Annotated in this window: 31 protein-coding genes and 1 pseudogene; 14 read left to right on the top strand and 18 right to left on the bottom strand. The window is 74.5% G+C overall.

Annotation, left to right across the window (positions count from 1 at the left end):
• Window positions 1-87: 87 nt before the first annotated feature.
• From AB0D44_RS27890 to AB0D44_RS27865, 6 genes are all read right to left on the bottom strand, one after another.
• Window positions 88-540 (bottom strand): SRPBCC family protein, encoded by a 453-nt coding sequence (locus AB0D44_RS27890; RefSeq protein ID WP_362595871.1) that lies wholly within the window; start codon window positions 538-540, stop codon window positions 88-90.
• 35 nt (window positions 541-575) lie between these two features.
• Window positions 576-1,841: an MFS transporter gene (locus AB0D44_RS27885; protein ID WP_362595875.1), complete on the bottom strand. Its 1,266-nt coding sequence runs from the start codon at window positions 1,839-1,841 to the stop codon at window positions 576-578.
• 212 nt (window positions 1,842-2,053) lie between these two features.
• Window positions 2,054-2,995: an NAD-dependent epimerase/dehydratase family protein gene (locus AB0D44_RS27880; protein ID WP_362595869.1), complete on the bottom strand. Its 942-nt coding sequence runs from the start codon at window positions 2,993-2,995 to the stop codon at window positions 2,054-2,056.
• Window positions 2,996-3,325: 330 nt separating this feature from the next.
• Window positions 3,326-3,757, bottom strand: coding sequence for a PPOX class F420-dependent oxidoreductase (locus AB0D44_RS27875; RefSeq protein ID WP_362595867.1), 432 nt, complete (start codon window positions 3,755-3,757; stop codon window positions 3,326-3,328).
• Between the two features lie 142 nt (window positions 3,758-3,899).
• The gene (locus tag AB0D44_RS27870) at window positions 3,900-4,286 is read right to left on the bottom strand and encodes a DoxX family protein (protein ID WP_362595865.1); all 387 of its coding nucleotides are present in this window, start codon (window positions 4,284-4,286) and stop codon (window positions 3,900-3,902) included.
• Window positions 4,287-4,347: 61 nt separating this feature from the next.
• A complete protein-coding gene (locus tag AB0D44_RS27865; RefSeq protein WP_362595863.1) occupies window positions 4,348-4,818 on the bottom strand; it encodes a carboxymuconolactone decarboxylase family protein in 471 nt (156 codons plus the stop codon).
• A 220-nt stretch (window positions 4,819-5,038) separates the two neighbouring features.
• Between AB0D44_RS27865 and sigJ the strand changes: the two genes are divergently transcribed.
• Together sigJ and AB0D44_RS27855 are read left to right on the top strand one after the other, a co-directional pair.
• Window positions 5,039-5,974 carry an RNA polymerase sigma factor SigJ gene (gene sigJ / locus AB0D44_RS27860; protein WP_362595861.1) on the top strand — a complete coding sequence of 312 codons (936 nt, stop codon included), beginning with the start codon at window positions 5,039-5,041 and terminating at the stop codon, window positions 5,972-5,974.
• Window positions 5,975-6,146: 172 nt separating this feature from the next.
• A complete protein-coding gene (locus AB0D44_RS27855; RefSeq protein ID WP_362595859.1) occupies window positions 6,147-6,473 on the top strand; it encodes a GYD domain-containing protein in 327 nt (108 codons plus the stop codon).
• 99 nt (window positions 6,474-6,572) lie between these two features.
• Here the strand turns inward: AB0D44_RS27855 and AB0D44_RS27850 are convergent, their stop codons facing one another.
• The 9 genes from AB0D44_RS27850 to AB0D44_RS27810 all read right to left on the bottom strand — a co-directional run bounded on the left by AB0D44_RS27850 (window position 6,573) and on the right by AB0D44_RS27810 (window position 18,073).
• Window positions 6,573-6,986: a PaaI family thioesterase gene (locus AB0D44_RS27850; RefSeq protein WP_362595857.1), complete on the bottom strand. Its 414-nt coding sequence runs from the start codon at window positions 6,984-6,986 to the stop codon at window positions 6,573-6,575.
• A 62-nt stretch (window positions 6,987-7,048) separates the two neighbouring features.
• Entirely contained in the window at window positions 7,049-9,070 is a 2,022-nt protein-coding gene (locus AB0D44_RS27845) for an NADPH-dependent 2,4-dienoyl-CoA reductase (protein ID WP_362595855.1), read from the bottom strand.
• A 283-nt stretch (window positions 9,071-9,353) separates the two neighbouring features.
• Entirely contained in the window at window positions 9,354-12,377 is a 3,024-nt protein-coding gene (locus AB0D44_RS27840; RefSeq protein WP_362595853.1) for a glycoside hydrolase family 38 C-terminal domain-containing protein, read from the bottom strand.
• 66 nt (window positions 12,378-12,443) lie between these two features.
• Complete coding sequence (locus AB0D44_RS27835) at window positions 12,444-13,265, bottom strand: carbohydrate ABC transporter permease (protein ID WP_362595851.1); 822 nt, start codon at window positions 13,263-13,265, stop codon at window positions 12,444-12,446.
• Window positions 13,262-14,137 (bottom strand): sugar ABC transporter permease, encoded by an 876-nt coding sequence (locus AB0D44_RS27830; protein WP_362595873.1) that lies wholly within the window; start codon window positions 14,135-14,137, stop codon window positions 13,262-13,264. Before AB0D44_RS27830 ends, AB0D44_RS27835 begins: the two co-directional genes overlap by 4 nt.
• A 185-nt stretch (window positions 14,138-14,322) precedes the next feature.
• Complete coding sequence (locus tag AB0D44_RS27825; RefSeq protein WP_362595849.1) at window positions 14,323-15,654, bottom strand: sugar ABC transporter substrate-binding protein; 1,332 nt, start codon at window positions 15,652-15,654, stop codon at window positions 14,323-14,325.
• 308 nt (window positions 15,655-15,962) lie between these two features.
• Window positions 15,963-16,328, bottom strand: coding sequence for a hypothetical protein (locus tag AB0D44_RS27820; RefSeq protein WP_362595847.1), 366 nt, complete (start codon window positions 16,326-16,328; stop codon window positions 15,963-15,965).
• 162 nt (window positions 16,329-16,490) lie between these two features.
• Window positions 16,491-17,417, bottom strand: coding sequence for a serine/threonine dehydratase (locus AB0D44_RS27815; protein WP_362595845.1), 927 nt, complete (start codon window positions 17,415-17,417; stop codon window positions 16,491-16,493).
• Between the two features lie 14 nt (window positions 17,418-17,431).
• Window positions 17,432-18,073, bottom strand: coding sequence for a TetR family transcriptional regulator (locus tag AB0D44_RS27810; protein WP_362595843.1), 642 nt, complete (start codon window positions 18,071-18,073; stop codon window positions 17,432-17,434).
• Between the two features lie 170 nt (window positions 18,074-18,243).
• On the opposite strand from AB0D44_RS27810, the gene AB0D44_RS27805 reads away from it, so the two are divergent.
• From AB0D44_RS27805 to AB0D44_RS27780, 6 genes are all read left to right on the top strand, one after another.
• The gene (locus AB0D44_RS27805) at window positions 18,244-19,932 is read left to right on the top strand and encodes a ricin-type beta-trefoil lectin domain protein (protein ID WP_362595842.1); all 1,689 of its coding nucleotides are present in this window, start codon (window positions 18,244-18,246) and stop codon (window positions 19,930-19,932) included.
• A gap of 10 nt (window positions 19,933-19,942) precedes the next feature.
• Window positions 19,943-22,402: an alpha-N-acetylglucosaminidase gene (locus AB0D44_RS27800; RefSeq protein WP_362595840.1), complete on the top strand. Its 2,460-nt coding sequence runs from the start codon at window positions 19,943-19,945 to the stop codon at window positions 22,400-22,402.
• 221 nt (window positions 22,403-22,623) lie between these two features.
• On the top strand, window positions 22,624-22,992 hold the full coding sequence (locus AB0D44_RS27795; protein ID WP_362595838.1) for a hypothetical protein: 369 nt from the start codon (window positions 22,624-22,626) through the stop codon (window positions 22,990-22,992).
• On the top strand, window positions 22,985-24,019 hold the full coding sequence (locus AB0D44_RS27790; RefSeq protein WP_362595836.1) for a polyprenyl synthetase family protein: 1,035 nt from the start codon (window positions 22,985-22,987) through the stop codon (window positions 24,017-24,019). The genes AB0D44_RS27795 and AB0D44_RS27790 overlap by 8 nt, the downstream gene beginning before the upstream one ends.
• Window positions 24,020-24,081: 62 nt before the next feature.
• Entirely contained in the window at window positions 24,082-25,263 is a 1,182-nt protein-coding gene (locus AB0D44_RS27785; RefSeq protein WP_362595834.1) for an oxygenase MpaB family protein, read from the top strand.
• A gap of 189 nt (window positions 25,264-25,452) precedes the next feature.
• Window positions 25,453-27,033: a molybdopterin-dependent oxidoreductase gene (locus AB0D44_RS27780; RefSeq protein ID WP_362595832.1), complete on the top strand. Its 1,581-nt coding sequence runs from the start codon at window positions 25,453-25,455 to the stop codon at window positions 27,031-27,033.
• 85 nt (window positions 27,034-27,118) lie between these two features.
• On the opposite strand, the gene AB0D44_RS27775 is transcribed toward AB0D44_RS27780, so the two are convergent.
• The 3 genes from AB0D44_RS27775 to AB0D44_RS27765 all read right to left on the bottom strand — a co-directional run bounded on the left by AB0D44_RS27775 (window position 27,119) and on the right by AB0D44_RS27765 (window position 30,827).
• Window positions 27,119-28,411 carry a cytochrome P450 gene (locus AB0D44_RS27775; RefSeq protein ID WP_362595830.1) on the bottom strand — a complete coding sequence of 431 codons (1,293 nt, stop codon included), beginning with the start codon at window positions 28,409-28,411 and terminating at the stop codon, window positions 27,119-27,121.
• An 82-nt stretch (window positions 28,412-28,493) separates the two neighbouring features.
• The gene (locus tag AB0D44_RS27770) at window positions 28,494-29,843 is read right to left on the bottom strand and encodes an Ig domain-containing protein (RefSeq protein ID WP_362595828.1); all 1,350 of its coding nucleotides are present in this window, start codon (window positions 29,841-29,843) and stop codon (window positions 28,494-28,496) included.
• A gap of 90 nt (window positions 29,844-29,933) precedes the next feature.
• Window positions 29,934-30,827, bottom strand: a complete 894-nt coding sequence (locus AB0D44_RS27765; protein WP_362595826.1) for a LysR family transcriptional regulator — start codon at window positions 30,825-30,827, stop codon at window positions 29,934-29,936.
• Between the two features lie 468 nt (window positions 30,828-31,295).
• On the opposite strand from AB0D44_RS27765, the gene AB0D44_RS27760 reads away from it, so the two are divergent.
• The 6 genes and pseudogenes from AB0D44_RS27760 to AB0D44_RS27735 all read left to right on the top strand — a co-directional run.
• On the top strand, window positions 31,296-38,381 hold the full coding sequence (locus tag AB0D44_RS27760) for an SDR family NAD(P)-dependent oxidoreductase (protein ID WP_362595824.1): 7,086 nt from the start codon (window positions 31,296-31,298) through the stop codon (window positions 38,379-38,381).
• Window positions 38,374-43,080, top strand: coding sequence for a beta-ketoacyl synthase N-terminal-like domain-containing protein (locus AB0D44_RS27755; protein WP_362595822.1), 4,707 nt, complete (start codon window positions 38,374-38,376; stop codon window positions 43,078-43,080). The genes AB0D44_RS27760 and AB0D44_RS27755 overlap by 8 nt, the downstream gene beginning before the upstream one ends.
• Window positions 43,070-43,387: an acyl carrier protein gene (locus tag AB0D44_RS27750; protein WP_362595820.1), complete on the top strand. Its 318-nt coding sequence runs from the start codon at window positions 43,070-43,072 to the stop codon at window positions 43,385-43,387. Before AB0D44_RS27755 ends, AB0D44_RS27750 begins: the two co-directional genes overlap by 11 nt.
• A gap of 7 nt (window positions 43,388-43,394) precedes the next feature.
• A complete protein-coding gene (locus AB0D44_RS27745) occupies window positions 43,395-44,264 on the top strand; it encodes an alpha/beta fold hydrolase (RefSeq protein WP_362595818.1) in 870 nt (289 codons plus the stop codon).
• On the top strand, window positions 44,261-45,424 hold the full coding sequence (locus AB0D44_RS27740) for a nucleotide disphospho-sugar-binding domain-containing protein (protein ID WP_362595816.1): 1,164 nt from the start codon (window positions 44,261-44,263) through the stop codon (window positions 45,422-45,424). Before AB0D44_RS27745 ends, AB0D44_RS27740 begins: the two co-directional genes overlap by 4 nt.
• Window positions 45,421-45,959 (top strand): annotated as a pseudogene (locus AB0D44_RS27735) (class I SAM-dependent methyltransferase); the annotation flags it as partial. The gene AB0D44_RS27740 and the pseudogene AB0D44_RS27735, both read left to right, overlap by 4 nt.

The raw sequence follows: 45,959 nt of genomic DNA, 5'->3' as shown, positions 1-45,959 counted from the left end.
CCGTACTGGACGTACTTGGGCTTTCGGCCGGTGCGGCGAGAGTGCGTGCCGGGCACCGCGACGCCGCGGACCTCCGTCAGACACCCCCTAGCGCTTGAGGGACGCCTCCGCGGCCGCCTTGATGCGGCGGCCGAAAGCGGGGGCGTCCTTGCGCGCGGCGCTCACGGCGAAGCCCACGAGCAGCTTGCCCAGGCCGTGGCCCTCGAGGGCGTTGAAGATCCGGACCCGGGTGCGCCCGCCGGGGAGGGCCACGAAGTCGTAGCCGCCCTCCGCGGTGACCAGGTTGCGGCTCTCCTCCGTCCAGCGGATCAGGTGCGGCGGGTCGAAGCCGACGATGCGGAACTGGCGGCCGGTCTTCATCCCGGCGTCCTTGACCGTGCTGCGGAAGACCGTGCCGAGCGCGGTGGGGCCCTGGGGTTCCTTGGTGATCTCCTGGACGCGCGGGCTGAAGTCGGGGTCGTTGCGGCCGTCGGCAAGGTAGGCGAAGACCTCCTCGACCGGCCGGTCGATCTCGACGCTCACCTCGAACTGTCCGGACATGTCGGCTCCTCGCTCCGGGTCCCGGGTCTGCGGCTTCATGCTCCCAGACCCCCTTCCCGGCCGCACTGCACGCCCTGCTCCGGCTCGGCCGGCCGGGCACGCAGCGGCGAGAGCAGTCCGGCGCCGAGCACCAGCAGGCAGAAGGCGCCGGCGGCCAGGCTGACCGCCGGAACCCCGTGGCGGGCGGCCAGCACCGTGAGCACGGCCGCACCCACCGGGCCCGAGGCGTTGTGCACGGTCCAGAAGGCGGACGTGACACGGCCGAGCAGGTGGTCGGGGGTCACCTCCTGGCGCAGGGTCATGCTGCACACCCCGGCCAGGGTCACCCCGAACATGAACACCGCCGCCAGCGCGGCGATGACCGGCACGCTGCGGCTGGCTCCGGTCACCGCCACCGCGATCCCGATCATGGCGACCGAGGCCAGCCAGCAGGGGCCGAAGCCGAAGGTCCGGCGCAGCCGCCCGGCGGTGAGGGCCGCGGCGACGACGCCGGTCCCGCTCACGGCGATCACGTAGCCGACGGTGGTGGGGGTCCGGCCCAGATCCTCCTGGACGCGGTAGATCATCAGGTCGGTGGCGCCCATGGTGACGAAGGTCAGCAGGGTGAGCAGCACCGTCAGGGGGCGCAGGAGCGGATGCGTCCACAGGAAGCGGAAGCCCACGACGAACACCTCGCGCAGCACCCCCGCCGCAGGCTCGGCGCGCTCGCCGCCCCCGGCCCCGCCGCCCTCGGCCGGCTTGCCGAACCTCACCCACGCCAGGCTGGCGGCGGAGACGAGGAAGGTGGCACCGTCCACGGCCAGCGCCCGCTCCGCACCCACCGTGGCCGCGAGGGAACCGGCCGCCACGGGCCCCAGGAGGGTACCGACGGCGAAGGTGCCCATCAGCCGCCCGTTGGCGGCGGTGAGGTCCTCGGCCCGCACCAGCTGCGGCACGGCCGTCACGTAGGCCACGTCGAACAGGGTCGTCAGTACCGTGGCCAGCGCCGTCAGGGCGTACAGCAGCCAGATCCTCGGTCCGCAGGCCCACCACACGACCGGCACGGCGCAGAACAGCGCGGCGCGCAGCAGATCGCAGACGATCATCAGCCGCCGGCGGTCCACGCGGTCCACGACGTATCCCGCGAAGATCCCCGTGCCGATACCGGTGGCCCCGGAGATGACGGTGATCAGGCCCATCTGCACGAGGGACCCGGTGGCGCCGAGCACGAGCAGCGGCAGCGCGAGCAGCGAAATGGACCCGCCGAGGACGGACAGGGCCTGGCCGAGCCAGAAGACGGTGAAGTCCTTGTTGCGCCCCAGCGGGCGCCGCTCGACGGGGGGTGCGGAGGTCGGGGGGATGGTCCGTCTCTCTCTGGCGGGGGCGGGGCGCGTACGGCGGTGATGCCCGCCGACACCGGGACGGTAGTGGCAGCCGCCGGCCTGTCATGCGCTTTTCCTCGGGTGCGCCACGGCCCCCCGGCCGGCCTCAGCGGCCACCCGGCGTCAGAGGGGTGTCAAGGCCGGCCCGTGCGTCATCCGGCGGTCGCCACCCGCTCGCGCCACCAGGCCACGGTCGCCTCGACCTGCGCGTCGAGCGGGGTGGCCCGCACCTCGAAGGCCGCCTCGTAGGCGCTGCTGTCGACCACGAACGGACGGTCGAACTGGTAGCGGATCTCCTTCAGTTCGCGGAGCAGTGGGGAGAAGAGCGAGGCCACGCCGAGCACGGCCGGCGGCAGCCTGCGCACCGCGACCGGCCCCGTCCCCGCCTCGACCGCCAGGCGGCCGACCATCTCGCGGACGGACAGCGCGGGCTCCGTCGGCACGTGCCAGGGCCGTCCCCAGGCCCGCTCCTCGCCCGCGACCTCGGCCAACACCCGGGCCACGTCGGGGAGGTAGGTCCAGCTGTGCGGGGCGTCCGGATCGCCGAGCACGGAGACCGGCTTGCCGCGCAGCAGCGGCGGCACGACCCGCGCGGCCAGGTGGCCGCCCTCGGTGACGCCGGGCCCGAAGAAGTCGGAGGCCCGCACCTCGACCGCCCTGATGCGGCCCTGTTCGTGCAGGGCCCGGGCCTGTTCCCAGGCCGCCGCACGCACCCGCCCCTTGGGACCGGTCGCCGCGAGCGGCAGGCCCTCGGTCAGGGGGCCGTCCACCGGTCCGTACCCGTAGAGGTTCCCCAGCATGACCAGGACCGCCCCGGTGGCCTCGGCCGCAGCGCAGAGCGACGAGGCCAGCGCCGGCCATTGGCCCGCCCAGCGGTGGTAGGGCGGCGCGGCGCAGCCGTAGAGCGCGGCCGCGCCCTTCGTGGCCTCGATCAGCCGCTCGGGGTCCGCCGCGTCGCACGCGACGTGTTCGATCCCGGGTTCCGGGCTCCGGCCCGAAGTGGTGACGACCCTTACCTCGTGGCCCTGTTCGGCCAGCAGCCGAGCGGTGGCCGCACCGGCGGGCCCAAAACCTACGACGACATGAAAGCTCACGTACGCACACTAGCGCGAGGGCGCGGGAGCGGGGCGGCCGGTCCTCCGCCCCGCCCGCGGGCCCATGCACCCACGGCCCCAACGGCCGTGACACCCCGGGCCGTTCGGCCGGGCGGCCTCGGCCCCGTCCGCGACAGGGCCGGTGCTGTGCCGGTGCCGGTGCCGGACGGACCCCGGGCCAACTGCCGGAAGCCGTCGACGGTGACCGCGCCCGGGGAACCTGCCAACTCCGGCAGCGGGCCCGCCTGCCAGAGCCGCCGGGGGCTGTCGGTCAGGACGGGAAGGAGCCGCCGGGTGTGCGCGCCCAAGAGCTGCTCTCTCGGGGCGCGCTCAGCGGATCCTTTCGCCGTAGACGTGATCGACCGTCATCATCATCAGGACGCGCCGATCGGCCACCATGGCCGCCCGGTACTCGTCCCAGTCCGGGTGCTCTCCGGCGGCAGCGCGGTAGTACCGCACCAGCGCCTCGACCTCGGGGCCGTGGGGGTCGCTTCCCGGCCCGGTCAGTGTCACCGTGCCTTCGGCGGTGGCCCAGGCCCAGCCGTCGGGGCTGGTGACCTCCAGTGCGGCGCGGGGATCCCGCCGCAGGTTCGCGGTCTTGGCGCGTCCCTCGGTCATCGATACGTAGAGGACGTCGGCCTGCGGATCGTAGAAGGGCATGACGGGCGAGAGCTGCGGGCGGCCGTCCGATTTGATCGTCGCGAGAATACCCAGGCGGCTTTCCCCGAGCAGCGTGCGCGGGTCGTACGGGGTGGCGTTCATGTACGGCCCAAGTCGCCACCGGGCGCCGGGTATTCCCGGTGTCACCCGGACGGACGCAGCCCCTGCCGCTCATGCCCGTCAACGTCACCCCGGAGCCCCCCTTGCCGTCCCCCTTCCCGGGTGATCATCACCGCCGCCGCGATCAGCCGATGAAGGACTCGGGGCCGAAGCGGCCCCACGCTACGAAACCAGCCAGGACCATGTAGACGATGTCCACGACCACGTAAGCGGTCTCGTGACGCCGGGTGCGCAGGACGGCCGCGCCGAGCATGAGCAGCACCAGACCCAGGGCGGCCAGCGGCACCAGCACCGGCGCGGTGTCGAGCATGGCGGGCAGGACCAGGCCGACCGCGGCCAGGACCTCAAGGGCCCCGATCGCCTTGACGCCGCTGCCGCTGAAGTCTTCGACCCACCTCGCGCTCGGCCCGCTGGAGGCGATCTTCTCTTTCGGTGTGACCAGCTTGAACGCACCGCCCACCAGGTAGGCAACGGCGAGCAGTCCGGTGACGATCCACAGCGCGAGGTTCATGGGGTTCTCCTTGCAGAAGGGTAGGCAGCTGCGGCAGCCGCAGTGGTTGTCCGGGTGGCTGTCAGTGCCGGCCGGGCTGGTAGTGGCCGGCGGGCTGCTGGACCGTGACGTTCAGGCGGTTGAAGGCGTTGATGACGGCTATCTGGGTCACCAGGGCGGCGAGCTGCTCCTCGTCGTAGTGCTTCGCGGCGTTCGCCCAGACCTCGTCGGGGACTCCACCGGCGGCGTCTGCGATACGGGTGGCTTCTTCGGCCAGTTCCAGGGCGGCGCGTTCGGCATCGGTGAAGACGGTGGCCTCCCGCCAGGCCGCGACAAGGTGGAGGCGTACCGCGGTCTCACCGGCGGCTGCGGCGTCCTTGGTGTGCATGTCGATGCATCCGGCGCAGCCATTGATCTGGCTGGCGCGGAGCATCACCAGTTCGCGCGTCGCGGCCGGCAGGGTCGAGTCCCCGAGCGCATTGCCCGCCGCGATGATGTGCTTCCAGGCCTTGGCGGCGACCGGGCTGGTGAAGACGTTCAGACGGGCATTCATCGTGGACTCCTTTGTCGTCGTGCGCTGTTGCCCCTCTGAGACAGGGCACTGCGGCCAGCTGTGACGGCAGCGAATGTGACGTGCGTCTCCTCCGCCGGATGCCGCTGGGCGGGCCGCGGACCTCGGATAACCTGCACGCGGCCGTGTGGATCTTGGAATGGGCGGGCGGAGGCAGCCGGCTCGGCCGAGTACCGCAGCATGAGAGTCGGGGGAGGGTTCTGTGCCGGGATCAACGGGTGCGCTGGACGAGGCCGGCTACCGGCCCTTGATGTTCTCCATCGCCTACGGGATGACCGGATCGGTGGGCGACGCGGAGGACATCGTGCAGGACGCCTTCCTCGGCCTGACCCGGGCGCACCGGGCAGGGACCGTGATCGACGCTCCGAAGGCGTACCTGACCACGGCGGTGACGCGGCTGGGAATCAACTACGTGAGTTCGGCGCGGGTACGGCGCGAGACCTACGTGGGGAACTGGCTGCCCGAGCCGGTCGTGGTGACCACCGACCGGCCGGGGCCGGCCGAGCACGCCGAGCTTGCCGACTCGCTGTCGATGGCGTTCCTCGTGCTGCTGGAGGCCCTCTCCCCGGTGGAACGGGCGGTGTTCGTCTTGCGCGAGGTGTTCGGGTACGACTACCCGGACATCGCCAGGACCACCGGCAAGACCGAGGTGAACTGCCGGCAGATCTTCGCCCGAGCCAAGAAGCGCATCCCCGCCGGAGGCCAGGACGTCGACAGTGTGGCGGCGGCCCCGGCGCGGCGGGCGGAGGGTCTGGAACTCGCCCGCACGTTCTTCGAGGCCGCCGAGGGCGGCGACATGGGCGTGCTGCTCGGCATGCTCGCGCCCGACGTGGTGTTCCACGGGGACGGCGGTGGCAAGGCGCGGGCGACCCGGAACCCGGTGACCGACCCGCAGCGCGTCGGCCGGCTGCTCGTCGGCGGGATCCGCCGGGTCCTGATGCTCGGCGCCGTCCTCCGGCCGGCGTGGATCAACGGCCGGCCCGGCGCGGTGACGTACGACGCCGAGGGACGCGTGGCGTCGGTGATCGAGCTGGACTTCGCCGACGGCGTGATCAGGGCGCTCCACTCCGTGTCCAACCCCGACAAGCTCGGCCATCTCGGGCCCGTGTCCGATATGGCGCGCCTGCCGGAGAAATAGTCCACCTGGCCCGCGGCCGGCCTCGCGGAGAGCAGTCTGCGGGCTCACCCCCGCATACGCGGGGAGCAGACGCGCTTGCGCGCATCCCCCGGCTGTTCGGGGGAACCTGGGGCCATCCCGGTCTTCTGCCCTCGAGCTCGGGCATCGATGGTCGAAACGGAAGAGAGACACGATGCCGCTCTATCTATCAAGGTTCAGCTACACGCCGGAGACCTGGGCGAGACTGATGGGCCACCCGGAAGACCGCGCGCAGGCCGCTCGCTCATACATCGAGTCCGTCGGCGGGAAGCTCCACGGCTTCTGGTACGCCTTCGGCACCCACGACGGCTACAACCTCTGGGAAGCCCCGGACAACGTGTCCATGGCCTCGGTCGCGCTGGCCATCAGCGGAGGTGGCGCGCTCAGCTCGTTTGAGACGACCGTTCTCCTGAGCGTCGACGAAACGCTGGATGCCCTGCGCAGAGCCGAGCAGATCCGGTACCGGGCTCCTGGCGCGTAACCCTGGCATGATCTGCGAACGCTACGGCTCCTGGCAGTAGCCGGGACCTGGCCGCCCACCCTGGCGGAAGCGTCCGCGGAGGGCGCTGCGGGAAGGGCCTCAGCCCAGCAGGGCGTAGACCGTGGAGGCGGTGGCCGCGGGCTCCGCGGCGCCCTCGGGGGTCATGGTGACGTCGGCGAAGGCCATCCGCCGGCCGAGCTTGGTGACCCGGACGTGGATCAGCACGTCGGAGCCGGTCACCGGGCGCTGGAAGCTCGTCGACTGCTGGACCGTGGTCATCGGCCCGTACGCGCCGCGCGCACTGGAGATCGCGATGACGGTGGCGGTGTCCGCGGCCGCCATCAGGGCCTGGCCGCAGAGGCCGCCGCCGTCCCGGGCCAGGGTGTCGGACCAGGGCAGCCGCAGCACGGCGTGCCGTTCGCCGGTCTCCTGGACGCTCAGGCCCAGGGCGAGCACCCAGGGAGCGAAGTTGTCGGCGAGGATCTTGTCTGCGTCTGCGGATGAGAACGTCACCCGGGAGATTGTGGCGGTCCGGGCGGACCGCCACAATCCCTTTCGTTCGGACGCTTCAGGTGCTACAGAGTTGCGGCGAGTTCGGTGCCCTGGCGGATGGCGCGCTTGGCGTCGAGTTCGGCGGCCACGTCGGCGCCGCCGATCAGGTGCGCCTCGACACCGGCCGCGCGCAGCGCCTCGTACAGGTCCCGGCGCGGCTCCTGCCCGGTGCACAGCACGACGGTGTCGGCCGGTACGAGGCGCTGCTCGCCGTCGACGGTGATGTGCAGGCCCTCGTCGTCGATGCGGTCGTACGCGGCCCCCGCGACGGAGACCACCCCGCGGTGCTTGAGCTCCGCCCGGTGGATCCAGCCGGTGGTGGTGCCGAGGCCGGCGCCGACCTTGGTCGCCTTGCGCTGGAGCAGGTGGACCTGGCGCGGCGGCGCGGGGCGGTCGGCGGCGGTGAGTCCGCCGGGGCCGGTGTACGCGGTGTCGACGCCCCAGTGGCGGAAGTAGACGGCCGGGTCCTGGGAGGCGCCCTCTCCGCTGTCGGTGAGGTACTCGGCGACGTCGAAGCCGATGCCGCCGGCGCCGACGACGGCGACGCGCTCGCCGACGGGGGCGCCGTCGCGCAGCACGTCGAGGTAGCTGACGACGCTGGCGTGGTCCACGCCCTCGATCTCGGGGGTGCGGGGGGTGACGCCGGTGGCGACGACGACCTCGTCGTAGCCCTGCAGCGTCTCCACGTCGGCGCGGGTGTTCAGGCGGACCTCGACGCCGCTGTCCACGAGCTGGGTGCCGTAGTAGCGGATGGTCTCCTCGAACTCCTCCTTGCCGGGGATGCGGCGGGCGATGTCGAGCTGGCCTCCGATGTGGCCGGAGGCCTCGAAGAGGGTGACGGCGTGGCCGCGGCCGGCGGCGGAGACCGCGCAGGCCAGGCCGGCCGGGCCGGCACCGACGATCGCGACGCGCTTCTTGAGGCGGGTGGGCGCGAGGACCAGTTCGGTCTCGTGGCAGGCGCGCGGGTTGACCAGGCAGCTGGTGATCTTGCCGCTGAAGGTGTGGTCGAGGCAGGCCTGGTTGCAGCCGATGCAGGTGTTGATGGTCTCGGGCCGGCCGGCCGCGGCCTTGGCGACGAAGTCGGCGTCGGCGAGGAAGGGCCGGGCCAGCGACACCAGGTCGGCGCGGCCGTCGGCGAGCAGCTCCTCGGCGATCTCCGGGGTGTTGATGCGGTTGCTGGTCACGAGGGGTACGGACACCGCGCCCATCAGCCGCTTGGTGACCCAGGTGTAGGCGCCGCGCGGGACGGAGGTGGCGATGGTGGGGATGCGGGCCTCGTGCCAGCCGATGCCGGTGTTGATGATGGTGGCGCCGGCCGCCTCGATCTCCTTGGCGAGGTGGACGACCTCGTCGAGGGTGGAGCCGCCGGGGATCAGGTCGAGCATGGAGAGGCGGTAGATGACGATGAAGTCCTCGCCGACGGCCTCGCGGGTGCGGCGGACGATCTCCAGCGGGAAGCGGACGCGGTTCTCGTACGCGCCGCCCCAGCGGTCGGTGCGCTTGTTGGTCGCGGCGGCGATGAACTCGTTGATCAGGTAGCCCTCGGAGCCCATGATCTCGACGCCGTCGTAGCCGGCGAGCTTGGCGAGGCGGGCGGCCCGGACGAAGTCCTCAACGGTGCGCTCGACCTCGGCGTCGGTGAGCTCGTTCGGGACGAAGGGGCTGATGGGGGCCTGCAGGGCGCTGGGGGCGACCAGGTCCTTGTGGTAGGCGTAGCGCCCGAAGTGGAGGATCTGCATGGCGATCTTCCCGCCCTCGGCGTGCACCGCCTCGGTGATCACCCGGTGCTCGGCGGCCTCCTCCTCGGTGGTGAGGCGGGAGCCGCCCTCGAAGGGGCGCCCGGCGTCGTTGGGGGCGATGCCGCCGGTGACGATCAGGCCGGCGCCGCCGCGGGCGCGCTCGGAGTAGAAGGCGGCCAGGCGCTCGAAGCCGCCCTGGTGCTCTTCGAGACCGGTGTGCATCGAGCCCATGATCACGCGGTTCGGCAGCGTGGTGAATCCGAGGTCCAGCGGGCTCAGCAGGTGCGGGTACCGGCTCTGGGACATGGGGGGCGCCTCCTCGCGCGGGGGTGATGAACCTGTTCTAGCGAGGGGAGGCCGCTTTTGCAACTAGGTGCAAAACCGAGCGGGGGCCGTCCTCCCCGGGAGGGCCGGGATTCCCGGACAGGACGGCCCCGCTTGTGGCGGAGTTCACTCCCCCGGCACCGTCCGGGACCCCGGGCGGCGCGGGCTCAGACCCGGCGGGAGGCGCCGGCCGCGCGCGTGGCCCCGGCGCGGGGTCGACCCGGCGCAGGCGCCGGCCGCGTCCGTGGCCCCGACGGCTGGGCGGTCACGTCCGGCGGAGGCGGACCGTGACGATCTGGAACGGGCGCAGGGTGAGGGCCACCGTGCCGTCCGGGGTGGGGGCGGCGACCGCCGAGCCCGCCAGCGGGCGCTCCAGGAGATCGCTCTCGACCGCCGCCGCGACCGGAAAGCCCGGCGTGAGGGTGGCCCGGGCGCGGCCGCCGCGGGACTCGTAGAGGCGAACGACCACGTCGCCACCGCGGTCCTCGGCGAGCTTGACCGCCTCGACGACCACCGCGTCGTTGTCCACGGCGAGCAGCGGGGCGACCGGGCCCGCACCGCTCACCACGCGCTCCGGCAGGTTGAGGGCGTGGCCCTCGCGGACCGCGTCCCCGATCTCCGCACCGGGCGCCAGCGCGAACCGCAGGGTGTGGGCCCCCTGGTCGGTCTCCGGGTCGGGATAGCGCGGTGCGCGCAGCAGGGAGAGCCGGACCGTGGTGGTCTGGCCGCCGTCGGCCCGCACGTCGCGGGTCACGTCGTGCCCGTAGGTGGACTCGTTGAGCAGGGCGACGCCCCAGCCGGGCTCCTCCGCGTGGATCCAGCGGTGGGCACAGATCTCGAACTTGGCCGCCTCCCAGGAGGTGTTGGTGTGCGTGGCCCGGTAGACGTGGCCGAACTGGGTTTCCGCGGCGGACCGTTCGGCCTTCACGTCCAGCGGGAAGGCCGCCTTGAGGAACTTCTCCGTCTCGTGCCAGTCCACGTCCGTGACGATGTCGAGGGTCTTGGCCCCGGACCGCAGGGTGAGCGACTGGATCGCCGTCGAGGAGCCGAAGGAGCGGGTGATCCGGACGGTGGCGGCCGACGGGCCGCTCTCGGTGACCTCCATGGCGTCCAGGCCGACCAGGTCGGTGACCTTGTTGCGGTAGAACGCGTCGATGTCCCAGGCGTCCCACATGTTCGGGAAGTCGGGGTGGACCTGGAGCAGGTTCGCGGCGCCGCCCGGCGCGACCGCCTCGCGGCCCGCCTCCAGGTCGTAGGCGGACACCACCAGTCCGCGGCCGTCGATCTCCACGAGCAGCCGGCCGTTGGCCAGGACGTGGCCGCCGCCGTGCCGCTCCTCCAGCGTGACCGGCTGCCCCGCCCCGTCCGCAATGCCCGCGCCGCCCGCCGGGATGCCGCGCCGGGCGTGCGGGGCGCAGTTGAAGACGAGGTCCTGCCCGCCCTCCCCGGCCAGCGCCGTCTGCGCGGCGAGGGTGATCCCCTCGAGTTCCTCGCGCACCGTCCGGTAGGTCTCGCGCGCCTCGCGGTGCACCCAGGCGATGGAGGAGCCGGGCAGGATGTCGTGGAACTGGTGCAGCAGCACCGTCTTCCAGATCCGCTCGAGGTCCTCGTACGGATAGGCGTACCCGGGCACCCGCACCGCGGCGGTGGCCGCCCACAGCTCGGCCTCGCGCAGCAGCGATTCGCTGTGCCGGTTGCCCCGCTTGGTCTTGGCCTGGGAGGTGTACGTGCCGCGGTGCAGCTCCAGGTAGAGCTCGCCGACCCAGACGGGCGCGTCCGCGTACTCGGCGCGGGCCTTCTCGAAGAAGGCGTCCGGCCGCTCGATCTCGACCCGCGGGGAGCCCTCGAGGTCCCGCTGGCGCTTGGCGCGGGCCAGGTGTTCGCGCGTGGGGCCGCCCCCGCCGTCGCCCCACCCGAAGGGCACCAGCGAGCGCGAACCGCGGCCCTTCTCCCGGTAGTTGCGGGCGGCGTGCGCGAGCTGGGCGCCGCCCAGGTCGGAGTTGTAGGTGTCGACGGGCGGGAAGTGGGTGAAGACGCGGGTGCCGTCGATGCCCTCCCACCAGAAGGTGTGGTGGGGGAACGTGTTCACCTGGGACCAGCAGATCTTCTGGGTCAGGAACCACGTGGAGCCGGAGAGTGCGACGATCTGCGGCAGCGCGGCGGTGTAGCCGAAGGAGTCGGGCAGCCAGACGCCCCGGGTCTCGATGCCGAACTCGTCCATGAAGAACTTCTTGCCGTAGAGGAACTGGCGGGCCATGGCCTCGCCGCCGACCATGTTGGTGTCGGACTCCACCCACATCCCGCCGACCGGCACGAACTGTCCGTCCGCGATCTTCTTCTTGATCCTTTCGAAGAGCTCGGGCCGGTACGTCTTGATCCAGTCGAGCTGCTGGGCCTGCGACATGGCGAAGACGAACTCGGGGTGGTCGTCCATCAGGCCGACCACGTTGGAGGAGGTGCGGGCGACCTTGCGCACCGTCTCGCGCAGCGGCCACAGCCACGCGGAGTCGATGTGGGAGTGGCCCACCGCGCTGATCCGGTGTGCGGAGGCGTGCGCCGGGGCGGCGAGCACGCCGGTCAGGCACGTGCGGGCGGCGGCCGCGGTGCCGGGCACGTCGCCGAGGTCCACGGCGTCCAGTGCCGCGTCGACGGCGCGCAGGATCTCGTAGCGCCGGGCGTCGCCGGTGTCGAGCTGTGCCATCAGGTCGTGGAGGACCTCCAGGTCCTGGACCAGTTCCCAGACCTCGGTCTCGAAGACGGCGAGGTCCATCCGGGCGAGCCGGTAGAGGGGCTGGTCGCCGCTGGTGCGCCGGTCGCCCTCGTACGTGGCCGTGTGCTCGACGAGGACCGGATTGGAGGCGGCCTCGACGTACCACTCGACGCGCTCGCCGCCCTCGGCCCGGTCGGCGACCCGCACCCAGTCGTTGTACGGGTTGAGCGCCTTGACCTCGCTGCCGTCGGCCCGGTGGACCAGGCCCTCGCACTGGAAGCCGGGCATCATCCGGTCGAAGCCCAGGTCGAGGACGGCCTCGACCGTACGGCCTGCCCACTCGGCCGGGACGGTCCCGGTGACCTTGAACCAGGTGGTGCCCCAGGCCGGGCCCCACGGCTCGCCGACCGCGCAGGACTCGTACGCGGCCGCCAGGCCCCGGGCGACGGGGACGGGTTCGCCCGGGGCCTCCCAGCGGGCGACGGTCAGCGGGACCGGGCGGGTGTGGACGGCGGGCTTGATGCGCTCCTTGAGGACCCGGCGGAGCCGGTGTTCGGTGATGCTGCGGTCGTCGTGCATGACGGCTGCTCCAGGAGGGAGAGGGGTCGGGACACGGGAGGGGCGGGGGCGGGAGGCCGCGGCTGCTCAGGCCTTGACGGCTCCCTCTCCGACGCCTCGGAAGAAGAAACGCTGCAGGACGAAGAAGAGGAGCATCATCGGGACGAGCGCGGCCATGGCGCCCGCGGCGATGAGCCGCTGGTCGTTGACGGTGGTCGCGCCGGCCAGGGTCTTCAGGCCGAGCTGGAGGGTGTAGTGCTCGCTGTTGGTGAGGACCAGCAGGGGCCACAGGAAGTCGTCCCAGGCGCCCATGAAAGCGGTGATGCAGACGACGGCCAGGGCGCCCTTGGCGGCGGGGAGGAACACCCGGGTGAAGCGGGTCCATTCGCCCGCGCCGTCCAGGACCGCGGCTTCCTCCACCTCCTTGGGCACGGCCAGGAAGGCCGCCCGCATGATCATGATGTTGAGGACGGAGACGGCGCCGGGCAGCCACACGCCGATGAGCGTGTCGACCAGGCCCATCTCGCGGACCGTGAGGAACATGGAGATCATCACGGATTCGAAGGGGAACATCAGGGTCGCCACGAGCACGGTGAAGACGGCCCTGCGGCCCTTCCAGCCGGGCCGGGAGAGGGCATAGCCGCCCATCGCCGCGAAGAGCAGGTTCGAGGTGACGGCGAGTGCGGCCACGACGAGGGTGTTGGCGACGTACTGGAGCAGCGGGAAGGACTCGGCGACGCGGACGTAGTTGTCGAGGGTGGGCTGCGCGGGCAGTACGCCGTCGTAGACGTTCTCGGTGCGGCCGCGGATCGAGGTCAGGAACTGCCAGACGATCGGGCCCAGCATGATCACGAGCATCAGGACCAGCGTGGCGTACCGGCCGGCGAGGCCGGCCCGGGAGCGCCTCATGCCTCGTCCCCCTTCGACAGGCGGCGGCCGAGCAGGCTGAAGACGAGCGTCAGGAGGAACAGCAGGAGGGAGAGGGCGGAGGCGTAACCGGTCTCCCCGGAGAAGCCGAGGCCGACCTGCCGGATGAGGAAGGGCAGGGTCCGGGCGCCTCCGCCGGGGCCGCCGCTCTCCCCGCCGAGGATGTAGATCTCGGTGAAGACGCGCAGCGCCGAGATGGCGGAGAGGGTGCCGACCAGCAGCATCATCGGCTTCACCTGGGGGACGGTGATGCTGAAGAAGCGGCGGACGGGGCCGGCGCCGTCCAGGGCGGCCGCCTCGTAGAGGGAGGCGGGGACGTTTCCGAGCGCCGCGAGGTAGAAGACCATGTAGTAGCCGAGGCCCTTCCACACGGTGACGATCATCGCGGAGACCAGCAGCATCGTGCTGTCGGTCAGGAAGGGGACCGGTTCGGAGACGATGCTCAGCCGCCGGAAGACCGTGTTGACGAGTCCGTCGCTGCGCAGCACCCACTGCCAGATCAGGCCGACGACCACGGCGGAGGCGATCACCGGGGTGTAGAAGGCGGAGCGGAAGAAGCCGATGCCCGGGACCTCGGTCCGGACGAGGACGGCGAGCGCCAGCGGCAGGAGGACCAGGCAGGGCACGACGACGGCGAGGTACAGCACGCTGTTGCCGGCCGCGGTCCAGAAGTCGGGGTCGGCGAAGGCGCGGGTGTAGTTGGCGAAACCGACGAAGGTGCCGCCGCGCAGGATCCGGGAGTCGGTGAAGGAGAGGATGACGGTGTTGACGAAGGGCCAGAGGCTGAACAGCGTCACCATCAGCAGGCCGGGGGCGAGGAAGAGGTACGGGGTCCACCAGGCGCGGTGGCGCACCGCGGTCCCGGCCTGCACGGCCCGCCCGCTCCGGCCGGTGCGCTTGCCGGGCGCCACCCGCCTGCCCTGCACGGCCCGCCCGGCCTGGCCGGCCCGCCCGTCCTGCCCGGCCCGTATGTCCTGCCCGGCCCGCCCGTCCTGGCCGTCCTGGCCGGCTCGCGTGTCCTGGAAGCCCCGCACGCCGGTCACTTCCGAGCCGCGTCGGCGAGCAGCCTGTTGGCCTCCTCCTGGGCCTTCCTGACCGCGGTGCGCGGATCCTGTTCGCCCTTGATGGCCTTCTGCATCTCCCGTACGACGGCGTCGCCGACCTGACTGGTCCACTGCACGGGGGTGTTGGCGTCGAGCTCGGCCGTCTTCAGCTGTTCGGCGCCGACCGCGCGGGCGAGGGGCTCGGCGTCCTTGCCGTCGCCCTTGTCCGCGAAGTACGGGTCGGCGAGGCCCTGGGCGTTGGACGGGTAGATGGTGGCCTTCTTGGAGAACTCCACCTGGTTGGGGCCGTTGGTGACCCACTTGGCGAACGCGGCTGCCGCGTCCAGGTGTTCGGTGTCCTTCCTGATGCCGAGCGACTGGGCGTAGATGCCGATGTGGCCGAGGGTGCCCGTGACGGCCCCCGCGACCCGGGTCTTCGCGTAGACCTGTGGGGCGTTCCGCTTGATGTCCTTGACGAAACCCGGGGAGCCGGGGCCGAAGACCAGCTTCTCGCCGCCGTAGAGCTGGTTGATGTCGTCGGACTTGAGGAGGGACTCCCTGGGCATCGCACCCTTGGCGTAGAGGTCCTTCATCCGTTCCACCCACGCCACGGCCCGGTCGGTGTCGAAGGTGAACCGTTCCCCCTTGGCGTCGAGGACCGGGACGCCCATCTTCTGCCAGTCCCCCGGCAGTCGTCCCTTGGGGTCGGCCATGAAGGCGGCGTACCGGCCGCCGGACGTGGCGGCGATCCGCTCGGCGTAGTCGAAGAACTGCTCCACGCTGGCCGGCGGCGCGGCTGGATCCAGGCCCGCCTTCTCGAAGAGGTCCTCGTTGTAGGTGAGGATCTCCGGGGTGACGTACCAGGGGTAGGCGTACACGCCGTCACCCTTGCCCGGCAGCTTGAACTGCTCCCAGGCGCCCGGCACGTAGTCCTTGGCCAGCGCCCCGTCCAGCTTGGCCACGTCGGCGAGCATGCCCCGGTCGCCGAGGAGCTGGAAGGAGTCGGTGGACAGGTTGACCACGTCCGGCAGGGCTCCGGCCTGGGCGTCGGCGACGAGCTTCTCGTTGTAGCCGTCGCCCGGGACGTCCTCCCACCTGACCTTCACGTCCGGGTACCGGGCCTCGAACCCGTCGATGACGCCCTGTACGTACGCCGTGAACGCGGGCTTCAGCTGGAGTGTGCGGAAGGTGATCTCGCCCGCCACTCGGCCCGTCTTCTCGGCCTCCTCCACCCCCGAGCCGCCGCTCAGCCCGCACGCGCCGGTCGAGAGGAGGACGCCGGCCACCAACGCGGCCACGGCCGTACGGGTCGGGGTCGAACGGGTCATGGTCGCCGCCTTCACAGAAGTCCGGCCTCATTGCCGGAGGCGGTGCCACGGTCGCCGGGATCCAAGAACGCGTCAATGAGGCCTGCTGCCCGGGTGGCCGGTGCGGCCCTGGTCACAAAGGCGGCGGCAGGGGCGCCGGCCCCCCGGACAGCCCCCGTGGAATTCCCTTTAAGCTGCACTAATGCGCTTTAGTGCAAAGGCAGTTGCCGGTTGTTCCGATACGATGAGGAAACCGGGACACCCGGCACGATCTGACGCCTTGTCGACGGTGCACGCCGGCCCGGACGGGGCCCCGGCACTCGTGCGGTCTACCTCATCGGATACTCGGCCTTCTCCACGAGCTTGCCGTCCTTGAAGCAGAACCGCAGCACGGTCTCCTTGCCGTTCTTGGTGTCGCCGCTGGAGATGTACCAGGCGCAGACGCTGCCCTCGGGCTCGGCCGGGCCGCCGTCCTTCAGGGCGCTCTTGACGAAGGAGTCGCCCGACGGGAGCTTGGCGCGGACCCCGCTCTCCGCGTCGCCCGTCTTCACCGCCTCGTAGACCTCGGGGTCCACCAGTGTCTTGTCGGCCATGTCGAGGACCTTCCCCATGCCGAAGACCCCCAGCACGGCGAGGCCTGTGCCCAGCACCAGCGCCACCCCGCAGCCGATCAGACAACCCTTGCGCTGTGCCACGCCCGTTCCTCCGTGTTCGCCGTGTCCGTGTCCGTGTCGTTCCGTGTCCGGCGGCGGTCGCCCGCCCGGACACCCCGACCTTCGCAGACGGCGGGGGCACGGGGCCGTCCTCGAAAGTCGCCGACCGCCGCGACGATCGTCGTTCGAGGTCAGACCGCCGGGTCAGGACGCCAGGTCCCCCGGGTCCGTGTTGGCACCGCAGAGGATGACGGCGACCCGCTCGCCCAGCGGCTCGGGCGCGGCGCGCAGGGCCGCCACGGCGGTGGCCGCGCCCGCCTCGACCACGATCCGGTGCTCCTCCCACAGCGCCCGACGGGCGGCCGTGATCGCCGCGTCCGGGACGAGGACCGACCGTACGGTCGGCTCCTGCGCGGCGGCCAGCGCGTCCGCCGAGACACGGGTGGCCCCGAGGGAGTCGGCGGCGACGGAGTCCACGGCGACGTCCACCGGGCGGCCCGCGAGCAGGGCCGCGTTCAGGGCGCGGCAGTTCTCCGGCTCGGCGGCCATCACCCGTACGCCGTGCGCGCGTGCGGCGGTGGCGACCCCGGCGAACAGTCCGCCGCCGCCGACCGCGACGACCACGGCGTCCAGGCCGGGCAGCGCGGCGCGGATCTCGTCGAGGAGGGTTCCGGCTCCCGCGGCGATGAGCGGGTGGTCGTAGGCGTGGCTGCTCAGGGCCCCGCTGTCGGCGGCGAACTCCTCGCAGGCGGCCAGCGCTTGGGCGTACCGGTCGCCGACGAGCCGCACGTCGGCCCCGTACCCGCGCAGCCGTTCGACCTTGACCCGGGGGGCGTTGGCGGGCAGGAACACCGTCGCGGGCACGGCCTGGTCGCGGGCCGCCCAGGCACAGGCCAGCCCCGCGTTGCCGCCGGAGGCGATGGTGACCCCGGCGGGCGGGAGGGTGCCGGCCTTGTGGTGGGCGGCGAGGAAGTTGCGGGCGCCGCGGGCCTTGAAGGAGCCCGTGTGCTGGAGGTGTTCCAGGGCGTACCAGACCCCGTCGGCCGCGGGAGCCACGGCAACGGGCCGTACCGCTCCGGCGATCCGGTCGGCGGCGGCGCGTACGGCGGCGTAGTCGAGCTGCTGTTCCATGGCGGTGCTCCCCCTCAGGTGGTGGGCCGGGCGGCTTCGATCAGCTGGCGCAGGGCCCCGTAGTACACCTCGTGGTCCGTCAGGGGCGGCAGTACGTCGGCCAGCCCGGCGGAGAGTACGGGGAACCGCTCGGGATCCAGCGCGGCGAGGGCCGCCCGGGAGGCGGCCGTGGCCGCGGCCGGATCCCGGTGGTCCACGAAGGCCGCGCTGCCCAGGGTGAGCAGGTACATGCGGCGGTAGACGGTCATCGCCTCGGCGGCGGTCATCCCCGCGGCCACGCTGTCGGCGAGGGCCGGCTCCACGAGGCGCGCGAGCAGCTGCCGCCCGAGCCAGGGTCGGCCGCCGCGCAGGACGAGCAGCCCGGGGTGGGCGGTGAGCAGCCGGTACAGCGCACCGAACCGCCGCTCGCAGGCGTCGGCCCAGTCGGTTCCCGCGGGGATGTCGGGCAGTTGGGCGGCCAGGTGCTCGGTACACAGGTCGAGCAGTCCGGCGAGGTCGGTGCAGCGGCGCTGGACGGTGGCGTGGGAGACGCCGAGCCGGTCGGCGAGAGCGCGGAAGCTGAGCGCTGCCGGCCCCTCCTCGTCGAGGAGGCGCAGGGCGGCGACGGCGATCGCCTCGGGGGTGGCCTGGTCCAGTGCGACGGATCTCCTCGGCATGAGATACACCGTAACATACGCCGTATCAGGCGGCGGCGACACTTTGGTGTGACATCGATTGCGGCCATATTGCTGGTCAATGGCCGATATCTGCCGACTTTCGTTGACAGGGAGTAGTCGCGTCGCTGCACTGGGCGCACGACTGCCCGCCCCCACGTCAAGGAGACTCCGTGCCGCCTCGCCTGCGCGCCTCGCTCCCCTGTCTGACCGCGGCCGCCCTGTTCACCCTCGCGCTTTCCCCCGCCCCCGCGGGGGCGGAGCCCACGGCGACCTCGGACACCCCCCTCGCCCTCACCCCGCCCATGGGCTGGAACAACTGGGCGCACTACATGTGCGACATCGACGAGGCCACGGTGGTCGCGAACGCCGACGCCCTCGTGTCCACCGGGCTCGCCGCCAAGGGCTACGACACGGTGACCGTCGACGACTGCTGGATGACCAGGAGCCGCGACGCGCGGGGCGCGCTGGTCGTCGACACGGCGAAGTTCCCGCACGGCATGGCCTGGCTCGGCGACTACCTGCACGCCAAGGGCCTGAAGTTCGGCATCTATCAGGACGCCGGCTCGCTCACCTGCGAGAAGTACCCGGGCAGTGGCGCACCCGAGGGCGGTGGGGCGGACCACTACGCGCAGGACGCCCGGCAGTTCGCCTCCTGGAAGGTGGACTACGTCAAGATGGACGGCTGCAACCTGTGGGTACCGCCGGGCAAGACGAAGGAGCAGGCCTACCGGGACGCCTACAACGCGGTCGCCGCGGCCCTGCGCGCGAGCGGCCGCGACATGGTGCTCTCGGCCTCCGCCCCCGCCTACTTCCAGCAGGGCGAGTGGGGCGGCTCCGACTGGCACAAGGTCCTCGGCTGGGTCGGCGAGACCGGCCAGCTGTGGCGCGAGGGCCGCGACATCAAGGTCTACAAGCCCGCCACCCCGGCTGCCTCCCGGTGGAACTCGGTGCTCGGCAACTACGGGTACAACCGCTGGCTCGGCCGGTACGCGGGCCCCGGCAGCTGGAACGACCCCGACTTCCTGATCGCGGGCGCGCCGGGCCTCAGCGCGGCCGAAAGCCGCAGCCAGGTCGCCCTGTGGGCCATGATGGCGGCCCCGTTCATCCTGTCCTCCGACGTCTCCGGACTCAGCGCGGAGGGCCTCGCCGCCCTCGGGAACACCCGGCTGATCGCACTCGACCAGGACCCCTTGGGCCGTCAGGGCGCGGTGGTCTCCTCCAACGCCACCTTCGAGATCCTGGTCCGGCCGCTCGCGAACGGCGACCGGGCGGTGGCCGTCCTCAACCGCTCGGGCGCCGCGCGCACCATCCACGTGCCGCTCGACGAGCTCGGGCTGCCGTCGTGCACCGCGGACGCCCGGGACCTGTGGAGCGGGGAACGCCGGGAGGTCTCCGACGCGTTGACGGGCCGGGTGGGCGCCCACGACACCGGGGTCTGGCGGCTCACCCCGCGCGGCTGCGCCCGGGCGGTGCCGACCGGGCAGATCGTCGGTGACGGCGCCAAGTGCGCCGACGGGGCCAGCACCTCGGGTGTCGGCGCGGTCGTGCTCGGGACGTGCACCGGAGCCCCCGACCAGCGCTGGGTCCTGGGCCGCGACGGCACCCTGCGGCTGGCCGGCACGTGCCTGTCGGGGGGCGAGGACGGCCTGGTGGAGCTGGCGCGCTGCGCTCCCGCCGGGGTGCAGGGGCCCGGTCAGGGCTGGGCGCACCGGCGCGACGGGTCCCTCGTCGAGAAGGCGAGCGGCATGTGCCTGACGGCGCCCGCCGCGGCCGCGACCCCCGACGCCCCCGCCGAGCGGCTCCGCCTGGCCCCGTGCGGCGACCACCGGGTCGACCAGGCCTGGGCCCTGCCGGTCTGAGGGGACGAGGATGACACGACCGTCGCACACGCCGCCCCGCACGCCACCGTCCCGCGCCCTGCTCGAGCGCGGATCCCCGCCCGAGCCGCCCCCCGCGGGGCGGTCCCGGCGGCCGGCCGTCTCCCGGCCGGTCGCGCGCGCCGCCGTCCCCGCGGTGCTGCTCGCCCTGCTCGGGGCGGCGGCTGCCCCCGGAGCGGCCGCCCCGGCGGCCGGACCGCCCGCACGGGCCGAGGTACGGACGGACGTGCGGACCGGGGTACGACCCGACGCCCGGGCCGGGGTACGGACGGACACGCGGCCCGACACGCCGGCCGGAGCGCAGCCCGACACGCCCGCGGGGGCACGGGCCGGCGCGGCGCGTCCCGGGGACTTCGACATCGCGCCCGCGCGGGCCGCCCTGGAGCGGCTGCTCCCGCGCCACGCCCGGCAGTTCACCCTCGTGCCCGGGACGGCCGGCGGCGCCGACACCTTCACCGTGTCCGGGACGCCCGGTGCGATCACCGTGCGCGGCAGCACCGGAGCCACCCTGCTCACCGGTGTCGGCTGGTACCTCCAGCACGTCGCCGGGGCGGACATCGGCTGGCCCGGCGACAGCATCGGCATGCTGCCCGCCGAGCTGCCGGGCGTCGCCGCGCCGGTCACCCGCAGCGCGCTCGTGCCCCACCGGTACGCCCTCAACGACACCGACGACGGGTACTCCGGCCCGTACCGCACCTTCGAGGAGCACCAGCGGCAGATCGACCTGCTCGCCCTGCACGGCATCAACGAGGTGTTCGTACAGGTCGGCGCCGAGTACCCGTACTACCGGGCGCTCCAGGGCTTCGGCTACTCCGCCGAAGAGCTGCGGGAGTGGATCCCCGGGCCCGCCCACCAGAGCTGGTGGCTCCTGCAGAACCTCAGCGGCTTCGGCGGGCCGGTCTCCGAACGGCTGATGCGGGAGCGCGCCGAGCTGGGCGGACGGATCGCGCAGCAGCTGCGCGGGCTCGGCATGACCCCGGTGCTGCCCGGCTACTTCGGCACCGTGCCGCCGGGTTTCGCCGCCCGGAATCCGGGGTCCGCCACCGTGCCGCAGGGCGACTGGGCGGGGTTCGAGCGCCCGGACTGGCTGGATCCGGGCTCCGCGGCCTTCCCGAAGCTCGCCGCCGCCTACTACGCGGAGCAGCGTGCGGTGTTCGGGGACAGCACGATGTACCGGATGAGCCCGCTGCACGAGGGCGGCCAGACGGGCTCGGTCGACGTGAAGTCCGCCGCCGGGGCCATCCAGTCCGCCCTGCACGCCGCCCACCCCGGTGCGCTGTGGGCCGTGCTGGGCTGGCAGGACGACCCGACCGCGGAGCTCCTCGCCGGGGTGGACACATCGAAGGTGCTGATCCTGGACGGGCTGTCCGACCGCTACAACCGTTTGGACCGGGAGGCCCGCTGGGGTGGCGTCCCGTACGCGATGGGCACCATCTACAACTTCGGCGGGCACACCACGATCGGGGCGAACACCTCCGTGTGGCTGGAGCGGTTCGGGCCCTGGCGGGCCAAGAGCAACAGCGCCCTCGCCGGGATCGCGTACCTGCCGGAGGGCACCGGCACCAATCCGGCCGCCTTCGACCTGTTCACCGACCTGGCCTGGGAACCGGGTCCGGTCGACCAGCGGCAGTGGTTCGCCGGTTTCGCGGCCCGCCGCTACGGCCGGCCCGACGCCGAGGCCGCCGCCGCCTGGGAGGAGCTGCGCAAGGGACCGTACAGCACCTCGTCGGGGCTGTGGTCGGAGTCTCAGGACAGCCTGTTCACCGCCCGGCCGAGCCTGACCGCGGCCGGAGCGGCGTACTGGAGCCCCAGGTCCATGCGCTACCCGGCCGGTTCGGTCCGCCGGGCGCTGGACCACCTGCTCCGCGTCGATCCGCGGCTGCGCACCTCCAGCGCCTACCGCTTCGACCTGGTGGACACCGCCCGGCAGGCGCTCGCCAACCACTCGCGGGTGCTGCTCCCGAAGATCAAGGCGGCGTACGAGGCCCGGGACCTGGCCCGCTTCCGCGAGCTGACCACCGAATGGCGCGACGCGGAACGGAAGTTGGACGCGGTCACCGGATCCGATCCGAACTTCCTGCTCGGCAGGTGGCTCGCCGGGGCGCGCTCGAAGGGCGCCGACACGGCCGAACAGGACCGGTACGAGTACGACGCCCGCTCGATCCTGAGCGTGTGGGGGCGCCGCGCCACGAGCGAGGGCGGCTTCCTGCACGACTACGCGAACCGCGAATGGAGCGGCCTGGTGACGGAGTTGTACGCCCGCCGGTGGAAGGCGTACTTCGATTCGCTGGAGGAGGCACTGGTCTCGCGCAGCGCCCCGCGGGCGATCGACTGGCACGCCTTCGAGGAGGAGTGGGCCCGGCGGACCACCCGGCACCCGGTCCGGCCGAGCGGGGACCCGCACGCGCTGGCCGCCGCGATCGCCGCCGCCTTGCCGGCGGCGGCCGGCTGACGTACACCACCGACCGCGGTGACGATGAACCATGCCGTGATCGTCACCCGCCCGTGGGAATCTCGCTACCCGTGCGGGGGAGAACCCTGCCGGTGGAGCGATCCGCGGGAGCGTCACTGGGTTCACTGGCCCGGAAACGATCAGGGGCGGCCATCGGAGCGATCCGGCGGTCGCCCCTTCCGATGCCATGACGGCAGGACGCGACCAGGAGTTCACCGCACATGTCCCAGACCGAACACGAGCAATCCGCGCAGGGCCGGCCCCGGCACGAGGGGCCGCAGCAGGAGGCGCCGCAGCAGGAACGGCCCGCGAACAGCTCCCCGGCCGCCGCACCCCTGGAGTTCGTGGCGCTGCTCGCCGCCGGGGTGGCCGATCTGGCCCTCGACCAGCTGCGGCAGTCCGCCGACCTGGCGCAGCAGGTGATGCGCCGCTCCGACCTGCGGGAGCTGCTCACCGACGGGGTGGTGGAGCTGCGCAAGCGCGGGGAACTGGCCACCCGCCGGGCGGGCGTCGGCAACGAGAATTACCTGGAGACCATGGCGCGGCGGGCCGCCGAGCGCGTCGCCGCCGAGGGCCGCCCCTGTGCATGACCACACCGGCTTCAAGGAGCGCATCGACGAGGTGCTGGTCCGGCTGGCCGACGAGGAGGAGCGGGCCCTGCTCGGCCTGCACGCCGAACTTGCCCCGCTGTCCGACCAGTTGCGCCGCTCGCTGGCGCGCGGCAAGCGCATCCGGGCCGCGTTCCTGTACTGGGGGTGGCGGGCGGCGGGCCAGCCCGACTGCGAAGGAGTGATCCGGGCCGCGGCCGCGATGGAGCTCGTGCACGCGGCGGCCTGCACCCATGACGACATCATCGACGGCAGCCGTACGCGGCACGGACAGCCCACGGCGCACGCCGCGTTCGCCGCCGCCGGACAGCGCTCCACCGCGCTCGCGATGATCCTCGGCGATCTGCTGATGGGCTACGCGGGGCACGTCTTCACCTCCTGCGGGCTGCCCGGGGCCTACCTCGCGCGGACGGTGCCGCTCTGGTCCACCCTGCTCCGCGAGACGATGGCGGGCGAATTCCTGGAGGTACTGCGCACCGACGCGAAGCCGGCCCGGGAACCGCAGGTGTCGGAGTCCCTGGAGGTCGCCCGCTACAAGACGGCCAAGTACACGGTGGAGCGGCCGCTGCACCTGGGCGCCACCCTCGGCGGCGGCTCCCGCGCCCTCCTGGACGCCTTCTCCGCGTACGGGCTCCCGCTCGGCGAGGCCTTCCAGCTGCGCGACGACCTGCTGGGTACTTTCGGCGACCCGGCCAGGACCGGCAAGTCGAACCTCGACGACCTGCGGGACGCCAAGCCCACCGCGCTGCTCGCGCTCACGGTGGCGGCGGCCGACCCGGACGAGCGGCGGCTGCTGGCCAAGCTGGTCGGCAATCCCGAGCTGGGGCCCGAGGAAGCAGGGTCCGTCCGCGAGGTGATGGAGCGGTGCGGAGCCCGCCGGCAGGTCGAGGACATGATCCGCGAGCGCATCGTCCGGGCCACCGGCGGGTTGGACACCGTACCGATGCCCGCGGAGGCACGGTCCGCGCTGCACGAACTGGCCGGCACCGCGGCCGAGCGCTCGCTGTAGCCCGCGATCACCGCACCGGCCCGGCCGGTCCCGCACCCCACGACACGAGAAGGACGACCGAAGTGAACACCACCAAGAGCGCCCCGTCGGCGACCCGTTACGACGACGCCGCCCTCGACGCCCTGCGCACCCAGGGCGATCCACTCGCCGACGAGACCGTCGCCGCGATGTTCCACCGCAAGGAGGTCGGCGACCTCAACACCCTGATGCGGTTCTTCACCACCGTCGGCGACGCGCTGCCCGACCAGCTCCCCGCCTCGGCGCGCGCCTATTTCGAGGCGACCGCCATGCCCCCCGCCTGGGTGGACTGGGACGTCATGGAGCAGGCCCGGCTGTTCTTCATGGACAACGCGGCCCACATCAACACCGGGCTGTCCTTCGCCGCCATGCCCGCGACCTACGCCATCCCGAGGCTTTCGCGGCTGCTCTCCTCGACGCACTCCCTCGCGTACCCCTCGCGGCGGATGGCGAACACCGGGCAGTTCGTCACCTACCTCATGCAGACCGACTCCTTCGCGGAGGGCAGCAAGTTCATCCCGGCCGCGCAGAAGGTGCGGCTGCTGCACGCGGCGGTCCGCCACCACCTGCGCCACGGCGGCCACTGGGACGTCGAGAAAGACGGACTGCCCATCTGCCAGGAAGACATGATCGGCGGTCAGATCTGCTTCTCGCTGCTGGTGCTCGATGCCATGCACCAGCTCGGCATCCACATGAGCGAGGACGGCGCGGAGGCCTACTTCTACGCCTGGCGGGTCGTGGGCGCCATGCTGGGCTGCGACATGTCGGCCGTCCCCCAGACCCTCGCCGAGGCCCGCGACTACTGCGACCTCTACCTCCTGCGCAACCTCGGCCCCTCGCCCGAGGGGGTCCGCCTCAACGCGCAGCTGATGCGGATGTACGAGGACGTGGTCCCCGGCACCTTCTTCGACCCGATGGTGCCCGCCACCGTCCGCTACCTCGTCGGCGACACCATCGGCGACTGGCTGGAGATCCCGCGCACCCCCTGGGACACGGCGGCGAAGGCCGTCCCCGTGTTCCTCGGCCTGCTGGAGACGATCGAGGACAGCAGCCCCTACGCGGAGTGGGCGCTCGACAAGGCCGGCTCGCTGCTGTCCGGTTTCGAGCTGTCCTCGCTGACGCGGGGCCGGGTGATGCACCACGCCATCCCGGAGGAGCTGAAGACCGAGTACGGGGTCAAGCCGCCCCGCACCGGGCGCTGGGTCCCGCCGGCGCCGGTGCACTGACGGACGGCAGCGGCCCCGGCAGGATCCGCGCACGGGCCGACGGCCGGCCAGGGGCGCAGGGCGCGGGCCCGTGGCGCGGGACGCGGGGTCCGTGGCGCAGGACGCGGGGGGCGCGGGCCCGGTGGCGCGGGACGCGGCGAGTGCGCTGCGAGGAGCGCGGAGCGGGCGGGGCCGGGTCACACTGGCCCTGTGACAGCAGACCGGAAGCGTCGGCAGCGGCTGCTCGGCGCCCTCAGCGGGGTGGTGGCGGCGGCCGCGGGGCTGGCCGTCGGCGACCTCGCGGCGGCGGCCGTCCGGCCCGAGTCCTCCCCGGTGACCGCGGTCGGCGGGGCCCTGGTCGACGCCACGCCCACGGCGGTCAGGGAGTGGGCGATCCGCCAGTTCGGCACCGCCGACAAATGGGTGCTGACGTTCGGCATCCTCCTGGTTCTGGCATCGCTCGCCGTCGGGGCGGGGCTGCTGGCGCTGCGCCGCCTCCCCGCGGGGATCGCCGTCGCGGGCGGGTTCGGCCTGCTGGGGGCGGCGGCCGCACTCGGCCGGCCGGAGGCGGGCTGGCGGGACGCCCTGCCGTCGGTGGCGGCCGGGCTGGCCGCGGCCGGGGTGCTGTGGCTGCTGGTGACCGCGGTACGACGGCCCCGCCCGTCGGATTCACCGCCCGGTGGCGCCTGGGCGATGGACCGCCGCGGCTTCGCCCGGCTGGTCGCCGCCACGCTCGCGGCCTCGGCCGGAGCGGCCCTCGCCGGACGGCGCCTCGGCGCCTACGGCTCCGCCGGTGCGACGGCCTCCCGGGCCCGCTTCCGGCTCCCCCGGCCCACCGTGCCCGCGCCGCCGGTGCCCGCCGGCGCCGACCTCCGCGTTGCCGGCCTCTCCCCCTTCCTCACCCCGAACCGGGTCTTCTACCGCGTGGACACGGCGCTGGTGGTGCCGCGCGTGGACGCCGATACCTGGCGGCTGCGCATCCACGGGGAGGGGGTGGCCAGGCCGCTGACCCTCGACCTGCGGGAGTTGCTCGCCCGCCCCCTGGTCGAGCACGACATCACCCTCACCTGTGTCTCCAACGAGGTCGGCGGCCCGTACGCGGGCAACGCCCGCTGGCTCGGCGTCCGCCTCGCCGACCTGCTCCGCGAGGCGGGGGTGCGGCCGCCGTCCGCGGGCGGCCCCGCCGACCAGCTGGTGGCGCGCTCGGTGGACGGCATGACGATCGGCACACCGGTCGAGACGGTCATGGACGGCCGGGAAGCGCTGCTGGCCGTCGGGATGAACGGAGAGCCGCTGCCCTTCGCACACGGGTTCCCCGTCCGGATGGTCGTACCCGGCCTGTACGGGTACGTCTCCGCCTGCAAGTGGCTGCGCGAGCTGCGCCTGACCACCTTCGCCGCGTACGACGCCTACTGGGTGCGCCGATCCTGGGCGGCGCGCGCCCCGGTCAAGACGCAGTCGAGGATCGACACCCCGCGCTCGTACGCGGCGCTCGCCCCGGGCCGGGTCGCGGTCGCGGGGGTGGCGTGGGCGCAGCACCGGGGCATCGAGCGGGTCGAGGTACGGGTGGACGGCGGCCCCTGGCACGAGGCCCGGCTCGGCGACGCGGACGGCGTCGACACCTGGCGGCAGTGGGTGTGGCCGTGGGAGGCGACCGCCGGCTCGCACACCCTGGAGGTCCGCGCCACGGACGGGACCGGCGCCGTCCAGACCGGGGAGCGCGTCGGGACGCTGCCCGACGGGGCGACCGGATGGCACGCGGTGACGGTACGCGTCGCGCCGGGCCCGTGAGGGCGCCCCGGACCGCCTTCTTCCGCCGCCGCGGCGAGGTGCGTGCCCGGCTTTCGTGAGGCGGTGAACCCGTCCGGTCAGAACACTAGGACGCGTCCGGAGCAGTGGCGCGGGTCAGGCGGACCGGCAGGGCCTCCACGCTGTTGCCGATGAAGCTGCGCTGGTGCGGGAGTTCACCCTCGGGGACCGCGAGGTCCAGCTCGGGGAAGCGGGTGAAGAGCCGTTCCAGGGCGATGGTGGCCTCCAGCCGGGCGAGCGGGGCGCCGACGCAGTAGTGGGCTCCGTGCCCGAAGGACAGGTTGCGGGCGGCGGTGGGGCGGGTGACGTCGAAGCGGTCGGCGTCCGGGCCGTGGAAAGCCTCGTCCCGGCCGGCCGCGGTGTAGCCGGCGAGGACGGGGGTGCCCTGCGGGATCACGGTTCCGCCGACGGTCAGGTCACGGGTGGGGTAGCGGAAGGGGAACCAGCTGACCGGGCCGTCCCAGCGCAGGGTCTCGTCCACCACGTCCGACCAGCCGGCCTTCCCCTCGAGGACGAGGGCGAGCTGGTCGCGGTGGGTGCACAGGGCGCGGACCGCGTTGCTGATGAGGTTGAGGGTGGTCTCGTGGCCCGCGACGAGCATCAGCCGCATGGTGCCGACGAGTTCGGCCTCGCTGAGCCGGTCCCCGTCGTCCTCCCGGGCCGCGATGAGGGCGCTGGTGAGGTCCTCGCCGGGGCTCTGGCGGCGCGTGGCCGCGATGGTGCCGATCAGCTCGACGAGTTCGCGTACGGCCGCCATCACCTCGGCCGGGGCGGTGTCGGTCGCGATGATCACCGTGTGGGAAAGGTCGTGCAGCCGGCCGCGGTGCTCGGGATCCACACCGAGCAGCTCGCAGATGACGCTCATCGGGAGGGGCAGGGCGACGTGGGTGCGCAGGTCGGCCGTCCCGTCGGGGGACCGGGCCGCGGCGCGCTCCAGGTCGTCGAGGAGCCCGGCGGTCAGCTCCTCGACGCGCGGGCGCAGCCGTTCCACCTGGCGGGCGGTGAAGGCCTTGCCGACCAGCGCGCGCAGCCGGCGGTGGTCGTCACCGTCGGCGGTGTGCATGCCCTGGGCGTTGGCGAAGACCCGCAACGGCCAGTCCGGGGGGATGGTGCCGTCGTGCAGGGCCGGGAAGTGCCGGGCGTCCTTTGCCACGTCGGGGTGGGCGAGGAACTCCTTCAGCGCCTCGTGCCCCAGCACGACCGCGCCGGGCACCCCGCCGGGCAGCTCGACCTGCGCCACCGCGCCCTGGGTGCGCAGGCGGGCGTTGAGGGCGTGCGGGCAGCCGCCGGCGGGGTCGATCACGTGCGGGGTGTCCGAGGCGTGCGGGGTGAGCGGGGCGGACGAGAGGGGGGACGACAAGCCGGTTCTCCTGACCTGGTGTGCGGAACTCGCTCAACAGTGCGGCTGGCGGGGCCGGTTGCACAAGTCCGCCCCGCCGTGCTCAGAACCAGGTGACGGTGAGCGCGAAGGCCGTTCCGGCCGTGCCCCCCGTGGAGTCGGTCGCGGTGGCGGTGACCTGGAGGGTCCCGCTGCCCCAGGGCTTGCCGGTGATGCGTCCGGTGGAACCGTCGAGGCTCAGGCCCCACGGCAGGCCGGTGGCGGCGTAGCGGACGGGGGGCTTGCCTCCCGTAGCGGTGAGCTGGATGGTGCAGGACTGGTTGAACTTGCAGGTCTGCGGACCGGGGTTGGCGAGCTTGAGACCACCGGGTGTGGGGGTCGGAGTGGGGGTGGGGGTGGGGGTGGGGGTGGGCGTCGGGGTCGGGGTCGGGGTCGGCGTGGGGGTCGGGGTCGGGGTCGGCGTGGGGGTCGGGGTCGGGGTCGGCGTGGGGGTCGGCGTCGGGGTGGTGCCGCATCCCGGGGTGGCCTCCGGGGGCAGGGGGACGCGCCAGATCTGGGTGTCGTTCTCCGATCCGACGAGCAGGTTCGCGCAGTCGGCGTAGGTCACCGTCTCGCCCTGCGATTGGGCGGGCAGGGCGACGTCCGCCAGCTTGGCCCCCGAGGTGCCGTACACCGAGGCCGTGTTGGCCCCCAGCGGCCCGCCGCTGCGCAGGGTGTATGAGGCGCCCGTCGGCGAGAACGCCCCGTCGGTGGCGAAGACCGGGCCCGGCCGGACCGCGGTCAGGGTGTTGACCTGTCCGGCCACCGGGGGCAGCGGGGCCTGGTACAACTGGCCCGCGGAACCGATGAGTTTGCTGGCGACGTAGATCCTGCCGGTGCCGGGGTCGGCGAGCAGGGACTCGGCGTCGTGCTTGCCGTCCGCGTAGGCGAACCGGTAGGTCACCGGCGTCACCGTGGCGTTGGCGAGCTGCTCGGGCTCCGCGAAGGCGTGCACGGAGATCTCCGCGCGGCCGCTGAAGTTGTCCCCGATGTCACCGACCAGGATCGTCGGGCCGCCCGCGGCGTCCTTGCCGATCGCCAGGGCCTCCCAGTCGGTGTTGCCGGCGCCCGAGACGGTGAGCGTGGCCACGAGCCGGCCGGTGGCGGCGGTGCAGTCGATCGCGAAGACCTGGTTGGTGTTGCCGCTGTCGTTGACGGCGTAGACGACGCCCGGGTGGCGGTGGCTCATGGCGAGGCCGCTCTGTTCGGCCAGGCCGCCGGGCAGGGTGCACGCACGCTCCGGCGCGAGGGCGTCGGCGGACGTCGCGGCGGGCGGGGCCGGGCCGGTGGAGGCCGCGGCAGTGGAAGCCGTGGCGCTGGCGCTGGTCATCCAGGCGACGGCGGGCAGGATCGTGGCGAGGGCCGCGGTCGCGAGGGCGGCGGCGGCCCGACGGGGTGCGAGGGCTCGGGACATGCCCACAATGTGATGGGACGTCAGTCGGTGGCACCAGGCCACATCGCCTCCCCTTCGAGCATCGTTCAATGCCGGATCGGCATGCTTCGGTCAGCGCACCGGCTCCCGTACGGGCGCCTTGTGCCCGGCGTGGGCGATGAAGGCGCGGGCCGCGCGGCTGAGGGGGCGCCGGGCGTGCGCGATGCCCACCGGACGCAGCAGGGGCGGCGTGAAGGAACGTATCTCCGCCCGGCTTCCGAAGGCTCGCAGCACCACGTCCCGGTACCAGATGAGGGATCCTCGGCCGTCGGTCACGCCCGTCACCCAGGCGAGGCGCTCGTCGACCTCGAGGGCGGGCACGGGCCGTACGCCGAGGCAGCTGAACATGGCCTCCATCTCGGTGCGCCGGCCGGTCCCCGGCGTGGGCAGCACCATCGGCAGGCCGTCCAGCATCCGGAACGGCAGCGGATGCGGCAGCCTGGAGCCGAGCGGAGAGATCAGCACGACCTCGCGCTCCTGGATGAAGTGGGTGGACAGCTCCTGGTCGATGGGCAGGTCGACGAGGGCCAGCTCGGACCGCCCTTGGGTCAGTTCCTCGACCAGGGCCTCCCGGCTGTCGTACTGCTGGAGCCGGACGTCCACCCCGGGATGCCGCTCGGTGAAGGCCGCGACCAGGTCGGATGCGAGATCGAGGGCCAGGGTGGGCGTGGTGACGAGGGCGAGAGCGCCACGGGCGTTCTTGCCGTGCGGGGTCCCTATGTCGTCGATGGCCTCCACCGCGTTGAGCACGGTGCGGGCCAGCCGGACGACCCGGGCCCCCTCCGGCGTGAGGTCCACCCCCCTTCCCCGGCGGGCCAGGAGTTCCACGCCCAGGTCGCGTTCCATGGCCTGCACGGCCCGGGACAGGGCGGACTGGGCGACGAACACCGAAGCGGCGGCGCCGGTGATGGACCGGCAGTCGGCGACGGCGACGAGGTAGCGGAGCTGCGCGAGAGTGGGGGTCATGACCGGACGGTAACCGCGCGAGGCCGTACCTGTAAGGGCTCGTCGGGTGAACAACCGGCCGGGCCCGGCGCGGCGTTGATGCCCGGTCGGCGGTGAGGCATGCCGGTGCGGCATGCCCGCGGGGATGTGCCGCCACGGCCCGCGCGGCCCGGCCCGGCCGGTCGCGCGGGAATCGCCCCAGGCCAGCGGCTCGGCGGAGGCGCGGCGGGGGCCCGCCCGGGGTGCGTGCCGGGTCGTCCGCGCAGGCCGATAACGCGAAGCATCGTATTCCGCATGGCTGTTGACAGTGCGAGACGGCCCCCGCACGATGCATCGCGGCGTGAGGGTGTTTGACCACTGCTCAAGCCCGCCGTACCGGTGGCGGGCCGCCCGGCCGATGTGCGAGACCGACGCATCCCCGTTCTCACTTTCTTCCGTTCTTCCGCTCTGTACTGCGCCATGTCACACAGCATTGGAAGAGGAGCGCCCGTGACCCCCCATCCCCCGCAGTCCGCCGCCGTCCGCGATCTGGTCGTCGCGGTGACCCCGTTCGAGGAACCCCATCCGCGGATCGTGATCGCCGCCGAGCGCGCCGGCGCCCTCGGTCTGCTCGACCTCGGGCGGGACCCGGCCGCCGCGCGGCGGGCCTTCGCGGAGCTGGCCCACCGGCTCGGCGGCGGCGGAGCCGGGGATGACGACGTGCGGAGCGGCGGCGGCGCCGGGAGTGACGGCGCGGGCAGGGGCGCCGGGAGTGACGGCGCGGGCAGCGGCGGCGGGCGGTACGGGGTGCGGGTGCCCGCAGGGTGCCCGCTCGGCCCCGGGGAGCTGCCGCCCGCGGTGGACACCGTCCTGCTCGCAGAGCCGGCGGCCCACACCCCCGAGCAGGTGGCCGCCTGGGCCGCGGCGGCCGGGCGGCCCCGGGTGTGGGCCGAGGTCACCAGCCGCGCCGAGGCCGGGGCCGCCGTGGCCGCCGGGGCGGACGCGCTGGTCGCCAAGGGCCACGAGGCCGGCGGCCGGGTGGGCGAAACGACGACCTTCGTGCTGCTCCAGCAGCTGCTCGGCGACCCTTCGGCCCCCTGGGCCGGGGTGCCGGTGCGCGCCTACGGCGGCATCGGGCCGCACACGGCGGCCGCGGCCGTGGCGGGCGGGGCGGCGGGCGTGCTGCTCGACGTACAGCTCGCGCTGACGGCCGAGGGCGAGGCGGGCCTGCCCGCGGACGTGGTCGCGGCGCTGCGGGCGATGGACGGCTCCGAGACCCGGCTGGCCGACGGGCACCGGGTCTTCGCGCGCCCCGACTTGCCCCTTCCCGAGGGGCCGGTGCCGGCCCTGCTGGGTGCCCGGGACCTGCGGACCCAGCTGCTGCCCGTCGGACAGGACGCGGCCGCGGCCGCCCGGCTGGCTGCGCGGCACCGGACGGCCGGCGGGGTGCTCCAGGCGGTCCGGGCGGCCGTTGCCGGGCACCTGGCCGCTGCCGTGCGGGCCCGGCCACTGGCCCGGCCGCTGCCCGTCGCCCAGGGTCCGATGACCCGGGTGAGCGACAAGGCGGCCTTCGCCGAGGCGGTGGCGGCCGCGGACGGGGTCCCGTACCTGGCCCTCGCCGTGATGGAGGGCCCGGACGTGCGCAGGCTGCTGGCCGAGAGCGCCGAGCGGCTCGGAAACCGCCCCTGGGGCGTGGGCCTGCTCGGCTTCGCCCCGGCCGAGCTCCGCAAGGAGCAGCTGGCCGCCGTGGCCGAGGCCCGCCCCCCGTACGCGATCATCGCGGGCGGCACTCCGGCGCAGGCGGCCCCGCTGGAGGCCGCCGGCATCCGGACCCACCTGCACGTGCCCTCGCCGGGGCTGCTGGAGCGGTATCTCGCGGAGGGCGCGCGGCGGTTCGTGTTCGAAGGGCTGGAGTGCGGCGGCCACGTCGGTCCGCGCGCCTCGTTCCCGCTGTGGGAGGAGCAGATCGAGCTGCTGCTGTCCTGCCCCGAACCCGCAGCCCTGGACGTGCTGTTCGCGGGCGGGATCCACGACGCGCGCTCCGCCGCGATGGCGGTGGCGGCCGCCGCGCCACTTGCCGAACGCGGGGCCAGGGTCGGCGTGTTGATGGGCACCGCCTACCTGTTCACCGAGGAGGCCGTGGCGGCGGGCGCGGTGCTGGAGGGCTTCCAGCGGGTGGCCGTGGAGTGCGCGGACACCGTGCTCCTGCACACCGCACCCGGGCACGCGACCCGGTGCGCGGCCACCCCGTACGCCGAGACCTTCGAGGCGACCCGGCGGCGCCTCACGGACAGCGGCGCCGAGCCGCGCGCCGTGTGGGAGGAGCTCGAGCGGCTGAACCTGGGGCGGCTGCGGATCGCGGCGAAGGGACTTCGGCGCGGGGCCGACGGCGCGGCCCTGGAGGCCGTGGACGCCGAACGGCACTACGCGGACGGCCTGTTCATGCTCGGGCAGGCCGCCACCCTTCACGCGGGGACCACGACGGTCGCCGCACTGCACGCCGAGGTCACCGAGGGGGCGACCGAGCTGCTGGAGCGGCGGGCCCGGGAGTTCGCCGCGGCCGCCGCCGAGCCGGCCCCGGCCGCGGACCCCCTCGACATCGCCATCGTCGGAATGGCCTGCGCCTATCCGGGCGCCCCCGATCTGGCCTCCTACTGGGCGCGGATCCTGTCCGGGGCGGACGCGGTGACCGAGGTGCCGGCCGAACGCTGGGACCCCGAGCTGTACTACGACCCCGACCCGGCCCGGGCCGGTGAGCGCACCCCCTCCCGCTGGGGCGGCTTCCTCGGCCCGGTGCCCTTCGACGCCCTCGCGCACGGCATCCCGCCCGCCTCGCTCTCCGGGATCGAACCGGTCCAGCTGCTGGCCCTGGAGATCTCGGCGCGGGCCCTCGGCGACGCCGGATACGGCAAGGGCCGCGAGTTCGACCGGACCCGGACCTCCGTGGTCTTCGGCGCCGAGGCGGGCACCGAACTGGCGGGCGCCTACGGGCTGCGCGCCCTGCACCCCGCCTACCTGGGCGAGCTGCCGGCCGAGCTGGACGGTCAACTGCCGCGGCTCACCGAGGACTCCTTCCCCGGGATCCTCGCCAACGTGATCGCCGGCCGGGTCGCCAACCGCCTCGACCTCGGCGGCGCGAACTGCACGGTCGACGCGGCCTGCGCCTCCTCGCTCGCCGCGCTGGACCTGGCCTGCCGCCAACTGCGCGACCTGGACAGCGACATGGTCATCTGCGGCGGGGCGGACGTGCACAACGGCATCAACGACTACCTGATGTTCGCCTCCGTGCGCGCCCTGTCCCCCACCGGGCGCTGCCGGCCCTTCGACGCGGCAGCCGACGGGATCGCGCTCGGCGAAGGCGTGGGGGCGCTGGTGCTCAAGCGGCTCGCGGACGCGGAGCGGGACGGCGACCGGGTGTACGCGGTGATCAAGGCGGTCGGCGCGTCCAGCGACGGCCGGTCCCTCGGGCTCACCGCGCCCCGGCCGGAGGGGCAGCGACGCGCGCTGGAGCGGGCCTACACCCGGGCGGGCGTCTCCCCCGGCCAGGTGGGCCTCGTCGAGGCGCACGGCACCGGCACGGTGGTCGGCGACAGCACCGAACTGGCGGTGCTGAGCGAGCTGTTCACCGCGCACGGGGCGGCTGCGGGCTCGTGCGCGCTGGGCTCGGTGAAATCGCAGCTCGGGCACACCAAGTGCGCGGCCGGGCTGGCCGGGCTGATCAAGGCCGCCCGGGCGGTCCATGCGGGCGTGCGGCCGCCGACGCTGCACATCGACGCGCCGAACCCGGCCTGGCGGCCCGAGAGCAGCCCCTTCGCCTTCGACACCGAGGCGCGACCCTGGGCGGCGCCCCCGCAGCGGCGGATCGCCGGGGTGAGCGCCTTCGGCTTCGGCGGAACCAACTACCACGCCATTCTCACCGGTTACGCGGGCGCCGACGAGCCGCGCCACGGCCTGGAGGAGTGGCCGGCCGAACTGTTCTGCTTCCGCGGCGAGGACCGGCGGGCGGCGGGCCGGTCGATGGCGCGGCTCGCCGCCAGGCTGGAGGAGAACGACGCGGCAGGGCAGCCGTGGCCCCTGCGCGACCTCGCGGCGGAGGCGGCGGCCACCGGCTCCGGCCCGGTGCACGTCGCGGTCGTCGCCGCCGGCCCGGACGAGCTGGCGGCCCGGCTGGAGCAGGCCCGGGCCTTCACCGCGGGCCCGGGGGTCCACGTACGGGAGGAGTCGGCCGATCCGGGTCGGGTCGCGTTCCTGTTCCCCGGCCAGGGCAGCCAACGCCCCGGGATGCTCGGTGAGTTGTTCATGGCCTTCCCGGCCCTGCGCGGGCTCCTGGACGCGGCGGCGGCTCCGGTGGTCTCGGCGGTGTTCCCGCCGACGGCCTTCACCGCGCAGGGGCGGGCCGCCCAGCGGGCGGCGGTCACCGACACCCGGGTGGCCCAACCCGCGCTCGGACTGACCGGAGCGGCGGCGCACCGGCTGCTGACCGGCCTCGGCGTCCGGCCGGACTGCGTGGCCGGGCACTCGTACGGGGAGATCACCGCGCTCTGGGCGGCCGGGGCCTATGACACGGAGGACCTGCTGCGGCTGAGTGCCCGCCGGGCCGAGGCGATCCTGGCGGCCGCCGGAGCGGATCCGGGATCGATGGCAGCGGTGTCGGCCGCGCCGCAGGAGGTACGGGAGACCGCCGAGCGGGCCGGGTGCGTGGTCGCGAACCACAACTCCCCCCGGCAGTGCGTGATCTCGGGACCGACGCAGGCCGTGTCGGCGGCCGTCGCGGCGCTGCGCGAGGCGGGTCTGTCGGCCGAACCGCTGCCCGTGGCCTGCGCGTTCCACAGCGAGGTGGTCTCCGGAGCGGCGAGCGCCCTCGCCGCCGAGCTGGCGCGGACGGACGTGTCCGCGCCGGGCATCCCCGTCTGGTCGAACACCACGGCCGCCCCGTACCCGGCCGACGCCGAAGGGGTACGGAGCCTTGCCGCACGCCAGGTCGCGGAGCCGGTCCGGTTCGTGGAGCAGGTGGAGGCGATGTACGCGGCCGGGGTCCGCACGTTCGTGGAGGCGGGGCCCGGCCGGGTCCTGTCCGGGCTGACCTCCCGGATCCTCGGCGAGCGGCCGCACACGGTGGTCCCGCTGGACGTGCCGGGCGAGCACGGCCTGGTCCGGCTCGTCACGGCGCTGGCCGAACTGGCGGCGGCGGGCGTGCCGGTGGCGCCGGAGGCGCTGTTCCGCGGCCGGACGTGCGCCCTGCCCGACCGCGCCCCGCGCCGGCCGGGCTGGCTGGTGGACGGCCACCTGGTGCGCACCGCCGACGGTGCCCCGGTGGCCGGTGGCCTGCGGCCCGCCCGCCGGGTGCCTCCGGCCGTGGTGCAGGGGGCGGCCTCGGGTGCGGGTGCGGGTGCGGGTGCGGGTGCGGGTGCGGGTGTCTCCATGGATACGGGTGCCCGTGCCGTTTCGGGTCCGGCCCCGGCTCCGGGCGCCGACCCGCGTGAGCGGGCGGTGCTGGAGTACCTCCGGGGCACCCGTGAGCTGGTCGAGGCGCAGCGGGAGGTCCTGCTGGGCTACCTGGGCGCATCCCCGGGTGCGCCGCGCCCGGACCTCCGGGCGGGCACGGCCGACCCGTGGGCCGAGGCCCGGCCGGTCCTCCCGCCGGGAACCGCCCACGACGCGTGGCCCGAGGCCGAGGGCCCGGGCGCGGCGCCGTCCGGCGACCTGCTCCCGGCGCCGGCGGACGGCGCCCGGGCGGTCCGGTCCGCGGAAGAGGTCATGGAGGCGGTCCTGGAGATCGTCCACACCCGGACCGGATACCCGAGGGACATGCTCGACCCCGGGCTGGACCTGGAGGCGGACCTGTCCATCGACTCCATCAAGCGGGTCGAGATCATCGGCGCCCTGGCCGACCGGATCGGGCTGCCCCAGGACCCGGGCGGATCCGCCGAGTCCGCGGTCGAGGAACTGTCCCGGATCAAGACGCTGCGCGGGATCGTGGACTGGGTCACCTCCCGCACCGGGGAACCGGAACCGGAACCTGACCCCGCCTCCGAACTCGACCCCGACCCCGCCTCCGAACCCGTCCGCGGAGCAGCCCCGGTAGCGGAACCGGAACGGGCGGCACGAGCAGGCGCGGCACCGGAAGCGGGATCCGCCGTGACGCCGGAAGCGGGGTCCGCCGTGACGCCCGGAGCGGAGTCCGCCGTGGTACCGGTGGCCCGGCTGCGGGTGGACACCGTCCCCCTCCCGGTGCCCGCCGGGGACCCGGAGGCCCTGCGCGACCTGCGGATCGGGGTCGTCGAGGACGGACAGGGCCTCGCCCCGGCCCTCTGCGCGGCCTTGCGCGCGTACGGGGCCGAGCCGCACCCGCTCACCGAAGCCGGGCCCGGCTACGACGGGATCGTGGACCTGACCGCCCTGCGGACCGGCGCCGAGCCCGTCCTCCCCCAGGTCTTCCCCGGGCTGCGGCGCACGCTGACCGGCGGGACGCCCCGGCTGCTGCTCGTCACCGCGACCGGTACCCCCGGCGCCGGTCTGCACGGCTTCGCGCGCAGCGCCGCCCTCGAGTTCCCCGGGGCGCTGGTCCGCGCCGTGGACGTGCACCCCAAGGAGGCCGCCGAACAGATCGCCGCCCAGCTCCTCGCCGAACTGCGCTGCGGGGCGGCGGACGGGCCGGCCTCGGTCGGCTACACGGCCGAGGCGCTCCGCGTCACCCGCCGCCCGGTGCCCGCTCCGCTCGCCCCGGCCGGGGACGGCCCGCCGCTCGGCCCCGGCTCGGTGGTCCTGCTCACCGGCGGGGCCCGCGGGATCACCGCCCGGACCGCGCTCGCGCTGGCCCGCGCCACCGGCTGCCACGTGGAACTCCTCGGGCGCACCCCCGAACCCGCGCCGGAGCCGGACGGGTTCGGGCAGGCCACCGACCGGGTGGCGCTGCGCGCCGCGCTGATCGCCACGGGGCTGCGGACGCCCGCCGAGATCGAGGCGGCCGCTTCGAGGATCCTGGCCGCTCGCGAGGTACGGGCCACGCTGGCGGCCCTGGCGACGGCCGCGGCCTCCGTCCGCTACCACTGCGCGGACGTCACGGACGAGGGGGCCGTACGGGCCGTGGTGGCGGACGTGCGCGCCCGGCACGGCCGGCTGGACGGCATCGTGCACGGCGCGGGGGTGCTGCGTGACGGCCTGCTGCGCGACAAGCAGCCGGCGGACTTCGCCGAGGTGTTCACGACCAAGGTGGCGGGGGCCCGGCACCTGGCCGCCGCGGCCGCCGAGCACGGGCCGGGGCCCGCACCCCGGTTCCTGGCCCTGTTCGGCAGCGTCGCCGGGGTCTACGGGAACCGCGGCCAGTGCGACTACGCGGCGGCCAACGACGCCCTCGACGGTCTGGCGCGCACCTGGGCGGAGTCCTTCCCGGGCCGGGTGCTGTCCGTGGACTGGGGGCCGTGGGCGGCGGATGCGGGCGGGATGGTGACGCCCGAGCTGGAGCGCGCGTACGCCCGGCGCGGCATCCCGCTCATCGCACCCGAGGCGGGTACCGCCGCGTTCCTGGACGAACTGGCGCACGGGAGCGACGTCCAGGTGGTCCTGATGGCGGAGGGGGCCGGCAGCGATGAGTGAGCGGCAGCGGCGCGGCCCGCGTCCGACCGACGCGGCGATCGTCGGAATGGGCGCGGTGTTCCCCGGCGCCGCCGACCTGGCCGCCTACCGGCGCAACCTCATGGCCGGTACGGACTCCATCCGCGAGGTCCCGCCGGGGCGTTGGGACCCCGAGGTGTACTACGACCCGGCGGGCGCCGCAGGGCCGGCTGCGGGCGACCGCTTCTACTGCCGGCGCGGCGGGTTCGTCGACGGCCTGGCCGCCTTCGACCCGACCCGGTTCGGGATCATGCCGGCCGCCGTGGAGGGGGCCGAGCCCGATCAGATGCTGGCCCTGCACGCGACGGCCGAGGCCGTCGCGGACGCGGGCGGCGAGGCCCGGCTGCCGGCCGACCGGTCCCGGATCGGGGTGGTGCTGGGGCGCGGCGGCTTCATGGGTGTGGCCACGGCCCGGCTGGACCAGCGGGTGCGCACCGCACACCAGTTGGCGCAGACCCTGCGGGAGCTCGCGCCGGAGCTCGGCGAGCGGCGGATCGCCCGGGTGCGCACCGCCTTCCAGGAGGCGCTGGGACCGGAGCGTCCGGACGCCTCGATCGGCCTGGTGCCGAGCTTCACCGCCGCCCGCACGGCGAACCGGCTGGACTTCCGCGGCCCCGCCTACACCCTGGACGCGGCCTGCGCCTCCTCGCTGCTGGCGGTGGACCAGGCGGTCGGTCTGCTGGCGGGCGGCCGCTGCGACGCTGTGGTCGCGGGGGCCGTGCACCACTGCCACATCGCGACGCTGTGGAGCGTGTTCACGCAGCTGCGGGCGCTGAGCCCGAGCGAGCGGATCCGGCCCTTCGACCGGCGGGCGGACGGGACCCTGCTCTCCGAGGGCACCGGGGTGGTGCTGCTGAAGCGGCTCGCCGACGCGGAGCGGGACGGCGACCGCGTCTACGCGGTGATCCGCGGGACGGGGGTGGCCGGGGACGGCCGGGCGGTGAGCCTGATGAGCCCCCTGGTCGCGGGGCAGGTACGGGCCCTGGAGCGGGCCTGGCGGGAGGCCGGGCTGGATCCGCGGGCCCCGGGCGCGCTGGGCCTGCTGGAGGCGCACGGCACGGGGACGCCGGTGGGTGACGCGGCTGAACTCGACACCCTCGCCCAGGTGTTCGGGCCGCCCGAGGTGGGGGGACGGGGGATCGGCTTCGGTTCGGTGAAGTCGATGCTCGGCCACACGATGCAGGCCTCCGGCATGGCCGGCCTCATCAAGGCCGCCCTCGCGGTGCACGAGGGCGTGCTGCCGCCGACGCTGCACCTGGAGGAGCCGCACCCGGACCTGGCCGCGACGCGGATGCGCCCGGTGACGGCGGCGGAGCCGTGGGAGCGCGGACCGTCGCCCCGCCGGGCGGGGGTCAACGCGTTCGGCTTCGGCGGGATCAACGCGCACGTGGTGCTGGAGGAGGCTCCCGGCGCCGGCCGGCCGGCCGCTCCGGCGCGGCGCTTCCTGCCGCTGGGAGCCGCCGCCGTACCGATGGGTCCGGCCCGCGCCCGGGAAGACGTACTGCGGCTCGCGGCGGACAGCCCGGCGGAGTTGTCCGCCCTGCTGGCCTCGGGAACTGCCACGTCGGGCGGTTCCGGGCCGTGCCGGCTGGCGGTGGTCGGGCCCACGCCCCAGCGCCTCGCGCTCGCCGCGAAGGCGGTGGCGCGCGGCCGTCCCTGGCGGGGACGGGGGGACGTGTGGTTCGCCCCGGAGCCGCTGGGCGGCCGGATCGCGTTCCTGTTCCCGGGCCTGGAGCCGGAGTTCGCGCCGGTCCTCGACGACGTGGCGGACCGGCTGGGTCTGGCCCAACCGCAGCTCACCCGCGGCTCGTCGCTGGTCGAACGGGCCCTGGACGCGATCACGACCGGCCGCTTCTTCGCCGAGGTCCTGCCCTGCCTCGGCATCGAGGCCGACGTACTGGCGGGCCACAGCCTGGGCGAGTGGGCGGCGATGGTCGCCGCCGGCATGTACCCGAAGGAGGCGGCCGACACCTTCCTCGGCTCCCTGCGGCCGGACGACCTGCGGGTCCCGGACCTCGTCTACGCGGCACTGGGCTGCGGTGCCCGGCGGGCGGAGGCGGCCCTGCACGGGGTGGACCGGGTGGTGGTCAGCCACGACAACTGCCCGCACCAGTCGGTGATCTGCGGAGAACCGGGGGAGGTGGCCTCCGTGGTGGCCCGGTTGCGCGCCGACGGAGTGCTCGGGCAGGAACTGCCGTTCCGTTCGGGCTTCCACACCCCGATGTGGGAGCCCTATCTCGGCCAGGTCCGGGCCGCTTTCGCGCGACTTCCGCTGCGGGCCGGCTCCCTGCCCGTCTGGTCGGCCACGACCTGTGCGCCGTTCCCCTCCGACCCCGGTGGCGTACGGGAGTTGGTCATCCGCCACCTGCTGGAGCCGGTCCGCTTCCGCGAACTGACCCTGCGCCTCTACGAGGAGGAGGGCGTGCGCTCCTTCGTCACGCTGGGCCCCGGCAGCCTGGCGGGTTTCGTCGAGGACACCCTGCGCGAGCACCCGCACCTGTCGGTGTCCGTCTCCTCCCCCCGGCTCGGCGGCGTGGCGGCGCTGCGCCGCGCGTGCGCCGCGCTCTGGGCGGAGGGCCGTGCGCCGCGCTGGGACCGGCTGGCCGAGCCGGCGGCCGCAGCGGGCCCCGCGGCCGGCGGGGCGACGGCGGCGGGCCCCGCAGCCGCCCCGGCCGGCGGGCCCCCGGGCGCACCCCGTCCGGCCGCCGGCCGCAGCGTGCCGCTGGACCTCGGCTCGCCGCTGGTCCGGATCGGCGAGGAGGCCAGGGCCGCGCTGCGCGGCCTGCTGGCGCCGCCGGTACCGGGCACACCTGGAACCCCGGAGACACCGGGCCGAGCGGGCACACCCGGGACCCCGGGCACACCGGACCGAGCGGGCACACCCGGGACCCCGGGCGCACCCGGCTCACCGGGCGCACCGGGCGCACCGGGCACCCCACGCCGGGCAGGCGCACCGGGGACACCCCCGGAGCCCGGCCCCCGGCCGGTCCTGCTGTCCGCCCTGGACGCGGTGCTCGCCGACACGGGCGCTGCCGCCCGGAGCGTCACGGAGGCCTGGTCGGCCGTGCGGCGCCCGGCCGCGGCGCCCGCGCCGGGCCCGGCCAACGGCGGCCCGGGAAGGGCGGGGAAGGAACGCCTGCACCTGTCCCTGGCCACGCTCCCGTACGTACGGGACCACTGCGTCTACCTCCAGCCCGACGACTGGCCCGAGGAATCCGACCGGTTCCCCGTCGTCCCCATGACCACCATGCTGGAGCTGGCCGCCGAGGCCGCACTGCGGCACGCCCCGCCCGGTCTCCACGTCGTCGGGTACGAGGACGTACGGGCGCTGCGCTGGCTGGCCGTCGAACCGGCCGTCGACGTCGAGGTCGGCGTCCGGGGCGACGGCCCCGGCCGGGCGCGGGTCACCCTCGGCCCCTACGCCTCGGTGGTCGTGCTGCTCGGCGAGCGGTACGCGCGGCCGCCCGCGCCCGACACCACGCCCCTGCGCGATCCGGCGCCGGCCCCCGTCAGCGCCGAGGCCCTCTACCGGGACCGGTGGATGTTCCACGGGCCGCGGTTCGCCGCCGTGCACGAGGTGCGCACCGTCGCTTCGGACGGCATCGAAGGGGTCCTGCGGGCGCTCCCCGACCCCGGGGCGCTGCTCGACGCCGCCGGTCAGCTCTTCGGGCACTGGATGCAACTGCGGCTGCCGGTCGACCGGTTGGTGTTCCCCGCCACCGTGGACCGCATCCGCTTCGCCGGGCCCCCGCCGGCCGCCTCGGCCCTGGTCCACGCCACGGCCCGGATCCGGGAGGTGCGCGACACCACCGTGCGCGGTGACCTGGAGCTGCGCCGGGCCACCGGCGAGGTGTGGGCCCGGATCGAGGGGTGGACCTACCGCCGGTTCGGGGCCGACGAGCGGGTCTGGCCGATGAAGTTCACCCCGGAGGTGTGCGGCATCGGCGAGCCGCAGCCGGAGGGCTGGTGCCTGGCCCGCCGCCGGTGGACCGATCCCGCCTCGCAGGAGCTGGTGATGCGCCGCTACCTCGGCGCCGCCGAGCGGGCGGCGTACGAGCGGCTGTCGCCGCGCGCCCGGGCGCCCTGGCTGCTCGGCCGGATCGCCGCCAAGGACGCGCTGCGCGGCCTGCTGTGGGAGGCCGGGGCCGGGCCGGTGTTCCCCGCGGAGGTGCCGATCGGCAACGACTCCGCCGGCCGGCCGCTCGCCGGGGGTCCGCTCGCCCGGGGCCTGCGGCTGTCCATCGCCCACAAGGACCGGATCGCGGTCGCCCTCGCGCACCCCGCCCGCGCGGTCGGCATCGACGTGGAGCAGGTCACCGCCGACCCCGACGCGCTGGTCCGGATCGCCCTCGGACCGGAGGAACTGCGGCTCGCGCAGCGGCTGGCCGCCTGCGAGGGCGCCGGCCTGCCGGCCGCCCTGACCGCCGTGTGGTGCGCCAAGGAGGCCGCGGCCAAGGCCGAGGGCAGCGGACTCGGCGGCCGCCCCCGGGACTGGCGCGTCACCGAGGACCCGGAATCCGGCGCGCTGCTCGTGCGCTCCCCCGGCGGCCACCCGTACCCGGTGCGCACCGCCCTGCTCCCCACCGATCCGCAGCCCCACGTCGTCGCCTGGACCGCTCACGCGACGGCGGCGCCCTCCCCCGTCCCCTTCCACCTCACGGAGACCCGTCATGGCACCTGACATCCTCGCCGAGATCACCGGAATGCTCGTGGAGATCGTCGGCGACGAGTACCTCCTCGCGGAGGAGGTCACGATGAAGACGACGTTCAACGAGGACCTCGCGCTGGAGAGCGTCGAGTTCGTCGCCCTCGCCGAGCTCCTGCGCCACCGCTACGGCGCCGAGGTGGACCTGATGGACTTCCTGGCGGAGAAGGACATGGACGCCATCCTCGCCATGTCCGTGGGCGACCTCGTCACGCACATCGGCCGGATCACCCGTGCCTCCCTCGCCCGCTCGGGGACCGCCCCGGCCGGCTCCGCGGGCTGAGCGCGCCATGGCCTTCGTCCTCGCCAACTCGCTGCGCTTCCACGTCCAGCGGCTGCCGGCCACCGCCGAGGCAGCCCGCCCCGACCGGCCCGTGGTGGTCTTCCTGCACGGCCTGGCCGTCGACAACCTGTCCTCCTTCTACTGCCCGCTGGCGGTGCCGGTGGCCCGGGCCGGCCACGAGGCCGTCCTGTACGACCTGCGCGGGCACGGCCGCAGCGAGCGGCCGGCCGCGGGCTATGACAGCCGCACCGCCGTACGGGACCTTTTCGCCCTGCTCGGCGCGCTGGGTCTGGGCGACCGGCCGGTGCACCTGGTCGGCAACAGCTACGGGGGCACCCTCGCCCTGCACGCGGCGCTCGCCCGGCCCGGTCTCGTCGCGGGGCTGACCCTCCTCGAGCCCCCGCTCAGCGGGGCCTGGGTGGAGAACATGGTGGACACCCTGTCGGCGGCCGCGCTCAGCCTGGAGGACAGTCCCGTCCCGGCCGAACTGCGCTCCCTGCGGCTGCGCAAGGCCGCCAACCTCACGGCGATCGCCGACGACCTGCTCAACCGCACCTCGCTCATCGACGACATGGCGGCGGGCCGCACCTTCACCCCGGCCGACTACGCGCGGCTGCGCTGCCCCCTGCTGATCGTGTGCGGCGAACACTCGGAACTGGTCCCGGGAGCACGGGAACTGGCCCTGCACGCGCCGCACGGGGCGCTGCGGATCCTGCCGGGTCTGGGGCACGACGTGCTGAAGGAGACCAGCGGAGTGCTGCGGGAGGCCGTGCTGGCCCATCTCGACGCGTCGGCGGGCCTGCCTCGGCCTACGGCCCGGCAGGCGCGGGGCACCCGGGACAGCCGGGTCCCCCGGGCGGGAGCGCTGGTGCCATGAGGGTGCTGTTCACGGTTCCGCCGCTGGCTGGGCACGTCAATCCGACGGTGGCGGTCGGCGCCGAACTGACTGCTCGGGGGCACGAGGTCGCCTGGACCGGGCCCTGCGGGGTACTGGCCCGGCTGCTGCCGGCGCAGGCGCGGATCCTGCCGGCCGGCGAGGAGGCGGGCGGCGGCTACACGGCGCTGCACGCCCGCTGGCGCGATCTGCGCGGGGTCGCGGCGCTGCGGTTCCTGTGGGAGGAGGCGCTGGTGCCGCTGGCGCGGGCGATGGTACCGGGCGTGGCCGACGCCGTCCGCGCCTTCGAGCCGGACGTGCTGGTCGCCGACCAGCAGGCCCTGGCCGGACCGCTGGTCGCCGAACGGCTCGGGATCCCCTGGGCGACGTCGGCCAGCACCTCGGCGGAACTCACCCGGCCCTTCGCGGACTTCCCGAAGGTCGGAGAGTGGGTCGCGGAGCAGATCCACGGCCTGCTCGCCGAGTACGGTGCGGCGGGATCCGGCTGGGACCCGCGGTTCTCCGACCGGCTCGTCCTGGTCTTCTCCACCCCGGAACTCGTCGGCCCGGCCGAGGGGTTCCCGCCGCACTACGCCTTCGTCGGCCCGGCCTTCGGCGCCCGTCCGGCCGCTCCCGGATTCCCCTGGCAGCGGCTCGATCCGGCGCGCCGACGCGTGCTGGTGTCCCTGGGCACCCTCAACCAGCAGGCCGGCGGCCGGTTCTACGGGGCGGTGCTCGGCGCCGCCGAACACCTCGCCGAGGACGTGCAGCTGGTGCTGGCGGCGCCCCCCGCGCTGATCGGGTCCGCGCCGGGGGACCTGCTGCTGCAGGAGCGGGTGCCGCAGCTGGACCTGCTGCCCCATCTGGACGCCGTGGTCTGCCACGGCGGCCACAACACGGTATGCGAGGCCCTCGCGTTCGGTCTGCCGCTGGTGGTCGCCCCGATCCGCGACGACCAGCCCGTCGTGGCCCGCCAGGTCGTGGAGGCCGGGGCCGGGGTGCGGCTGCGGTTCGGCAGGACCCGGGCCGAGGAACTGCGCGACGCGCTCACGGCCGTGCTGGACGAGCCGGGCCCCCGCCGGTCCGCCCGTCGGATACAGGCCTCATTCGCCGCGGCGGGCGGAGCCGCCGCCGCGGCCGACCGGTTGGAGAAGCTGATATGACGCCTCCCCCGCTCCCCCGGGTCCCGTGGACCTCGGTGGTGCTGCTGGCCGCGCTCGGTGCGGGCACGGTCCGGGCCGGCCGTCGCCTGCGGGCGCTGCCGGTGCTGCCGTCCGCACCGGCCACGGCGACCGGCGTGCCCCGCGCCGCCGGATGGCGGCTGCTCACCGCTGCAGGGGTCGAGGCCGACGCGGCAACCTTCCTCGCCGCCTGTGCGCACGCCGAGCGGGAGGGGCTGCGCGTCCTGGACCTGCTGCCGGCGGATCTGGCCGCCGAGCGGGCCCTCGGGCTGCTGCGCCTGGTCGACCCCGCCCGCTACCGGCGGGACCGGCTCGGGGAGGGGCGCGGAGCCGGGTTCGCCCTGCTGGCCTCGGAGGAGGTGCTCGCCCGGGCCGGGGTGGATGCGGACGGGCCGCGCCCCGGCCCGGCGCAACTGCTCGCGCTCACCCGCCGTTTGAAGGAGTACGCCGCCGGGGCCACCGGCCTGGCGATCGCCCCCGCGCTGAGCTGCGGCCCGCCGCCCGGGGCGAGCGGGGC

Origin of the sequence: Streptomyces sp. NPDC048349 (assembly GCF_040651925.1) — a bacterium.
Classification (GTDB): Bacteria; Actinomycetota; Actinomycetes; order Streptomycetales; family Streptomycetaceae; genus Streptomyces.
This window is presented reverse-complemented; position numbering and strand designations above follow the sequence as displayed.

What these genes read in the sequence shown, in the direction of transcription:
- AB0D44_RS27755 (WP_362595822.1), top strand. Translation starts at nt 38,374, where the DNA reads ATGAGTGAGCGGCAGCGGCGCGGCCCGCGTCCGACCGACGCGGCGATC.
- AB0D44_RS27890 (WP_362595871.1), bottom strand. Translation starts at nt 540, where the DNA reads ATGTCCGGACAGTTCGAGGTGAGCGTCGAGATCGACCGGCCGGTCGAG.
- AB0D44_RS27840 (WP_362595853.1), bottom strand. Translation starts at nt 12,377, where the DNA reads ATGCACGACGACCGCAGCATCACCGAACACCGGCTCCGCCGGGTCCTC.
- AB0D44_RS27835 (WP_362595851.1), bottom strand. Translation starts at nt 13,265, where the DNA reads ATGAGGCGCTCCCGGGCCGGCCTCGCCGGCCGGTACGCCACGCTGGTC.
- AB0D44_RS27865 (WP_362595863.1), bottom strand. Translation starts at nt 4,818, where the DNA reads ATGAATGCCCGTCTGAACGTCTTCACCAGCCCGGTCGCCGCCAAGGCC.
- AB0D44_RS27870 (WP_362595865.1), bottom strand. Translation starts at nt 4,286, where the DNA reads ATGAACCTCGCGCTGTGGATCGTCACCGGACTGCTCGCCGTTGCCTAC.
- AB0D44_RS27745 (WP_362595818.1), top strand. Translation starts at nt 43,395, where the DNA reads ATGGCCTTCGTCCTCGCCAACTCGCTGCGCTTCCACGTCCAGCGGCTG.
- AB0D44_RS27855 (WP_362595859.1), top strand. Translation starts at nt 6,147, where the DNA reads ATGCCGCTCTATCTATCAAGGTTCAGCTACACGCCGGAGACCTGGGCG.
- AB0D44_RS27845 (WP_362595855.1), bottom strand. Translation starts at nt 9,070, where the DNA reads ATGTCCCAGAGCCGGTACCCGCACCTGCTGAGCCCGCTGGACCTCGGA.
- AB0D44_RS27875 (WP_362595867.1), bottom strand. Translation starts at nt 3,757, where the DNA reads ATGAACGCCACCCCGTACGACCCGCGCACGCTGCTCGGGGAAAGCCGC.
- AB0D44_RS27765 (WP_362595826.1), bottom strand. Translation starts at nt 30,827, where the DNA reads ATGACCCCCACTCTCGCGCAGCTCCGCTACCTCGTCGCCGTCGCCGAC.
- AB0D44_RS27815 (WP_362595845.1), bottom strand. Translation starts at nt 17,417, where the DNA reads ATGGAACAGCAGCTCGACTACGCCGCCGTACGCGCCGCCGCCGACCGG.
- AB0D44_RS27770 (WP_362595828.1), bottom strand. Translation starts at nt 29,843, where the DNA reads ATGTCCCGAGCCCTCGCACCCCGTCGGGCCGCCGCCGCCCTCGCGACC.
- AB0D44_RS27810 (WP_362595843.1), bottom strand. Translation starts at nt 18,073, where the DNA reads ATGCCGAGGAGATCCGTCGCACTGGACCAGGCCACCCCCGAGGCGATC.
- AB0D44_RS27795 (WP_362595838.1), top strand. Translation starts at nt 22,624, where the DNA reads ATGTCCCAGACCGAACACGAGCAATCCGCGCAGGGCCGGCCCCGGCAC.
- AB0D44_RS27750 (WP_362595820.1), top strand. Translation starts at nt 43,070, where the DNA reads ATGGCACCTGACATCCTCGCCGAGATCACCGGAATGCTCGTGGAGATC.
- AB0D44_RS27825 (WP_362595849.1), bottom strand. Translation starts at nt 15,654, where the DNA reads ATGACCCGTTCGACCCCGACCCGTACGGCCGTGGCCGCGTTGGTGGCC.
- AB0D44_RS27740 (WP_362595816.1), top strand. Translation starts at nt 44,261, where the DNA reads ATGAGGGTGCTGTTCACGGTTCCGCCGCTGGCTGGGCACGTCAATCCG.
- AB0D44_RS27800 (WP_362595840.1), top strand. Translation starts at nt 19,943, where the DNA reads ATGACACGACCGTCGCACACGCCGCCCCGCACGCCACCGTCCCGCGCC.